Annotated in this window: 51 protein-coding genes (2 of these 51 running past the window's edge); 39 read left to right on the forward strand and 12 right to left on the reverse strand. The window is 71.5% G+C overall.

Going from position 1 to position 57671, the window contains the following annotated elements:
• Positions 1-146, forward strand: the end of a protein-coding gene (gene rpsI / locus Aut01nite_RS04445; protein WP_152629022.1) for a 30S ribosomal protein S9. 379 nt of this gene lie to the left of the window's left edge; only the last 146 of its 525 coding nucleotides appear in the window; its start codon lies beyond the left edge, outside the window; its stop codon occupies positions 144-146.
• A gap of 169 nt (positions 147-315) precedes the next feature.
• Complete coding sequence (gene glmM, locus Aut01nite_RS04450) at positions 316-1668, forward strand: phosphoglucosamine mutase (protein WP_043531023.1); 1353 nt, start codon at positions 316-318, stop codon at positions 1666-1668.
• A 45-nt stretch (positions 1669-1713) separates the two neighbouring features.
• Here glmM and Aut01nite_RS04455 read toward each other — a convergent pair whose 3' ends face one another.
• On the reverse strand, positions 1714-2304 hold the full coding sequence (locus Aut01nite_RS04455) for an MmpS family transport accessory protein (RefSeq protein WP_052164383.1): 591 nt from the start codon (positions 2302-2304) through the stop codon (positions 1714-1716).
• Positions 2305-2632: 328 nt separating this feature from the next.
• Between Aut01nite_RS04455 and glmS the strand changes: the two genes are divergently transcribed.
• On the forward strand, positions 2633-4516 hold the full coding sequence (gene glmS / locus Aut01nite_RS04460; RefSeq protein ID WP_043531022.1) for a glutamine--fructose-6-phosphate transaminase (isomerizing): 1884 nt from the start codon (positions 2633-2635) through the stop codon (positions 4514-4516).
• Between the two features lie 48 nt (positions 4517-4564).
• On the opposite strand, the gene Aut01nite_RS04465 is transcribed toward glmS, so the two are convergent.
• Positions 4565-6058 (reverse strand): alpha/beta hydrolase, encoded by a 1494-nt coding sequence (locus tag Aut01nite_RS04465; protein WP_043531020.1) that lies wholly within the window; start codon positions 6056-6058, stop codon positions 4565-4567.
• 187 nt (positions 6059-6245) lie between these two features.
• Complete coding sequence (locus Aut01nite_RS04470; RefSeq protein WP_043531017.1) at positions 6246-6533, reverse strand: hypothetical protein; 288 nt, start codon at positions 6531-6533, stop codon at positions 6246-6248.
• 214 nt (positions 6534-6747) lie between these two features.
• On the opposite strand from Aut01nite_RS04470, the gene Aut01nite_RS04475 reads away from it, so the two are divergent.
• The 12 genes from Aut01nite_RS04475 to Aut01nite_RS04530 all read left to right on the forward strand — a co-directional run bounded on the left by Aut01nite_RS04475 (position 6748) and on the right by Aut01nite_RS04530 (position 18047).
• Positions 6748-7122 (forward strand): holo-ACP synthase, encoded by a 375-nt coding sequence (locus Aut01nite_RS04475; RefSeq protein WP_043531283.1) that lies wholly within the window; start codon positions 6748-6750, stop codon positions 7120-7122.
• Positions 7123-7253: 131 nt separating this feature from the next.
• Positions 7254-8705, forward strand: coding sequence for an NAD(P)H-hydrate dehydratase (locus Aut01nite_RS04480; RefSeq protein ID WP_043531015.1), 1452 nt, complete (start codon positions 7254-7256; stop codon positions 8703-8705).
• Positions 8706-8743: 38 nt separating this feature from the next.
• Complete coding sequence (gene alr, locus Aut01nite_RS04485; protein WP_043531013.1) at positions 8744-9865, forward strand: alanine racemase; 1122 nt, start codon at positions 8744-8746, stop codon at positions 9863-9865.
• Positions 9862-10935 (forward strand): alpha/beta fold hydrolase, encoded by a 1074-nt coding sequence (locus Aut01nite_RS04490; RefSeq protein ID WP_043531011.1) that lies wholly within the window; start codon positions 9862-9864, stop codon positions 10933-10935. Before alr ends, Aut01nite_RS04490 begins: the two co-directional genes overlap by 4 nt.
• Entirely contained in the window at positions 10932-11381 is a 450-nt protein-coding gene (tsaE, locus tag Aut01nite_RS04495; protein WP_043531009.1) for a tRNA (adenosine(37)-N6)-threonylcarbamoyltransferase complex ATPase subunit type 1 TsaE, read from the forward strand. The genes Aut01nite_RS04490 and tsaE overlap by 4 nt, the downstream gene beginning before the upstream one ends.
• Complete coding sequence (gene ung / locus Aut01nite_RS04500; RefSeq protein WP_043531008.1) at positions 11378-12061, forward strand: uracil-DNA glycosylase; 684 nt, start codon at positions 11378-11380, stop codon at positions 12059-12061. The genes tsaE and ung overlap by 4 nt, the downstream gene beginning before the upstream one ends.
• Before the next feature lie 11 nt (positions 12062-12072).
• Positions 12073-12801, forward strand: coding sequence for a tRNA (adenosine(37)-N6)-threonylcarbamoyltransferase complex dimerization subunit type 1 TsaB (gene tsaB / locus Aut01nite_RS04505; protein WP_043531006.1), 729 nt, complete (start codon positions 12073-12075; stop codon positions 12799-12801).
• The gene (gene rimI, locus Aut01nite_RS04510) at positions 12798-13238 is read left to right on the forward strand and encodes a ribosomal protein S18-alanine N-acetyltransferase (RefSeq protein ID WP_043531004.1); all 441 of its coding nucleotides are present in this window, start codon (positions 12798-12800) and stop codon (positions 13236-13238) included. The genes tsaB and rimI overlap by 4 nt, the downstream gene beginning before the upstream one ends.
• Positions 13231-14283 (forward strand): tRNA (adenosine(37)-N6)-threonylcarbamoyltransferase complex transferase subunit TsaD, encoded by a 1053-nt coding sequence (gene tsaD / locus Aut01nite_RS04515; protein ID WP_043531002.1) that lies wholly within the window; start codon positions 13231-13233, stop codon positions 14281-14283. The genes rimI and tsaD overlap by 8 nt, the downstream gene beginning before the upstream one ends.
• 9 nt (positions 14284-14292) lie before the next feature.
• Positions 14293-14547, forward strand: coding sequence for a hypothetical protein (locus tag Aut01nite_RS04520; protein ID WP_043531000.1), 255 nt, complete (start codon positions 14293-14295; stop codon positions 14545-14547).
• A gap of 42 nt (positions 14548-14589) precedes the next feature.
• Positions 14590-16275 (forward strand): ABC transporter ATP-binding protein, encoded by a 1686-nt coding sequence (locus tag Aut01nite_RS04525; protein WP_204037437.1) that lies wholly within the window; start codon positions 14590-14592, stop codon positions 16273-16275.
• On the forward strand, positions 16272-18047 hold the full coding sequence (locus tag Aut01nite_RS04530) for an ABC transporter ATP-binding protein (RefSeq protein WP_043530998.1): 1776 nt from the start codon (positions 16272-16274) through the stop codon (positions 18045-18047). The genes Aut01nite_RS04525 and Aut01nite_RS04530 overlap by 4 nt, the downstream gene beginning before the upstream one ends.
• 13 nt (positions 18048-18060) lie before the next feature.
• On the opposite strand, the gene groL is transcribed toward Aut01nite_RS04530, so the two are convergent.
• Positions 18061-19713, reverse strand: a complete 1653-nt coding sequence (gene groL, locus Aut01nite_RS04535; protein WP_043530996.1) for a chaperonin GroEL — start codon at positions 19711-19713, stop codon at positions 18061-18063.
• 72 nt (positions 19714-19785) lie between these two features.
• Positions 19786-20094 (reverse strand): co-chaperone GroES, encoded by a 309-nt coding sequence (gene groES / locus Aut01nite_RS04540; RefSeq protein WP_014687825.1) that lies wholly within the window; start codon positions 20092-20094, stop codon positions 19786-19788.
• A 231-nt stretch (positions 20095-20325) separates the two neighbouring features.
• On the opposite strand from groES, the gene Aut01nite_RS04545 reads away from it, so the two are divergent.
• From Aut01nite_RS04545 to Aut01nite_RS04595, 11 genes are all read left to right on the forward strand, one after another.
• On the forward strand, positions 20326-21504 hold the full coding sequence (locus Aut01nite_RS04545; protein WP_043530994.1) for a class I SAM-dependent methyltransferase: 1179 nt from the start codon (positions 20326-20328) through the stop codon (positions 21502-21504).
• Positions 21505-21516: 12 nt separating this feature from the next.
• Complete coding sequence (gene ybaK, locus Aut01nite_RS04550; RefSeq protein WP_043530990.1) at positions 21517-21999, forward strand: Cys-tRNA(Pro) deacylase; 483 nt, start codon at positions 21517-21519, stop codon at positions 21997-21999.
• A 139-nt stretch (positions 22000-22138) separates the two neighbouring features.
• Positions 22139-23224, forward strand: a complete 1086-nt coding sequence (locus tag Aut01nite_RS04555) for a sugar ABC transporter substrate-binding protein (RefSeq protein ID WP_043530988.1) — start codon at positions 22139-22141, stop codon at positions 23222-23224.
• 29 nt (positions 23225-23253) lie between these two features.
• Entirely contained in the window at positions 23254-24057 is an 804-nt protein-coding gene (locus Aut01nite_RS04560) for an ATP-binding cassette domain-containing protein (RefSeq protein WP_043530986.1), read from the forward strand.
• Between the two features lie 5 nt (positions 24058-24062).
• Complete coding sequence (locus Aut01nite_RS04565; RefSeq protein WP_373871443.1) at positions 24063-25316, forward strand: sugar ABC transporter permease; 1254 nt, start codon at positions 24063-24065, stop codon at positions 25314-25316.
• 37 nt (positions 25317-25353) lie between these two features.
• Entirely contained in the window at positions 25354-26532 is a 1179-nt protein-coding gene (locus Aut01nite_RS04570; protein ID WP_043530982.1) for an ROK family transcriptional regulator, read from the forward strand.
• Positions 26533-26597: 65 nt separating this feature from the next.
• Positions 26598-27437 (forward strand): hypothetical protein, encoded by an 840-nt coding sequence (locus tag Aut01nite_RS04575; protein WP_236643072.1) that lies wholly within the window; start codon positions 26598-26600, stop codon positions 27435-27437.
• On the forward strand, positions 27434-29122 hold the full coding sequence (locus Aut01nite_RS04580) for a peptidase M16 family protein (protein ID WP_063958854.1): 1689 nt from the start codon (positions 27434-27436) through the stop codon (positions 29120-29122). Before Aut01nite_RS04575 ends, Aut01nite_RS04580 begins: the two co-directional genes overlap by 4 nt.
• 43 nt (positions 29123-29165) lie before the next feature.
• On the forward strand, positions 29166-30110 hold the full coding sequence (locus Aut01nite_RS04585; protein ID WP_043531279.1) for a hypothetical protein: 945 nt from the start codon (positions 29166-29168) through the stop codon (positions 30108-30110).
• A complete protein-coding gene (locus tag Aut01nite_RS04590) occupies positions 30107-31804 on the forward strand; it encodes a M16 family metallopeptidase (protein WP_043530978.1) in 1698 nt (565 codons plus the stop codon). The genes Aut01nite_RS04585 and Aut01nite_RS04590 overlap by 4 nt, the downstream gene beginning before the upstream one ends.
• 89 nt (positions 31805-31893) lie before the next feature.
• Positions 31894-33594 carry a molybdopterin-dependent oxidoreductase gene (locus Aut01nite_RS04595; protein WP_043531277.1) on the forward strand — a complete coding sequence of 567 codons (1701 nt, stop codon included), beginning with the start codon at positions 31894-31896 and terminating at the stop codon, positions 33592-33594.
• Positions 33595-33753: 159 nt separating this feature from the next.
• Here Aut01nite_RS04595 and Aut01nite_RS04600 read toward each other — a convergent pair whose 3' ends face one another.
• Positions 33754-34140 carry a WhiB family transcriptional regulator gene (locus Aut01nite_RS04600; protein ID WP_043531275.1) on the reverse strand — a complete coding sequence of 129 codons (387 nt, stop codon included), beginning with the start codon at positions 34138-34140 and terminating at the stop codon, positions 33754-33756.
• Between the two features lie 231 nt (positions 34141-34371).
• Here Aut01nite_RS04600 and Aut01nite_RS04605 point away from each other — a divergent pair, with 231 nt between their 5' ends.
• Positions 34372-35226, forward strand: a complete 855-nt coding sequence (locus Aut01nite_RS04605; RefSeq protein ID WP_043530976.1) for a response regulator transcription factor — start codon at positions 34372-34374, stop codon at positions 35224-35226.
• A 1083-nt stretch (positions 35227-36309) separates the two neighbouring features.
• Here the strand turns inward: Aut01nite_RS04605 and Aut01nite_RS04610 are convergent.
• On the reverse strand, positions 36310-36708 hold the full coding sequence (locus tag Aut01nite_RS04610) for a DUF5319 domain-containing protein (RefSeq protein ID WP_043531273.1): 399 nt from the start codon (positions 36706-36708) through the stop codon (positions 36310-36312).
• A gap of 120 nt (positions 36709-36828) precedes the next feature.
• Between Aut01nite_RS04610 and guaB the strand changes: the two genes are divergently transcribed.
• Complete coding sequence (gene guaB / locus Aut01nite_RS04615) at positions 36829-38316, forward strand: IMP dehydrogenase (protein ID WP_043530974.1); 1488 nt, start codon at positions 36829-36831, stop codon at positions 38314-38316.
• 55 nt (positions 38317-38371) lie between these two features.
• Complete coding sequence (locus tag Aut01nite_RS04620; protein WP_043530972.1) at positions 38372-39493, forward strand: GuaB3 family IMP dehydrogenase-related protein; 1122 nt, start codon at positions 38372-38374, stop codon at positions 39491-39493.
• Positions 39494-39575: 82 nt separating this feature from the next.
• Here the strand turns inward: Aut01nite_RS04620 and Aut01nite_RS04625 are convergent, their stop codons facing one another.
• Positions 39576-40979, reverse strand: a complete 1404-nt coding sequence (locus tag Aut01nite_RS04625) for a M1 family metallopeptidase (RefSeq protein ID WP_043530970.1) — start codon at positions 40977-40979, stop codon at positions 39576-39578.
• A gap of 16 nt (positions 40980-40995) precedes the next feature.
• Positions 40996-42099, reverse strand: coding sequence for an LCP family protein (locus tag Aut01nite_RS04630; RefSeq protein WP_043530968.1), 1104 nt, complete (start codon positions 42097-42099; stop codon positions 40996-40998).
• A 151-nt stretch (positions 42100-42250) separates the two neighbouring features.
• Here Aut01nite_RS04630 and Aut01nite_RS04635 point away from each other — a divergent pair, with 151 nt between their 5' ends.
• From Aut01nite_RS04635 to Aut01nite_RS04655, 5 genes are all read left to right on the forward strand, one after another.
• Positions 42251-44095 (forward strand): S8 family serine peptidase, encoded by a 1845-nt coding sequence (locus tag Aut01nite_RS04635; protein WP_052164381.1) that lies wholly within the window; start codon positions 42251-42253, stop codon positions 44093-44095.
• Positions 44096-44132: 37 nt separating this feature from the next.
• Entirely contained in the window at positions 44133-45680 is a 1548-nt protein-coding gene (gene guaA, locus Aut01nite_RS04640; RefSeq protein ID WP_043530966.1) for a glutamine-hydrolyzing GMP synthase, read from the forward strand.
• 130 nt (positions 45681-45810) lie between these two features.
• Positions 45811-46758, forward strand: coding sequence for an NUDIX hydrolase (locus tag Aut01nite_RS04645; RefSeq protein ID WP_043531269.1), 948 nt, complete (start codon positions 45811-45813; stop codon positions 46756-46758).
• Between the two features lie 5 nt (positions 46759-46763).
• On the forward strand, positions 46764-47657 hold the full coding sequence (locus Aut01nite_RS04650; RefSeq protein ID WP_043530964.1) for an NUDIX hydrolase: 894 nt from the start codon (positions 46764-46766) through the stop codon (positions 47655-47657).
• A gap of 265 nt (positions 47658-47922) precedes the next feature.
• Positions 47923-48810 (forward strand): CDP-alcohol phosphatidyltransferase family protein, encoded by an 888-nt coding sequence (locus Aut01nite_RS04655; RefSeq protein ID WP_043531268.1) that lies wholly within the window; start codon positions 47923-47925, stop codon positions 48808-48810.
• Between the two features lie 924 nt (positions 48811-49734).
• Here Aut01nite_RS04655 and Aut01nite_RS04660 read toward each other — a convergent pair.
• From Aut01nite_RS04660 to Aut01nite_RS04670, 3 genes are all read right to left on the reverse strand, one after another.
• Positions 49735-50982 (reverse strand): phosphatidylserine decarboxylase, encoded by a 1248-nt coding sequence (locus Aut01nite_RS04660; RefSeq protein WP_043522186.1) that lies wholly within the window; start codon positions 50980-50982, stop codon positions 49735-49737.
• Between the two features lie 190 nt (positions 50983-51172).
• Complete coding sequence (locus tag Aut01nite_RS04665) at positions 51173-51520, reverse strand: phage holin family protein (protein WP_043522185.1); 348 nt, start codon at positions 51518-51520, stop codon at positions 51173-51175.
• The gene (locus Aut01nite_RS04670) at positions 51517-52833 is read right to left on the reverse strand and encodes a PspC domain-containing protein (RefSeq protein ID WP_236642496.1); all 1317 of its coding nucleotides are present in this window, start codon (positions 52831-52833) and stop codon (positions 51517-51519) included. The genes Aut01nite_RS04665 and Aut01nite_RS04670 overlap by 4 nt, the downstream gene beginning before the upstream one ends.
• A gap of 45 nt (positions 52834-52878) precedes the next feature.
• Here Aut01nite_RS04670 and Aut01nite_RS43255 point away from each other — a divergent pair, with 45 nt between their 5' ends.
• From Aut01nite_RS43255 to Aut01nite_RS04690, 5 genes are all read left to right on the forward strand, one after another.
• On the forward strand, positions 52879-53235 hold the full coding sequence (locus tag Aut01nite_RS43255; protein WP_236642495.1) for a hypothetical protein: 357 nt from the start codon (positions 52879-52881) through the stop codon (positions 53233-53235).
• Between the two features lie 67 nt (positions 53236-53302).
• Positions 53303-54559 carry an ATP-binding protein gene (locus Aut01nite_RS04675; RefSeq protein WP_043522183.1) on the forward strand — a complete coding sequence of 419 codons (1257 nt, stop codon included), beginning with the start codon at positions 53303-53305 and terminating at the stop codon, positions 54557-54559.
• Positions 54556-55224 carry a response regulator gene (locus tag Aut01nite_RS04680; protein ID WP_043522182.1) on the forward strand — a complete coding sequence of 223 codons (669 nt, stop codon included), beginning with the start codon at positions 54556-54558 and terminating at the stop codon, positions 55222-55224. Before Aut01nite_RS04675 ends, Aut01nite_RS04680 begins: the two co-directional genes overlap by 4 nt.
• 244 nt (positions 55225-55468) lie before the next feature.
• Positions 55469-57103, forward strand: a complete 1635-nt coding sequence (locus Aut01nite_RS04685; protein ID WP_043522181.1) for a peptide ABC transporter substrate-binding protein — start codon at positions 55469-55471, stop codon at positions 57101-57103.
• An 87-nt stretch (positions 57104-57190) separates the two neighbouring features.
• Positions 57191-57671: the 5' portion of an ABC transporter permease gene (locus Aut01nite_RS04690; RefSeq protein WP_043522180.1), read on the forward strand. Its footprint extends 446 nt past the window's final position; only the first 481 of its 927 coding nucleotides appear in the window; its start codon is at positions 57191-57193; the stop codon falls past the right edge of the window.

Consider the following 57671-nt stretch of genomic DNA (forward strand, 5'->3'; position numbering starts at 1 on the left):
TCGCGCGTGCGCTCATCGCCGTCGAGCCCGACGACCGTCCGGCCCTGAAGAAGGCCGGCTTCCTGACCCGTGACGCCCGCGTCAAGGAGAGCAAGAAGTACGGTCTCAAGAAGGCCCGTAAGGCTCCGCAGTACTCGAAGCGCTGATCCTGCGCGTCGTCTGAATCGACGGCCGAGCACATCCCCCGGCTGGGGATCTGCTCGGCCGTCGATGTTTCACCCCCACTCCCTCCCCAACTAGCCGTTCCGGTACTCCTGGACCAGCCGATCGCTGAGGCAGGCTGGAGGCCACGTATACCGGCGAAAGGAAGCCGCCATGGGGCGACTCTTCGGCACGGACGGCGTTCGCGGCCTCGCGAACGGCGATCTGCTCACCCCTGAACTGGCCCTCTCGGTCGCAGTCGCGGCCGCGCGGGTGCTCGTCGAGACCGACAGCAGCCACCCGCCGCTCGCGATCGTGGGGCGCGACCCCCGGGCCAGCGGCGAGATGCTGGAAGCGGCGGTCGTCGCGGGTCTCACCAGTGCGGGGGCCAACGTGGTACGGGTCGGTGTGCTCCCCACGCCGGCGGTCGCGTACCTCGTCGGGCAGACCCGTGCCGACCTGGGTGTGATGCTGTCGGCGTCGCACAACCCCATGCCGGACAACGGCATCAAGCTGTTCGCGGCCGGCGGCACGAAGCTTCCCGACGAGCTCGAGGAGCGCATCGAGAAGGCGGTCGAGGACGGGCACGGGCTGATCGGCCGGCCCACCGGCGCCGGGATCGGCCGGGTCAACGATCTGCTCGACGGCGCGGAGCACTACATCCAGCACCTCATCGGGTCGCTCCCGCACCGCCTCGACGGCATCAAGGTCGTGGTGGACTGCGCGAACGGGGCGGCCAGCGAGGTCGGCCCGGTGGCCTACCGGGAGGCCGGCGCCGAGGTCATCGCCATCCACGCCGACCCGGACGGCCTCAACATCAACGAAGAGTGCGGCTCCACGCACCTCGACAAGGTCATCGAGGCCGTGCTGCGCGAGGGCGCCGACCTGGGCCTGGCCCACGACGGCGACGCCGACCGCTGCCTGGCCGTCACCGCCTCCGGCGAGGTCGTCGACGGTGACCAGATCATGGCGATCCTGGCGCTGGCCATGCGCGACAACGGCACCCTCACCGACGACACCCTGGTCGCCACCGTGATGAGCAACCTGGGCCTGCGGATCGCGATGAAGCAGTCCGGCATCACGCTGCTGGAGACCAAGGTCGGCGACCGGTACGTGCTGGAGGAACTGTCCAGCGGCGGCCTCGCCCTCGGTGGCGAGCAGAGCGGCCACATCGTGATGCCGGCCTTCGCCACCACCGGCGACGGTGTGCTGACCGGCCTGCACCTGATGGCGCAGATCGCGGCGAGCGGCAAGTCGCTCGCCGATCTCGCCGCCGTCGTGCACAAGCTGCCGCAGGTGCTGATCAACGTGAAGGTGGGCGACCGCGACGCGGGCGCGGCCGCGCCGACCGTGCAGGCCGCCGTCGCGCTGGCCGAGAACGAGTTGGGCGAGACCGGCCGGGTGCTGCTGCGCCCGTCCGGCACCGAGCTGCTGGTCCGGGTGATGGTCGAGGCCGCCACCGAGGAGCAGGCGCGTGCCGTCGCCGAGCGGATCGCCGACGAGGTCCGGTCGGCCAGCCCGGCCTGATGTTCCGCTGACGGAGGGGCCGGTCCTGGTGGACCGGCCCCTCCGTCATGGGAGGAAGACGTTGTAGCAGTTGGCGGTGGCGATCTCGCCCTCGGCGGTCTGCTCGGCGACCTCCTTGCCGTTGACCGAGGCGCGGCAGGTGACGCTGCCGGATGTGAAGCCGGTGCGCAGGGCGACCACCGAGACCAAGGTCGGGCTCTTCATCTTCGTGGTGATCCTCCACGGCAGGTCGGCGTTGCCGACCCGTTTCGGGGTGCCGTTGAGCTTGTCGAGGTAGAGGATCTCGACCCGGCCGGTCCCGCTCACCTCGTAGGTCACCGTGATCTCCGGGCCCTCACCCAGGCCCGGGATGTTCGTGGGCAGGTCGGTGGGGAGGCCGGGCAGGTCCGGCCAGTCCGGGGCGGCGTCCGTGGGCAGGGCCGGCGTGACCGGGTTGACCAGCGGCTCGGTGAGATCCTGCGCCGCCTCGGTGGTGCGGTCCACCAAGATCTTCCCGACCACCACCACACCGCCGCAGAGCAGCAGTGAGATGGCGAGGACCAGGGCGACCAGGGGAGTGGCGCTCTTGCGCGGCAGGCGGGGCGGCGGAGGGTATCCCGGCGGCCCCGGCTGCGGATTGCCCGGCGGAGCGCTCACGGGCGGGAACTCCGAGGTCGGCGGGTATGCCGAGGACGAATCGGGCGGCGTGTATCTCGGTGGTTGCGGCTGCCCGCTCGGATCGCTCATCTCTTCCTCCCGGTGGAGCGCCCGTGAGGGCTCCGCAACCGACGGTACGCCCGCGTCGCACCCCCGGATCACTCACCCGTACGGATGACCACCGCTGGGCGGAGTGTTCATGAACCGCTGGATGTTACGAGCGTGTGGCCTGCCGAGGCGGTCGGAGTAGCGTTCCAATCACTTTGGATGCTCATAAGGCCGCTTCTCGAGCATGACGGATGAGCGAATCTCGGTTAGGCTGCCCCGCATGTGTGGGATCGTGGGTTATGTAGGAAGTCGCCCGGCGCTGAGCATCGTCATCGACGGGCTCCGCCGCCTCGAGTACCGCGGATACGACTCCGCGGGCGTCGCCATCATCGACAACGCGCTCGTCCAGACCGAGAAGAAGGCGGGCAAGCTCGCCAACCTGGAGAAGGCGCTCGCCGAGCGGACCGGCGACGGCATCGAGACCGGGACCACCGGCATCGGGCACACCCGCTGGGCCACCCACGGCGGCCCGACCGACCGCAACGCCCACCCGCACCTGTCGGCCGACGGCCGGGTCGCCGTCATCCACAACGGCATCATCGAGAACTTCGCGAAGCTCCGCGCCGAGATCGAGGCGACCGGCGTCGAGTTCCGCAGCGACACCGACACCGAATGCGCGGCCCACCTGCTCGCCGCCGAGATGCGCGCGCTGCGCGAGTCCGGTGCCGAGGACGGCCCGGCCCTGCTCGCCGAGGGCATGCGCCGGGTGGCCAACCGCCTGGAGGGCGCCTTCACCCTGCTCGCCGTCGACGTCCAGGTGCCGAACGCGGTCGCCGCCGCCCGCCGCAACTCCCCGCTCGTGGTCGGCCGCGGCAACGGGGAGAACTTCCTCGCCAGCGACGTCTCCGCGTTCATCGAGCACACCCGGGAGGCGATCGAGCTCGGCCAGGACCAGATCGTCCTGATCACCCCGGACGCCATCGAGATCACCGGGTTCGACGGCACCCCCGCCGCCGGCAACGAGTACCACGTCGACTGGGACCTGTCCGCCGCCGAGAAGGGCGGCTACGAGTACTTCATGCTCAAGGAGATCGCCGAGCAGCCGCAGGCCATCGCGGACACCCTGCTCGGCCGGCTCAGCGAGCGCGGCGAGATCATCCTGGACGAGGTCCGGCTCACCGACCAGGACCTGCGGGACGTCGACAAGGTGTTCATCGTGGCGTGCGGCACGTCGTACCACGCCGGCATGGTCGCCAAGTACGCCATCGAGCACTGGGTGCGGATCCCCTGCGAGGTCGAGCTGGCCAGCGAGTTCCGCTATCGGGACCCGATCCTGGACCGCTCCACGCTGGTGATCGTGATCAGCCAGTCCGGCGAGACCATGGACACCCTGATGGCGCTGCGGCACGCCAAGGAGCAGAAGGCCCGGGTGCTGGCCATCTGCAACTCCAACGGTTCCACCATCCCGCGCGAGTCGGACGCCGTGCTCTACACCCACGGCGGGCCGGAGATCGCGGTCGCCTCCACCAAGGCGTTCCTCACCCAGCTGGTCGCCTGCTACCTGATCGGCCTGCACCTGGCCCAGATCCGCGGCGTGATGTACGCCGACGAGGTCGCCGCCGTGGTCGAGAAGCTCCGGGCCACCCCGGACAGCCTGCGCACCCTGCTCGGCCGGATGGAGGAGGTCCGGGAACTCGGCCGCGATCTCAAGACCGCGTCGACGGTGCTGTTCATCGGCCGGCACGTCGGGTTCCCGGTGGCCCTCGAAGGCGCGCTCAAGCTCAAGGAGCTCGCCTACATGCACGCCGAGGGCTTCGCCGCCGGCGAGCTCAAGCACGGCCCGATCTCGCTGATCGAGGACGGCACCGCGGTGGTCTGCGTGGTCCCGTCGCCGGCCGGTCGCGGCGTCATGCGCGACAAGGTGGTCTCCAACATCCAGGAGGTACGGGCCCGCGGCGCCCGCACCATCGTGATCGCCGAAGAGGGCGACGAGGACGTCCGGCAGTTCGCCGACCACCTGATCCCGGTGCCGCACACGCCCACGCTGCTCGCCCCGCTGATGACCACGGTCCCGCTGCAGATCCTCGCCTGCGAGATCGCCGCGGCCCGTGGGTACGACGTGGACCAGCCCCGCAACCTGGCCAAGTCGGTCACCGTCGAATGATCGAAGACGTGAGCCGCCGGACGTCCGTTCCGGCGGCTCACGCCGTTCTCAGGGCTGCTCGCCCAGGGTGATCCGGGCCAGCGAGTCCAGCGCGGGCCGGTCCCGGTCCCAGTAACCGAGGTGCCCCGCGCCGATCTGGCTGGCGAAGATCCGGGCGCCGAACCCGGGATGACTCGGGTTGGCGCCGAACCACAGCTCGTCGCGGCCCGCCCAGACCGCCAACGGGCCGCCCACCAGGTTCTTCGGGGCGGTGGCCGCGTACTGGATCGGATCGGTCGCCGACGTCGTCGAGAAGACCCGGTCGGCGGGCACACTCAACCGGGACACCGCGTCGACGCCGACACCCGGCGAACCCACGAAGACCAGGCTGTCCGCCTCCACCGGGCCGGTCGCCGCGGTCCGCCCGGCCACCAGCGAGCCGTAACTGTGCCCGAGCAGCGTCTGCCGGGCCGGCTCGCCGTCGTGACCGGCCCGCAGCCCCTCCTGGAACCGGCGCAGCCCGGCGGCGGCGTCCTCGGCCTGCCGCGCCGACGACGCCTCCGGCACGAAGTCCGGCGCGTCGTAATCCAGCCACAGCACCGCGCTCGCCGCCCGGGCCGGGTCCAGTTCACCGGCGCGAACAGCCACCCGCTCGGCCCGCTCCAACTCGCCACCCAGCGACTTGAGGTCCGAGGTCATGCCGGGGACGTGGGTGAGGACGTGACCGGCTCGGTCCGGGTCGCCGAGCGCGACCACCGCCCGGCCTTCCTGATCCAGACCGAGCTTCACCAGGTACGCCCGGGGGCCGTCGTCGCTCTCCAACCGCGCGCTCAGCCGGGCCAGCCCGGTGCGCAGATCACCGGCCCGCCCCGGATCCGCGCCGGGTGGCACCCGCTGCCCGGCGAGCAGCAGCCGGTTGGCGATGTCCCGGTCGGCGACCGGGATGCCGTCCGCGCCGGCGAACGCGGCCGGGTCCGTGGCCAGCAGCCAGGCACGCTCGGCCGGAGACCAGCGATCCCACCACTGCCGGACCTCGGCCGGAGTGGCCGTGCAGGACGGCGTCGACGTGACCGGCGGCGCCGGTGACATGTCGATGAGCGTGCCGAGCCGGGTGACCGCGGCGCTGTCGGCCTCGGCCGCCAACCCGAGCGCGGCGCTCAGATCGGCGGCGGCCGAGCGGATGCTGCCGTGCTGCTCCGGGCGGCCGCGGACCGCACCGGAATCGTCGATGACCAGGCCGGCGCGCCGAGCCGTGCCGCGGGCCCGGTCGAGCAGGGCGCGCGCCCGGACCAGCGCCGCGGCGAACTCGCACAGCGCCTGATCGGCCCGCCAGCAGAGCACCCGGAAGAAGGTCAGCCGGTGGAGCAGTCCGCCGATCCGGGCCGCGGCCGCCTCGGCGGCCGCGCCGGACCACGAGGCGCGCAGCCGGGACGGGAGCGGGTCGAACTCGGCGCACAGCGCGCCGGCCAGTGTGGCCCAGCGACGCCAGGCGAGTGCGGCGGCCTGCCATCGGGCCGGGTCGGTGGCACGGAGCCGTGCGTAGGTGACGGCGGCGCCGCTCACCGGGCCCCTCCGAGCGAGGTGCACCCGAGCCGGGCGTCTCCGAGCCGGGCGTCTCCGAGTGAGGTGCACCTGAGTCGGGCGTCTCCGAGTGAGGTGCACCTGAGTCGGGCGTCTCCGAGCGAGGTGCACCCGAGTCGGGCGTCTCCGAGCCGGGCCCACGCGAGGCGGACGTGTGTGAAGGCGGCGTTCATCGGGCCGCCCGGAGCCGGGCCGCAGCCCGGGAATCGGCCTGCTCGTAGGTGTCCGCCGCGGCTCTCAGCCGCCCGGCCGTACCGGCCAGATCGGCGCCGAGCACCGCCACCCACCGTACTGCCGAACCGGACGCCACGGTCGCGGCCCGGGTGACGGCCCAGGGCGGCGATGGATCGATCGGCGGCACGGCGGCGGCCAGGTCGCTCACCCGGGCGGCCAGGCCGGTCACGGCGGCGGCGGTGTCGCGCAGGTCCGTGGCGTCGACCTCGAAATCGGGATTCATTGACAAGACCTCCATGGGGGACGACGGATGCGCCGACGTTAGAGGGGGAAGGGCCCGGCTCCGGCGGGCCTGTGGACGGTGGTCCACAGGGGCTGGCGGGGCGGCCGGAGGCGCGGGAGGCTCGGGGACGCGGCGGTGGGCGTACCCGGGGAAGGGGTCGAGCTTGATGGGATTGACCCGGGTCGCGGTCCGGGACGGCACTAGGGTGGCCGTTGTGATCGTGTCTGTCGGCATCGACGTCGTCCTGGTGGACCGGTTCGGCCGTGCGCTGGAACGCACTCCGCTGCTTGCGGACCGGCTGTTCACCGAGGCCGAGCGGCTGACCGGTTCCGGGAACCCGCGGTCCGCCGAGTCGCTGGCCGCCCGGTTCGCGGCGAAGGAGGCGGTGGCCAAGGCGCTCGGCGTGCCGGTCGGCCTGCGCTGGCACGACTGCGAGATCGTCACGGATCCGGACGGCCGCCCCTGGTTGACCGTCTCCGGTACGGTCGCCGCCGCGGCGACCGAGCGGGGCATCGCCCGATGGCACCTGTCGCTGTCCCACGACGGCGGGATCGCGTCCGCGATGGTGGTCGCCGAGGCGGGCGGCTGACAGAAGCCGCGGCTGGCAGCGGACAGAAGCCGGGGCGGGCGGCTAGCAGAAGCCGCGGCGGGCGGCTAGCAGAAGCCGGGGCGGGCAGTGGGCGGAAGCCGGGGCGGGCGTCCCACACGACAGGAGGACTCATGCGGCGGGCGTGGCGGGTCAGCGATGTGCGGTCGGCCGAGAAGAGCGTGATGGCGGGTCTGCCCGAGGGCACCCTGATGCAACGGGCGGCAGCCGGCCTGGCCCGGCGCTGCGCGCTCCTGCTGGACGGGACCGGCGGTGTGTACGGCGCCCGGGTCCTGCTGCTGGTCGGCAGCGGTGACAACGGCGGCGACGCGCTCTACGCCGGCGCCGCGCTGGCCCGCCGTGGCGCGCAGGTCCGCGCGTTGCTGCTCACCCCGGAACGGGTGCACCTGGCCGGTCTGGCCGCGCTGCGGGCGGCCGGCGGCTTCACCACCCGCGACCTGCCGCCCCGTTCCGAGCTGGTGGTGGACGGCATCGTCGGGATCGGCGCGAGCGGCGGGCTGCGGCCGGCGGCGGCGGCGATCGTGCGGCAGGCCGGCGAGTTGCGCGGGCGCGGGGGCGCACGCGCCCTGGTGGTGGCCGTCGACGTGCCGAGCGGGGTGGCCGTGGACACCGGCGACGTGCCGGGTGAGGCGGTGACGGCCGATGTCACGGTCACGTTCGGGTGCCTCAAACCGGCCCACGTGCTCGGCCCGGCCGCGATCCGCTGCGGCGCCGTCGACCTGGTCGACATCGGCCTCGGCCCGGCGCTGGTCACCGGCCCGGCGGTCCGGGTGCCGGACGCCGCGGACATCGCGGCGTGGTGGCCCCGTCCCGGCGCGACCTCGGACAAGTACAGCCGTGGCGTGGTCGGCCTGGCCACCGGCTCGGCCGCCTACCCGGGCGCGGCGCTGCTCTCCACCTCGGGCGCGCTGGCCGGCCCCACCGGCATGGTGCGGTACGCGGGAAGCGCCCACGCCGAGGTGGTCCGTGCCCACCCGTCGGTGGTGGTCGCCGACAAGGTCGCCGACGCCGGCCGGGTGCAGGCATGGGTGTGCGGCTCCGGGCTCGGATCCGGCCCGCAGGCGCGGACCGAGCTGCGCAGTGTGCTGGCCACCTCGCTGCCGGTCCTGCTCGACGCCGACGCGATCAACCTGCTGGTCGGCGGCGAGCACGCCGAGGACCTGCGGCGGGACGCCCCGCTGGTGCTCACCCCGCACGACGGCGAGTTCACGCGGCTGGCCGGGGAGTCACCGGGCGCCGACCGGGCCGGGGCGGCCGCCCGGCTGGCCGCCTGGACCAACGCGGTGGTGCTGCTCAAGGGCGACCGGACGGTGGTGGCCACCCCGGCGGGCGAGATCTGGGCCAATCCGACGGGCAGTCCGGCGCTGGCCACGGCCGGGAGCGGGGACGTGCTGGCGGGGCTGCTCGGGTCGCTGCTGGCGGCGGGGGTGCCGCCGGTGCGGGCGGCCGTCGCCGCCGCCTATGTGCACGGACTGGCCGGCCGGTGGGCAGCGCGGCACGGGCCGGTCACCGCGCCGGACGTGGCGGCCGCTCTCCGCCCGGTTCTGGTCGATCTGCTGGGCTGACCGCCGGGAAATGTCATACGCCTCAGTAGGGTGGAGGCATGTGGCAGGCCGAAGTCCGCGTCGATCTGGACGCCATCCGGGACAACGTCGCGATGCTGCGCGCTCGCGCCTCCGCCGAGGTGCTGGTGGCGGTGAAAGCGGACGGCTACGGGCACGGCATGGTCCCGGCCGCCCGGGCCGCGCTGGCCGGGGGCGCCACCTGGCTCGGCGTCGCCACCCTCGACGAGGCGCTGTCGTTGCGCCGTTCGGGGATCGGGGCGCCGGTCCTGGCCTGGCTGCTGAGCCCCGGCCTGCCGCTGCACGAGGGCGTGGCGGCCGGGATCGATCTGAGCGCCGGCACCCCCGGGCTGATCGACGAGCTGGTCACCGCGGCCCGGCAGGCCGGCGGTCCGGCCCGGGTGCATCTCAAGCTGGACACCGGTCTGGCGCGTGGCGGCGCGCCCGCCGCCGGCTGGCCGGCCCTGTTCGAGGCGGCGGCGAAAGCGGAGGCCGGCGGCGACCTCGAGGTGGTCGGGGTGTGGAGCCATTTCGCCTGCGCCGACGAGCCGGGTCACGAGTCGGTCGACCGTCAGCTGGCCGCCTTCCAGGAGGGCCTGACCATGGCCGCGGGTCACGGCATCGTCCCGCGCCTGCGGCACATCGCCAACTCGGCCGCCCTGCTGACCCGGCCCGACGCGCATTTCGACCTGGTCCGGGCGGGCATCGCGGCGTATGGGTTGTCGCCCATCGCCGGACAGACCTATGGGCTGCGCCCGGCCATGACGGCGCGTGCCCGGGTGATGATGACGAAGCGGGTCCCGGCCGGTCAGGGCGTGTCCTACGGGCTCACCTACACCACGGCTGACGAGACGACGCTTGCCGTGGTGCCGCTGGGTTACGGCGACGGCGTGCCCCGGCACGCGTCCAGCGTCGGGCCGGTGCGGATCGGCGGGGTCACGGCCCGGATCGCCGGTCGGGTCTGCATGGATCAGGTGGTGGTCGACGTGGGGGACGAGCCGGTGGTCGCGGGCGATGTCGCGGTCCTGTTCGGGCCCGGCGACGACGGCGAGCCGACCGCCGACGCCTGGGCGGCCGCGACCGGCACGATCAACTACGAGATCGTCACGAGGTTCGGCAGCGGGCGGGTGCCCCGGCACTACGACGGGGAGGTCGCTCGATGAGGCGGCGGTCGAGGGTCGCCAAGGGCGCCGGCATATTCGGGGCCGCGGTGGGTGTCGCCGCGGCCGGTCTGGCCACCGCGTTCGCTGTGGAGCGTGCGCTGGTGCGCCGTTCGGTCAACGCGCCCGGCGACCCCTATGTCGAGGAGCCGTTCGGCGACCAGCCGTTCGACCGGGAGCTGACGGTCACCGCCGCCGACGGCACCGACCTGCATGTGGAGATCATCGAGCCGGAGAGCGCGAGCGACGATCCGACCATCGTGTTCGTCCACGGGTTCGCCCTCGACATGGGCACTTTCTATTTCCAGCGCAAGGCGCTGGCCGAGCGGGGCACGCACCGGATGGTCTTCTACGACCAGCCGGGACATGGCAAGTCCGGCAAGCTGCAATCCGGCTCCTACGATCTCGCCGCCCTCGGCCGATCGCTGGCCGCGGTGCTGGAGGAGACCACCGTGCCCGGCGAACGGATCATCCTGGTCGGCCACTCGATGGGCGGCATGACGATCATGGCGTTCGCCGAGCAGTTCCCGGCCTGGTTCGGCAACCGGGTCACCGGTGTGGTGCTGATGTCCACCTCGGCCGGCCTCTTCGACAAGGCCAAGCTCGGCCTCACCAACGTGGTGGCCCGGGCGAGCGCCCCGTTCATCCCGCTCTGGAGCAAGGCGGCCCAGCTCGGCGGCGGCACCATCGACCGGGCCCGGGTGGCCTCCTCCGACCTGGCCTGGCTGCTCACCCGGAGGTACGGGTTCGGCGAGCCCAAGCCGAGCCCGTCGCTCGTCACCTTCGTGGAGAGCATGAACTCGAAGACCTCCGCCGAGACGCTCACCAGATATCTGCAGACCCTCTACACGCACAACCGCATCCCGGCGCTGTCCGCGCTGCGTGGCGTGCCGGTGTTGGTCGTCGTCGGGGAGCGGGACTACCTGACCCCGGTCACCCACTCCGAGCAGATCATCGAGAACCTGCCCGAGGCCGAGCTGCTCAAGGTCGAGAACAGCGGCCACGTGGTGATGTTGGAGAAAGCCGACCAGGTCAACGCCGCACTGATCCCCTTCCTGGAGAAACTGACGTGAAACTGGACACCGTCGAGGAGACGCGGGCCTTCGGGCGGCGGCTGGCCGCGGTGCTGCGCGCCGGCGACCTGGTGCTGCTCACCGGGCCCCTCGGCGCCGGCAAGACCGCGCTGGTGCAGGGCATCGGCGCCGGCCTCGGCGTGCAGGGGCCGATCACCTCGCCGACGTTCGTGATCGCCCGGCTGCACCGCGGTCCGGTGCCCCTGGTGCATGCGGACGCGTACCGGCTGGGCGACCGTCCCGACCCGCGCGCCGAGATCGACGACCTGGACCTGGACGCCTCCGCCGACGACGCGGTCACCGTGATCGAGTGGGGCGCCGGGATGGTCGAGCAGTTGAACGACGAATACCTGCAGATCCGAATCGACCGGCTGGACGACGACACCCGCGTCGTCGAACTCGTCCCGCACGGCGGCGACTGGGCACACCGACTGGAGACCATGTGAATCTGACCGAGCTGCTTCCCCCCGAGTGGCGTGGCGAGCTGACCCCCTTCCTCGACGAGGCCGCCACCACCGCGCTGGGCGCCTGGGTGGCCGAGGAGTACGCGACTCAGACCATCTACCCGCCGGTCGAGGACCTGTTCGCGGCGTACCGGCTGTGCTCGCCGGCGCAGACCCGGGTGCTGCTGCTCGGCCAGGATCCGTACCACGGTCCCGGCCAGGCGCACGGGCTCAGTTTCAGCGTCCGGGACGGGGTGCGCCGCCCGCCGTCGCTGAGCAACATCTTCAAGGAGCTCAACGAGGACCTGAACGTGCCGAAACCGGCCGGCGGTGACCTCACCGGGTGGGCCAGGCAGGGTGTGCTGCTGCTCAACGCGGTGCTGACGGTGCGGGCGGGCAAGGCCGGGTCGCACGGCGGCAAGGGCTGGGAGGCGTTCACCGACGCCACCATCAAGGCGCTCAACGAGCGGGACGAGCGCATCGTCTTCATGCTCTGGGGCAGCTATGCGAAGAAGAAGGCGGCGCTGGTCACCAATCCGGTCCACGCGGTGCTGGAGGCCGGTCACCCGAGCCCGCTGAACCGGGTCGGGTTCCTCGGCAGCCGCCCGTTCAGCGCCGCCAACAAGGCCCTCGCGGACGGTGGCCGTCAGGTCATCGACTGGGACCCCCGGGCCACCGTCTAGGGTTTTCCCTTGTGCTGGTACTAGCTCTGGACACCGCAACCCCCGCGTCGACGGCGGCGCTCGTCGAGGTGACGGCGGACGGCCTGGCCGGCGTGGTGGAGCGGCGGACCGTCGACCCCCGCGCCCACGGGGAGAAACTCGCCCCGGAGATCGCCGCGGCCCTGGCCGAGGCCGGGTTCCGCCCGCGGGATCTCGCCGCGATCGTGGCCGGGGTGGGCCCGGGGCCGTTCACCGGCCTGCGGGTCGGCCTCGCCACGGCGGCGAGCATGGGGCAGGCGCTCGGCATCCCGACGTACGGGGTGTGTTCGCTGGACGCTCTGGGGCGGGCCGCGGGTCCGGGGCGGGTGCTGATCGCGACCGACGCGCGCCGTCGTGAGGTGTACTTCGCGACCTACGCCGACGGGGAGCGGCTCACCGGGCCGGAGGTGGCCAAGCCGGCCGATGTGGCAGGCCTGCTGCAGGGTGCGGTCGGCGCGTCGCTTCCGGCGGGTGTCCTCGTTCCCGGCGGCGCCTCCGTGGCCGGTCTCGTGGACCGCGCGGCGGGTGAGGGCGCCTTGAAGTACGGGGACGTGTTCGGCGTGCCGGTGGAGGAGCATCTGCTGCACCCGCCGGGTGCGGCGCTCGTCGCGATCGCGGCCGACCGGGTGCGCGAGGGCGTGCCGAGCGAGGTGCTGACCCCCCTCTACCTGCGGCGGCCGGACGCGGTCGAGCCGGCCGCCCGCAAACCGGTGCTGACATGACGACGATCGAGCGGTTCCGGTGGTGGCACATCGACGAGGTGCTGCCGATCGAGGAGGACCTCTTCGGCCCGGAGAAATGGTCCGCCGCGATGTTCTGGAACGAGCTCGCCTCCCGCCAGTTCTACCTGGTGGCGCTGGACGGCGACGCCGTTGTGGGGTACGCGGGCCTGTCCGTTGTGGACGAGTACGAGTCCTGGGTGCAGAACATCGCGGTCCGGCGGGACGCCCAACGCCGCGGTCTGGGCCGGGAGTTGCTGGAGGCGCTGCTGGCCGAGGCGGCCCGGCGCGGTTCCCGCAAGACGCTGCTCGAGGTGGCCGTCGACAACGCCCCCGCGCAGAAGCTGTACGCGACCTACGGTTTCGAGCCGGTCGGGATCCGGCGCGGCTACTACCAACCCAGCAACACGGACGCCCTGGTGATGATGCGAGATGCGTGACGAGCCCCTGGTCCTCGGGATCGAGACCTCCTGCGACGAGACCGGTGTCGGCATCGTCCGCGGGCACACCCTGCTCGCCGACGCGCTGGCGTCGAGTGTGGACCAGCACGCCCGCTTCGGTGGGGTGGTGCCCGAGGTGGCCAGCCGCGCCCACCTGGAGGCGCTGGTCCCGACCATGCAGCGGGCCCTGGACGAGGCGGGTGTGACCCTCGCCGACGTCGACGCGATCGCCGTCACCAGCGGTCCCGGCCTGGCGGGCGCGCTGCTGGTCGGCGTCGCCGCCGCGAAGGGGTACGCGCTCGCCGCCGAGAAACCGATCTACGGCGTCAACCACCTGGCCGCGCACGTGGCGGTGGACACCCTGGAGCACGGCCCGCTGCCCGAACCGGCGGTGGCGATGCTGGTCTCCGGCGGCCACTCGTCGTTGCTGCTGGTCGACGACCTGACGGCGGGGGCGACCCCGCTCGGCGCGACCATCGACGACGCGGCCGGTGAGGCGTTCGACAAGGTGGCCCGGCTGCTCGGCCTGGGTTTCCCGGGCGGGCCGATCATCGACCGTTCGGCCCGGGACGGCGATCCGGCGTCGATCGCGTTCCCGCGGGGCCTGACCGCGCCGAAGGATCTGGCGGCGCACCGGTTCGACTTCTCCTTCTCCGGGTTGAAGACGGCGGTGGCCCGCTGGGTGGAGAGCCGGGAGCGGGCCGGTGAGCCGGTTCCGGTGGCCGACGTGTCGGCGAGCTTCCAGGAGGCGGTGTGTGACGTGCTCACCGCGAAGGCGATCGACGCGTGCCGGTCCCACGGGGTGGACACGCTCGTCATCGGCGGTGGGGTGGCGGCGAATTCGCGGTTGCGGGTGCTGGCCGAGGAGCGTGCGGCGAGACACGGGATCGCGGTACGCGTACCCCGCCCGCAGTTGTGCACCGACAACGGCGCGATGGTCGCCGCTCTCGGCGCGCATCTGGTCGCCGCCGGGGTCGCCCCGAGCCGTCTGGATCTGCCGGCGGATTCCGCCATGGGTTTGACCGCGGTGAGTGTGCCGGGGTAGGAAGCGTTCATGATCGCGCGGATGTGGGAGGTGCGGGCCTCGCGCAGTGGCTTCGACGAGCTGCTGGCCTGGGTCTGTGACACGGCGGTGCCTGCCTTGGAGGTACTGCCACAACATGTGTCGAGTGACGTCTATTCGTCCACCGATCTTCGCATCGTCGTCATCACCAAATGGCGCAACTCCCCGGAGAACCTGCGTACCCCGCCGGAGAACCTGGTGGCACGCGCTCCGCACGTCTGGGATTTCCACCCCGTGGATCGATGACCATTCGCAGTCCGCGCAGCCCGGCCTTACCGTCGGAGCCTGATGCGAAGACTGCCAGTGACCGACCCCGGCACGCCCGATTCCCGGTCCGCCACCCGATACCTGCTCTGGCTGATCCGGCGTTCCCGCCTGACGGTCGCCGCCGCGGCCCTGCTGGCGATCACCTGGATGTGGTGCCAGGCGCTGGTGCCGGCGGCGGTCGGCTGGGCCGTCGACGCCGCGGTGGCCCGCGACACCGGTGAGCTGATCGGCTGGGCGCTGTTCCTGTTCGGCCTCGGTGTGGTGCAGGCGTTCACCGGCATCCTGCGGCACCGGTTCGCGGTGACGAACTGGCTGGGCGCGGCGTTCCGGACCGTGCAGGTGATCGTCCGGCAGGCGAACCGGCTCGGGTCCACCCTGCCGCGGCGGCTGGACACCGGCGAGGTGGTGGCGATCGGCACCTCGGACATCACCCACATCGGCGGTGCGGTCGACATCACCTCGCGCGGGGTCGGTGCGCTGATCGCGGTGGTCACCGTGACGGCTCTGCTGCTGCACACCTCGATGCCGCTGGGGCTGGTGGTGCTGATCGGCGTACCACTGATGATGTTGATCGTGGGGGTCCTGATCCCGCCGCTGCACCGCAGGCAGCGGGTCTACCGCGAGTTGCAGGGCCGGCTCACCGGGCGTGCCGCGGACCTGGTCGGCGGCCTGCGGGTGCTGCGCGGGGTGGGTGGGGAGGCGACCATGTCGGCCCGCTACCGGGTCGAGTCGCGGGCGCTCGGCGCCGCGGGGGTGCGGACCGCGCGGGTGGAGTCGCTGCTGGAGGCGGCGCAGACGCTGCTGCCCGGGGTGTTCCTGGTGCTGGTGACGTGGCTGGGGGCGCGCTTCGCGGCGGACGGGCGGATCTCGGTGGGACAGCTGGTGGCGTTCTACGCGTACGCCGCCTTCCTGGTCGCGCCGTTGCGGCAGCTGACCGAGGCGATCGACAAGATGACCCGCGGCCACGTCTCGGCGCGCCGGGTGGTGGCGATGCTGCGCGAGCGCGGCGATCTTCCCGACCCACCGCAGCCGGCGCGCCTTCCGGTGGGCGAGCTGGCCGACACCGCATCGGGGGTACGGATCACGCCCGGCCTGCTCACCGCAATCGCCGCCACGGCGCCCGGCGACGCCGCCCGGATCGCGGACCGGCTGGGCCGTTACGCCGAAGGCGCCACCCTGGACGGTGTCCCGCTGTCCGCCGCCGCGCTGTCCGAGGTGCGCGCGCGGATCCTGGTCGCCGACAACGAGGCTCAGCTGTTCACCGGGCGCCTGCGGTCCGACCTGGACCCGGACGGCCGCGGCGCCCTCCCCCAGGCCCTGGCCGCCGCCTGCGCCACCGACATCGTCGCCGCCCTGCCGGACGGCGCGGAGACCGTGATGCCGGATCGCGGCCGGTCGTTCTCCGGCGGCCAGCAGCAGCGGCTGCGCCTGGCCCGGGCCCTGATCGCCGACCCGGACGTGCTGATCCTGGTCGAGCCGACGAATGCGGTGGACGCCTACACCGAGGCGCGGATCGCCGGCCGGCTGAAGGCGGCCCGGGCCGGCCGGACCACGGTGATCTGCACCTCCAGCCCGCTGCTGCTGAGCCACGCCGACCTGGTCTGTTTCGTCGAGCACGGCCGGGCCGTGGCCGTCGGCTCGCATACCGGCATGCTGCGTGACCAGCCCGGTTACGCGCGGCTGGTGCTCCGCGAGGAGAAGCCGTGACCCGTCTCGCGGTGGCCACCACCGCGCAGGCCCGCCGGTATGCCCGCGATCTGATCCGCGACTATCCGGGCATGTTCCGTGCCACGGTCGGCCTGCACGTGGCCGCTGCGGTGGCCGGGCTGGCCGGTCCGCGTCTGCTCGGTGACATGGTGCAGGGCATCCACGGCCACGTCCCGGTGCGGGAGCTGGACCATCTGGCGCTGGCCATCGCCGGTTTCGTGGTGGTGCAGGCGGTGCTGATCCGGTACGCGCACGTGGCGTCGGCCCGGCTCGGGGAGAGTGTGCTGGCCCGGCTGCGGGAGGAGTTCGTCACCCGGGTGCTGGCGCTGCCGCTGTCCACGGTGGAGTCGGCCGGGACCGGTGATCTGCTGACCCGGACCACCCGGGACGTTGACGCGCTGTCGAAATGCGTCCGGTTCGCGGTGCCGGAGACGCTGATCTCGCTGATCACCCTGTTCCTGGTGATCGGGGCGCTGCTGGTGGTCAGCCCGGTCTTCGCGGCGCCGCTGCTGATCGGGGCGCCGATCATCGCGGTCGGCACCCGGTGGTACCTGCGGCACGCCCCGGCCGGTTACCTGCGGCAGAACGCGGCGTACGCGGACGTGACCGAAGGGCTGACCGAGACCGTCGAGGGCGCCCGGACGGTGGAGGCGCTGGGGAGGCAGCGGCAGCGGGTCGCGCGTACCGACACGGACCTGCGGCGATCCTGGCGGGCCGAACGGTTCACCCTGCACCTGCGGACCGTCTGGTGGCCGCTCGTCGAGATCAGCTATGTGCTGCCGATGGTGCTCACCCTGCTCACCGGGGGCTGGCTGTACCTGCGCGGCTCGGTGTCGCTGGGCGCCCTGACCGCGGCGGTGATCTACGTCCAGCAGCTCGTCGACCCGCTGGACCGGCTGGTCGGCTGGCTCGACGAGCTGGAGGTGGGTGCGGCGGCCCTGGCCCGGCTGCTGGGCGTGGCGGCCGGTCCGCCGCCGGCCGCCACGCCGAGGCCGGAGCCGGCCGGGAACCGGATGCGGGTGTGCGGGGTGCGCTTCTCCTACGAGCCGGGCCGGGAGGTGCTGCACGGCATCGACCTGGTTCTGGAGCCGGGCGAGCGGCTGGCCGTGGTCGGCGTCTCCGGGGCCGGCAAGTCCACCCTCGGCCGCCTGCTCGCCGGGGTGCACCAGCCGACCGCGGGCAGCATCACGGTCGGTGGGGTGCCGCTGGCCGCGCTGCCACCCGAGCGGCTGCGCGCCGAGGTGGCTCTGGTCACCCAGGAACACCACGTCTTCATCGGTACGCTCCGCGACAACCTCGCCATGGTCCGGCCGGGCGCGCAGGAGGGCGAGATCCGGGCCGCGCTCACCGCCGTACAGGCCCTCACCTGGGCCGACGAGCTGCCGAACGGCCTCAGCACGGTGGTCGGAGCCGGTGGTCATCCGCTGTCCCCGGCGCAGGCGCAGCAGGTGGCGCTGGCCCGGGTGGTGATCGCCGACCCGCACACCCTGGTGCTCGACGAGGCGACCGCGATGCTGGATCCGCGGGCGGCCCGGGACCTGGAGCGATCCCTGGCGGCGGTGGTCAGCGGCCGGACGGTGGTGGCGATCGCGCACCGGCTCTTCTCGGCGCACGACGCGGACCGGGTGGCGGTGGTGGAGGCCGGCCGGATCGTCGAGCTGGGCCCGCACGACGAGCTGGTGGCGGCCGGTGGGGTGTACGCCGCCCTGTGGGACTCCTGGCAGGGCGGCGCGATGAAAAAGGCGCGCCCGGAGGGCGCGCCTTTCCCGTAGATCTACCGGGTGATCAGAAGCCCGGGCCGTGCTGGTGGCCATGCCCGTGACCGTGGCTGTGGCCGTGCCCGCCGGCGGCGGCCGGGGCCGCCTCGGCCGGCTTCTCCACGACCAGGCTCTCGGTGGTCAGCAGGAGCGCGGCGATCGAGACGGCGTTGGAGACCGCGTTGCGGGTCACCTTCACCGGGTCGATGATGCCGGCCGCGGCCAGGTCGACGTACTCGTCGGTGGCGGCGTTGAGGCCGTGACCCCAGCCCAGCTCGTTGACCTTGCCCACCACGACGTAACCGTCGTGGCCGGCGTTCTGCGCGATCCAGCGCAGCGGCTCGACCAGCGCCTTGCGGACGATGGCGACGCCGAGCGCCTCCTCGCCGGTCAGGCCCAGGTTGCCCTCGAGCTCCTTGGCGACCTGCGCGAGCGCGGCGCCGCCACCGGGGACGGTGCCTTCCTCGACGGCCGCCTTGGTCGCCGCGATGGCGTCCTCGATGCGGTGCTTGCGCTCCTTCATCTCGACCTCGGTGGCCGCGCCGACCTTGATCACCGCGATGCCGCCGGAGAGCTTCGCCAGCCGCTCCTGGAGCTTCTCGCGGTCCCAGTCGGAGTCGGACGCCTCGATCTCCTTGCGGATCTGCGAGACCCGGTCAGCGACCTCGGAGGAGTTGCCGCCACCGTCGACGATGGTGGTGTTCTCCTTGTCGACCACGACCCGCCGGGCGCGGCCCAGCGACTCGATGCCGACCTGGTCGAGCTTGTAACCGAGCTCGGGGGCGATCAGCTCGCCACCGGTCGCGATCGCCAGGTCCTGCAGGATCGCCTTGCGGCGGTCACCGAAGCCGGGCGCCTTCACCGCGGCGACCTTGATGGTCTTGCGCAGCGAGTTCACCACGAGGGTGGAGAGCGCCTGGCCCTCGACGTCCTCGGCGATGATCAGCAGCGGCTTGCCGGTCTGCAGCACCTTCTCCAGCAGCGGGAGCAGCTCCTCGATGCTGGAGATCTTCTGGGTGGTGATGAGGATGTGGGCGTCCTCGAGCACCGCCTCCTGCGCCTCCGCGTCGGTCACGAAGTTCGGGGAGATGAAGCCCTTGTCGAACTGCAGACCCTCGGTGACGTCGAGCTCGGTGTGCAGCGCCGAGCCCTCCTCGACGGTGATGACACCGTCACGGCCGACCCGGTCCATCGCGTCGGCGATCAGCTCGCCGATGTTCGCGTCCTGCGCCGAGATGGTGGCCACGTTGGCGATCGCCTTGTGGTCGGCGACCTCGACGGCCTTCGCCAGCAGCGCCTTGGAGACGGCCTCGGCGGCCTGGTCCATGCCCCGCTTGAGACCGATCGGGTTGGCACCGGCGGTCACGTTGCGCAGGCCCTCACGGACCAGCGCCTGCGCGAGCACGGTCGCCGTGGTGGTCCCGTCGCCGGCGACGTCGTTGGTCTTGGTCGCCACCTCCTTGACCAGCTGGGCGCCGAGGTTCTCGTACGGGTCGGTGAGCTCGATCTCCTTGGCGATGGTCACGCCGTCGTTGGTGATCGTGGGCGCGCCGAACTTCTTGTCCAGGACGACGTTGCGACCGCGCGGCCCGAGGGTGACCTTGACCGTGTCGGCGAGCGTGTTGACGCCGTGCTCCAGGAGGTGCCGGGCGTCGTCAGAGAAGCTGAGGATCTTCGCCATGTATTGGTCCCTTCACGCACCGGCGCCCTGCCCCGAGATTCGGAACAGGGCGCCTGCACAGACGGTTAGGTCTTACTTCTCGATGACCGCGAGGACGTCGCGGGCGGAGAGCACCAGGTACTCCTCGCCGGCGTACTTGACCTCGGTGCCGCCGTACTTCGAGTAGAGAACAACGTCGCCGACCTTGACATCGAGCGGGACGCGGTTGCCCTTGTCGTCGATCCGGCCGGGGCCGACGGCCAGGACGGTGCCCTCCTGGGGCTTCTCCTTGGCGGTGTCGGGGATCACGATGCCGGAGGCGGTCGTGGTCTCAGCCTCGTTCGCCTGGACCACGATGCGGTCCTCGAGCGGCTTGATCGCAACCTTGGTCGCGGTAGTCACGGGCATACCCTCCTGGGTATCAGGTTTCGCCGGCCGTGAAACAGGCCGGTCAATGCCTCATGCCACCGGGCGGGGCCGTCGTCGCGGGTGCCGGTCCGCCTGGTGCCTAACCGCACGGACGGGCCGCACGGCTGGCACCCTCATGGTGAGAGTGCTAACGCCGAGACTATGCCGGAACTAGCACTCCGTCAACCAGAGTGCCAACCCGTCACGCCAGGGAGAATGCCTGCCATGACCCCCGAGTTGTTGCGATTGTTGCGTACCCCTGAGGGGTTGAACGCCCTGGCCGCGGCGGTCGAGGTGACCGGCGGTGAGCCCCTCGCCGCAGCCTCGGCCATGCGGGCCCGGGGCTTCGGCGCGGACCTCGCCGCGGCCGCCTTGACCCAGGCTAGTTTGCGGGCGCGCGCCGCGATGAAGTTCGGCCCGGACGCTGCCCGGATGTTCTTCACCAGGGCGGGCCTGGAGCAGGCCACCCGCGGTCCGGTCGCGGACCGGCGTGCCGCGCGGCTGGCCGCCTCCGGCGTCCGGACCCTCGCCGACCTGGGCTGCGGGCTGGGATCGGACGCGCTGGCCGCGGCCCGGCACGGCATCTCGGTGTACGCCGTGGACGCCGACCCGCTGACCGCCGCGCTGGCCGCCGCGAACGCCGAGGCCGCCGGGCTGGCCGACCTGATCACCGTGGCGTGCGCCGACGCCACCACGGTGCCGGTGGAGCGGTACGACGCGATCTTCGCCGACCCGGCCCGCCGTCAGGCCGGCCGCGGCCGGGTGTTCGACCCGAAGGCCTACTCGCCGCCGTGGGACTTCATCGCCGCCCTGCCCGGACGGGTGCCGCGCACGGTGCTGAAACTGGCGCCCGGCATCGACCACACGCTGCTGCCGCCGGGCGCCGAGGGTGAATGGGTCAGCGCCGGCGGCGACCTGGTGGAGGCCGCGTTCTGGTGCGGCCCGCTGGCCGGGGTGCCCCGCCGGGCCACCCTGATCGGCGCGGGCGTCACCGAGATCACCGGCTCGGGGGTGGAGCGGGCGCCGGTGGGCCCGGTCGGCGCGTGGATCTACGACCCCGACCCGGCGGTGGTCCGGTCACACCTGGTGGCCGAGTTCGCCGCGTCGGTCGGCGGCCGGCTGGGCGACCCGGACATCGCCTACGTCTACACCGACGATCCGGTGGACACCCCGTTCGCCCGGCGGCTGGCGGTGACCGAGGTGCTCCCGTTCTCGCTGAAGAGACTGCGGGCGCTGCTGCGGGACCGCGGGGTCGGCGTGCTGGAGATCCGCAAGCGGGGCTCCGCGCTCGTGCCCGACCAGCTGCGCAAGGACCTGAGACTGGCCGGGCCGAACGCGGCGGGACTGGTGCTGACCCGGGTGGACGGCGCGCCGGTCGTCCTGCTGACGGAGATGGCGCGGTAGTACCGTGCGCGCATGGCCAAGAAAGCGGCGGGCACGCCGGCGACCGTCCTGCTGACCGCCGAGCGGGTGGCGCACACCCTGCATCCGTACGACGTGTCACCGGACGCCCCGAACTACGGTGCGCTCGTCGCGCAGGCTCTCGGTGTGGCGCCGGAGGCGGTGTTCAAGACCCTGGTGGCCGAGGTCGACGGCCACCTCGTGGTCGGGGTGGTGCCGGTGACCGGCGACCTCGACCTGAAGGCGCTCGCGGCGGCCGCCGGCGGCAAGCGGGCGGTCCTCGCCGACCGGGCGGCCGCCGAGCGCAGCAGCGGTTACGTGCGCGGCGGGATCAGCCCGCTGGGCCAGCGCAAGCGCCTGCCCACGGTGATCGACGACACCGCCGGGAGCCTCGATCTGATGTACGTCTCCGCGGGCCGCCGTGGCCTCCAGGTGTCGCTCGCCCCGGCCGATCTGATTCGGCTGACCGGAGCCACCACCGCCCCGCTGCGCACTTAGGCTTGACCTCGGGGGGACCGTGTTTGCGGGATCGTTATCGCAGGCCACGGGATAGACCATCGTTGCCGCTTGTGTTCTGCGCCACGGCGCGAATACGTTCGCGCCCCGGATGTACCTCCCCCCGAAAGGAACTGTAGGGATGCGTAAGGGAATCTGTGCCCTTGCCGCGGCCGGCCTTCTGGCCACCGGAGGTGTGGCCGCCTGCGGCCGGCAGAAAGACGGCCCCGGCAACGGCACGAAGGCGCAGGTCGGCGTGATCCTGCCGGACACCCGGAGTTCGGCCCGCTGGGAGTCCGCCGACCTCAAGTACCTCACCGAGGCGTTCGCCGCGGCCGGCGTCACGGCCGAGATCAAGAACGCCCAGGGTGACAAGGCCCTGTTCCAGACCATCGCGGACGGGATGATCCAGAGCGGCGTCGAGGTCCTGATGATCGTCAACCTGGACTCCGGCACGGGCAAGAACGTGCTGGACAACGCCAGGAAGGCCGGGATCCGTACGATCGACTACGACCGGCTCACCCTCAACGGCGGCGCCGACTACTACGTCACCTTCGACAACGTCGAGGTCGGCCGCCTCCAGGGTCAGGGTCTGGTGGACTGCCTCACCGCCGCCGGGGTCACGAAGCCGGTGGTGTCGTACCTCAACGGGTCGCCCACCGACAACAACGCCACCCAGTTCAAGACGGGTTACCACTCGGTCCTGCAGCCGAGGTTCGACTCCGGCGAGTACCTCCAGGGCCCGGACCAGGACGTTCCGGAGTGGGACAACGCCCGGGGTGGCACGATCTTCGAACAGCAGCTCACCCGCAACAACCGGATCGCCGGCGTGATCGCCGCCAACGACGGCGTCGCCAACGCCGTCATCGAGGTGCTGAAGAAGAACAAGCTGAACGGGACGGTGCCGGTGACCGGCCAGGACGCCACCGTCCAAGGACTACAGAACATCCTCGCCGGCGACCAGTGCATGACCGTCTACAAGGCGATCGACAAGGAGGCCGCCGCCGCCGCCGGCCTGGCCGCCGCCCTGGTCAAGGGGCAGACGCCGACGGCCACCGGCCTGATCACCGACCCGCAGACGAATCAGCCGGTCAAGTCGGTGCTGCTGCAACCGGTCGCCGTCACCAGGGAGAACATGAGGACTGTCGTCGACGACGGGTACGTCACCAAGGCGGAGCTCTGCACGGGCGCCTTCGAGAAGGCCTGCGCCGAAGCGGGCATCAGCTGACCCGCGCACCGAACGAAGGAGAGACATCCGTGGCCGCGAAACCGCTCCTCGAGCTGCGCGGGATCGACAAGAGCTTCGGCCCCGTACGGGTCCTGCACGACGTCTCGCTGAGCGTCTACCCGGGCGAGGTGACCGCTCTGGTCGGCGACAACGGAGCCGGCAAGTCGACGCTGGTGAAGTGCATCAGCGGCATCTACCCGATCGACGCGGGCACGGTGACCTTCGAGGGCCGGGAGGTCGCCGTGCACAGCCCGCGGGACGCCGCCGAGCTGGGCATCGAGGTCGTCTACCAGGACCTGGCGCTCTGCGACAACCTGGACATCGTCCAGAACATGTTCCTGGGCCGGGAGATCAGGCGCGGCATCGCCCTGGACGAGCCGGCCATGGAACGGCTGGCCGGGGAGACCCTGGCCAGCCTCTCGGTACGCAGCGTCAACTCGCTGCGCCAACTGGTGTCCAGCCTGTCCGGTGGCGAGCGGCAGACCGTGGCGATCGCCAAGGCGGTCCTGTGGAACAGCCGGATCGTCATCCTGGACGAGCCGACCGCCGCGCTCGGTGTGGCACAGACCACCCACGTGCTGGAACTGGTCCGCCGGCTGGCCGACAACGGGCTCAGCGTGGTGCTCATCTCGCACAACATGAACGACGTCTTCGCCGTCGCGGACCGGATCGCCGCGCTCTACCTGGGCCGGACGGCGGCCCAGGTGCGCGCGAGCGACGTCACCCACGCCCAGGTCGTCGAGTTGATCACCATTGGGCGCAGTGGGAATCTTGGCCTTCCGCCCGAGGCGCCCAACGACTTCGCCGACCTTCTGCCCGGAGCTCCCCGATGACCAGCATGACGACGTTCGAGACCCCCGGCGGGGTGACGGCCGCCAAGCCGACCGTCGCTGGGCATGTCCGGGACTATCTGGCCCGGATCCGCGGCGGGGATCTCGGCGCGCTGCCCGCGGTGCTGGGCCTCGTACTCCTCACGCTGATCTTCGGCAGTGCCGAGCCGGAGACGTTCTTCAGCGCCGGCAACTTCGCCAACCTGTTCAATCAGGCCGCCGGCGTCACCATGATCGCGATGGGCCTGGTCTTCGTTCTGCTGCTCGGCGAGATCGACCTGTCGGCCGGGTACGCCGCCGGCGTCTGCGGCGCGGTACTGGCGATCCTGCTCACCGATTTCGGTTACCCGCAGCCCGTCGCCCTGGTGGCCGCCCTGGCCGCCGGCGCCGCGATCGGGCTGGTGCTCGGCTTCCTGGTCGCCAAGATCGGCATCCCGTCGTTCGTGGTCACCCTGGCGGCTTTCCTCGCCTTCCAGGGTGTCCTGCTGAACCTGCTCGGCGAGAGCCAGATCGTCTCCATCCCGGACGGTTTCATCAAGTCGCTGAACAAGGACAGCCTTCCGGTCACCTGGAGCTGGATCCTGGCCGGCGTCGCGACGGCCGGCTACGCGGTCGCGCAGCTCCTGCGCTTCCGCGCACGGACCCGGTACGGGCTGGTCACCGAACCGATCGGGATCGTGCTGTTCCGGATCGCCGGTCTCGCCGCGCTGGTCCTGACCGCGACCGCGGTGCTCACCCAGGAGCGGGCCATCAATCCGGACGTCACCTCGCTCAAGGGCGTCCCGATCGCGGTGCCGGTGATCGGCGGCTTCCTGGTGCTGTGGACCTTCGTGCTCGGCCGCACCTCGTACGGCCGGCACGTCTACGCGGTGGGTGGCAACCCGGAGGCCTCCCGCCGGGCCGGCATCCCCGTCGACCGGATCCGCATCTCGGTCTTCGTGGTCTGCTCGTTCATGACCGCGGCCGGCGGCATCATGCTGGTGAGCCGGGCCGGTTCGGTCGACCCCGGCACCGGCGGCAGCAGCACCCTGCTCAACGCCGTCGGCGCCGCGGTGATCGGCGGCATCAGCCTCTTCGGAGGCAAGGGAAAGGTGATCCACGCCGTGATCGGTGGCGCGGTGATCGCGGTCATCGACAATGGCATGTACCTGATGGACTTCTCGTCCGGCACCCGCTACATCTTCACGGGTGTGATCCTGCTTGTCGCGGCCGGCGTCGACGCGCTGGCCCGGCGCCGGGCCGCCGCGACCGGCAACAGGTAACGATGGTCGAGTCACGGGGACGGGGAACGAAACGCTGATGCGCGCGAGCCCGAGCCAGGAAGAGGTGCGCCGGCACAACCTGGGAACCCTCCTGCGGTACGTGCACGTCCACGGCGCCACCTCCCGGGCCGAGCTCACCACCCGCCTCGGCTTGAACCGCAGCACCATCGGCGCTCTCACCTCCGACCTGATCGGCGCCGGGCTGGTCACCGAGGCGGCGCCCCGCGAGACCGGCCGCGCCGGCCGCCCGTCGCTGGTGGTCCGGCCCGAGTCCGGCCGGGTGTACGCCTACGCCCTCAGCATCGAGGTCGACCGGATCCGCGCCGCCCGCGTCGGTCTGGGCGGCCGCATCCTCGAGCAGTACGAGACCGCCCGCCCACCCGGCATGAGCACCGCCGAGGCGGTCCGCCCGCTGGCCCGGTTCGTCTCGACGATGCGTTCCGGGGTGCCCGACGACGGCCGCTGCGTGGGCAGTGGCGTCGCGGTGTCCGGCATGGCCCGCGGCGAGGACGGCATGGTCCGGCTCGCCCCGGTGGCCGGCTGGCTGGAGGAGCCGCTCGGCGAGGCGCTCCGTTCCGGCCTCGGCGAACACGGGCAGATCAGCGTCGGCAACCACGCCGACGTGTGCGCCCTCGCCGAACACTCGCGCGGGGCCGCGGCCGGCTCCGACAACGTCATCTACCTCTACGGCGATGTCGGGATCGGGGCCGGGATCGTGGCCGGCGGGCGGCGGGTGATCGGCCACGGCGGGTACGGCGGCGAGGTCGGGCACATGGTCGTCAACCCGTACGGCTCGGCCTGCAGTTGCGGCTCCCGCGGCTGCTGGGAGACCGAGGTCGGCGAGCACGCCCTGCTGCGCCTGTCCGGCCGCGCCGACCGCAGCGGCCGGGACGCGGTGCTCGCCGTGGTGGACGCCGCGATGCGCGGGGACAGCCAGGCCCAGCACGCGTTACGGCAGGTCGGTGACTGGATCGGGTTCGGCGTCGGCAACCTGGTCAACATCTTCAACCCGGAAGTGATCATTTTCGGCGGCACGTTGCGGGACGTCTATCTCGGCGCGGCGGCGCAGATCCGCAGCCGGCTCAACGCGATCGGTCTGCCGGCCTTCCGCGAGCACGTCCGGCTGCGCACCCCGGAACTCGGCACCGACGCCGCCCTGATCGGCGCCGCCGAGCTCGCCTTCGAGCATCTCCTCGACGATCCGCTGGTCATCTGAGAGGTCCGCGGCGATCTCTTCACCCGGAAACCGGCGAGTATCGCGGAAGATCTATGCTGCCCGCCATGCTCCCGCGTCAACCGGTTCTGGACCCGGCAGCCGCGTACCCCCGGATCGCCGCCCTGCGCACCGCCCTGGACTCCGGGGACTGGCCCGCCTGCCGGGAGATCCTGGACGCCGCCGAACCGGTGGAACGCACCTGCCTCACCACGGTCGCCGCCGACGCCGACGGCGTCGCCGACTTCCTCCGCGGCGTGCTGCGCGGTGATCCCGCCGACGGCGCCGCGGGTGCGCTTCTCGGCCGGAATCTCGGTGGTACGCCCGAAGCCGAGCGGATCCTCGTCGACGCCGCCGCCCGGAGCCCGTACGACCCGGCGATCTGGACGGCCCGCGTCGGCACGGCCCGCAGCCTGGGCCTCGGCGCTTCCGAAGCCCGCCGCCGCTACCGCCGGCTCGCCGCGATCGACCCGCACCACCTGCCCGGCCAGTCCGCCTTCCTGCACCACCTCTGCGCGCACGACGCCGGGGCGGCGCACGCGTTCGCCCGGACGGCCGCCGCCGAGGCCGCGCCCGGTTCGCTCAACCCGGTGCTGATCGCCGAGTACCACCTGGACCGTCACCTCACCGGTGACCGCCGCCACCTCGCCGCCGAGGAGGTCCGCGCCGAGATCGCCGGGGCCGCCGACCGGTCGGTCCGGCACCCGGAGTTCCGCCGTACCCACGGCTGGGTCCAGGCGACCAGCACGTTCGCCATGGCGTTCGCTCTGATCGACGACCAGACGGCCGCGGCCTCGTTGTTCGCCTCGCTCGGGGATTTCGATTCGGCGTGGCCCTGGGAGCGCCTCGGCGACCCGGCCACGGTGATCAGCAGGTATCGCAAACGGGCGTCGGGAGGCGAGCGGTGATCACGCGACACGAGGTCGACGGGGTGCCGGCGGTGCTCGCGCCAGCGGACGGCCCGATGCACGCCGGCCTGGTCTTCCGGGTCGGCACGGCGGACGAGACCCTGCCGCTGCGCGGCATCACCCGCCTGGTCCGGCATCTGGTCACCGCGGGCAGCGGCACGATCGGGCCCGAGCACACCTCCTTCCACTTCAGCGGTACGGCCACCGGGATCGCTGACTTCCTCACCGGTGTGTGCGCCGCCCTGCGCAACCCGCCGGCCGACCTGATCGCCGCCGCCCGGGAGCGCATGGCGACCGTCCGAGACCGCGATCCACTGCCGATGTGGCGGTACGGCGCCCGCGGCTACGGCGTCGCCAGCTACCCCGAATGGGCTCTGCCCGGACTCACCGCCGACCAGGTCCAGGAATGGATCGCCGGCTACTTCACCAGGGAGAACGCCGCCCTCTGGGTGGCCGGTGAACTCCCCGAGGACCTGCGCCTCGATCTGCCGTCCGGCAGCCGCAGGCCCGCGCCCGAGGCGGTCACCGTGCTCCCGGCCACCCCCGCCTGCTTCCCCGGCGACGGCGGCGCCGGCTGGGACACCGTGGTACGCCGGGAGGCCGCCGCCGCGGTCTTCGCCAACGTCCTGGAACGCCGGATCCTGCACGACCTGCGCGACGGCGACGGCGTCGTGGCGTCGGCCCGCACCGAGTACGAGCCCCGCGCCGACGGCACCGCCCGGATCCTGGCCGTCGTCGACGCCGCCCCGGATCAGCGTGAGGCCGCGCTCGGCGGTCTGATCGACGTGCTGGCCGCGATGCGGGCCGGCCGGATCGACACGGACGAGGTCGACGCCGTGGTCAAACTGACCTGCGACGGGCTGCGTATCGCCGAGGCCCGCGGCGCCCGTCTCCCCGGCCAGGCGTTCAACCTGCTCGGCGGCCGGGAGGTGCAGACCCTCGACGACGCGCTCACCGAGGTCGGCGCGGTCACCGCCGCCGAGGTGGCCGAGGTCGCGGCCGCCGCCTACAACGCCGGGCTGCTGATGACACCGGGCCGGGTCCGCGCCGACTGGGCCGGCTACCTGCCCGCCCCGGAGATGTCCGACACGGTGCTGCCCGGCCGGGTCCACCGCGGCCGCGGCGACCGCCGGCTGCGCCTGATCAGCGGCGACCAGGGGATCAGCGTGATCGAGGGGGACGTGGTCGGCACCGTCCGCTACGACTCCTGCGCCGCCCTGCTGGCCTGGCCGGACGGCGCCCGGCAGCTGATCGGCCAGGACGCCGTGATGGCCCGGGTCGAACCCACCCTCTACCGGGACGCGGAACGGGCGGTACGCGACGTCGACGCGTGGATCCCCGCCCGGCTGCGGATCGAGATGCCGCCCCGCGCCCGGGACCGGATCCCCCGGCCCCGGCCCGCCGCCGGCCCGGACACCCCGCGCGAGGGCCTGCGGCCGCTGCTGACCCTGCTGCTGGCCGGCACGTTCGCGGTCTTCGTGGTGGCCGGCGGCCTGTGGGTACTGGCCACGATGATCGCCGAAAGCGCCCGGCACGGCTCCGGCGCCCTCACCGACCTCGGCGAATACGCCCTGGTCGCCGCCGCCAGCATCCTCTTCGGCACGTTCGCCGGCCGGCTGGCGGTCGACGCCGCCGTCGAGCTCCGCGACCGCCGCCGCTCCCGGGGTGCGCCAGGTCACGAGTGATATCGGTGCGCAGCCTCAAGATCGACGATCTATGCTGCCCGCCATGCCACCACCGACCGACGTGGTCTTCGACGCCGTCGCCGTGTACCCCCAGAAGGCGACCCTGCGCGCCGCGCTGCACAGCCGGGACTGGTCGACCTGCCGGGCGGTCCTCGACGCCGCCGCCCCGATGGACCGCACCGCGCTGATCGGCCACGTCAGCCAGGAGCGGGGGATCGAGCCGTTCCTGCGGTCGGTGCTGACCGTCGATCCGGCCGACGGCACCGCGGCGGCCCTCCTCGGAACCCACCTGATCGACGTCGGCTGGGAGATCCGCACCGGGAAGCGCGCGAAGTACGTGAGCCGGGAACAGTTCGCCCAGTTCCGGGAGTGGCTGTGCCGGGCCGAGCAGGTGCTGATCGACGGCGCGATGCTCAACCCGGGCGACCCGGCGATCTGGAAGGCCCGGCTCACCTCCGCCCGCGGTCTGTCGCTGGGGCTCGCCGAGGTCCGCCGGCGGTACGACCGGATGCAGGCCGCCGATCCCGGCCACCTGCCCGGGCAGTTCCAGATGCTCCAGTCGTACTGCCCCAAGTGGGACGGAACGTGGGAGCAGCTGCACCAGTTCGCCCGGGAGGCGACCGAGGCCACGCCGCCCGGCAGCCCGCACGCCGTGCTGATCGTGGACGCGCACATCGAGCACGCCCTCGACGAGGGCGGACTGGCCGAGATGGTGGGCTACCTCTCCCAGCCTCACGTACGGGCTGACATCTACCAGGCCGCCCAGCGGTCCATCGGGCATCCGGACTTCACCCGCGGTTACGGCTGGGTGGGCGCGCTGAGCACCTTCGCCATGTGCTTCACGATCCTGGACGACCGGAACGCCGCCGCGACGGCGTTCCGCGAACTCGGTGTCCTGGCCACCGAAGACCCGTGGCACTACCTGAGCGCGAACCCCGCCGAAGAGATCCGGAAGGCGCGGGCCTGGGCGTTCGGAGGAACCCGATGATCACCGAACTCGCTGTCGACGGCGTCCCGGTCCTGCTCGCGCCGACCACCGGCCCGATGCACGCCGGGCTCGCCTTCCGGGTCGGCCTGGCCGACGAGCCGCTGGCCCGGCGCGGCATCACCCACCTGGTCGAGCACCTGGCCCTGCACTCCATCGGGGTCGCCGACTACCACTACAACGGCGCCACCACCACCGAGTTCACGTTCTTCCACATGCAGGGCGCCGAGGCCGACATCGTCGCCTTCCTCAACGGCGTCTGCCGGGCCCTCACCGACCTGCCGATGGACCGCCTCCCGGTGGAGAAGGAGATCCTGCGGACCGAGGAGAACGGCCGCGGCGGGAACCCGGCCGACATGCTGGCGCTCTGGCGGCACGGGGCCCGTGACTACGGCACGGTCGCCTATCCGGAGTGGGGCCTGACCGGAATTACGCCGGACGATCTGCGCGCCTGGGTGACCCGGTACTTCAATCGGGGCAACGCCGTCCTCTGGATCGCCGGTCCCGGCCTGCCCGACGGACTCGAACTCGGCCTGCCCGACGGGGAACGGCAACCGGCCCCCGCCGCCTCGTCGGCGCTGCCGGTCCGCCCGGCCTACTTCTCCGGCCCGCCCAACGTCGTCGCCTGGAACGCGATCGTGCCGCGCGGCGCCGCGGCCGGGGTCTTCACCGCAGTCCTGGAACGGGTCCTGTTCCGCTCGCTGCGCCAGGAGAGCGGCCTCTCCTACACCGTGCGCAGCGGTTACGAAGGCCGCGCCGACGGCACCGCCGAGATCACCGCGCTCGCCGACGCGCTGCCGGAGAAGCAGGGCGCCGTCCTCGGCGGTTTCGTCGACGTGCTCGCGGCCATGCGGCTCGGCCTGATCGACGAGGCCGACATGACCGCCGTCGTCAACCAGCGCGCCGAGGAGCTGACCCGGGCCGACGAGACCGGCGGCCTGCTGCCCGGGCGGGTGTTCGGCCTGCTCACCGGACGCCCGGTGCAGACCCTCGAGCAGGACCTCGCCGACCTGCGAGCGGTCACCGGCAAGGACGTGGCCGAGATCGCGGCGGTCGCCTGCGCGGACGGGCTGCTGATGACTCCCGGCCGGACCAGGGCCGATTGGGCGGGGTACGCCGAGGCTCCGGCTGAATCCACATCGGCGGTCGAGGGCGTCGCGTACCCCATGATCAATCACCCCGAGGTCCGGCTGATCGCCGGAGACGCCGGCGTGAGCCGGACCGGAGACGACGAGATCGTCACCGTGCGGTACGCGGAATGCGCGGCCGTGCTCGCCTGGCCGGACGGGGCCCGGCGGCTGATCGGCCACGACGGGATCCAGGTGCAGGTCGAACCCACGCTGTTCGCCGGAGCCGGGACGGTGGTGCGGGAGATCGACGCGCGGCTGCCGGCGGAACTCCGGATCCCGATGCCGGCCCGGGACCCGGACACGATCCCGGCGCCGCCGCCGGCCGCGCCCAAGCCGACCTGGCGCGACCGGGCCCGCGTGCTCGGCGGCTACGCCAGCCGGTACGCCTGGCTCGCCGGCCTGACCCTGATGACCCTGGTGTGCGGTCTGGGGGCACTCTTCGCGCTCATCCTGTTGATCACCGGCGACGAGGACGCCCCCGGGCTCGGGCCGCTGGCCGTCATGATCGCGCTGGCCGTGGTGATGGGGCGTGCGGCGGTGGCGCAGGTCCGCGAGATGCGGGAATGACCGGGAAACTCCTTACGAACCGAGGAACGAAGCGCTCCTGAGGCGTGCGGGCGTACGCGGGCGGGGTTCCGGCGGGGCAGGATGGTGCGGTGAAGCCATCGATACGGGCCGGGCTCGCCGGTGTGGGAGCGGCCGCGGCCGCGCTGGGCGTCGCCGAGCTGGTCGCCGTGGTGACCGGGGATCGGTCGTCGCCCCTCGTCGCGGTCGGTGGCGTCGTCGTGGATCACGTGCCGGCGCCGGTGAAGGATTTCGGCATCGCCGTGTTCGGGGTGCACGACAAGACGGCGCTGCTGGTGGGGACGGTCGTGCTGCTGGCGGCGTACGCCTACGGGGTCGGGCTGCTCGCCCGGCGTCGGTGGTCGTGGGCGGTCGGGGGGATCGCGTTGTTCGGGCTGGCCGGGGCCGTCGCGGCGGTGACCCGGCCGGGAGCGGGCCCGGCGGCGGTGGTGCCGTCACTGGGCGGGGCGGCCGTGGCGGTGCTGGTCCTGCGGCACCTGTCACGCCTGTCGCAATCGGCCGCGCCGGACCCGGCACCGGCAGCGGTCACGACCGGGCCGGCTTCCGGAGCGGCGGCGGGGCCGTCCTCCGGCGCGGTGCCGGGACCGCCTTCCGGCGCGGTGCCGGGATCGCCTTTCGGGACGACCGGGCCGGAGGAGCGTGGTGCGACCGCCGGAGCGGGCGAACCGGCCTCTTTCGTCGAGCCGGGCGGGAGTGGCCCGTACCGGATCCAGGAAAGCCGTCGCCGCTTCCTCCGTGATCTCGGCATCGTCGCCGGTGTGGCCGCCCTCGCCGGGGTCGGCGGCAGACTGCTCACCTCGCGCCGCGCGGTGACGGTGGCCCGGGAGAGCGTCGCGTTGCCGGTCGCGGTGGAAGCCGCGCCGGTGCTGCCCGCCGGAGTGCAGGCGCCGGGGGCTGTGCCGTTCGTCACGGCGAACCGGGACTTCTACCGGATCGACACCGCCCTGGTCACCCCGCAGGTGGACCCGGCGACGTGGGAGCTGCGGATCCACGGGATGGTCCGGAACCCGATCACGATCACCTGGGAAGACCTGCTGAAGCGGCCGATGGTCGAGCGGCACGTGACGATCGCCTGCGTGTCCAACGAGGTCGGCGGCGACCTGATCGGTACGGCGCGCTGGCTGGGCACGCCGATCAAGGCACTGCTCGACGAAGCGGATCCGCTGCCCGGCGCGGACCAGGCGGTGCAGCGATCCGTCGACGGCTGGACCTGCGGGACACCGACGGCGGTGCTCCGGGACGGGCGGGACGCGCTGCTCGCGATCGGGATGAACGGCGAACCCCTGCCGGTCGCGCACGGATTCCCGGCCCGGATGATCGTTCCCGGACTCTACGGGTACGTCTCCGCCTGCAAATGGATCACCGAGATCGAGCTGACCCGGTTCGTGGACTTCGACGCCTACTGGGTGCCGCGAGGCTGGTCGGCGCAGGCCCCGGTGAAGACGCAGTCACGAATCGACAGCCCGCGCCACGGCGCCGTCAAGCCCGCCGGGCCGGTCGTGGTGGCCGGAGTCGCATGGGCGACACATCGGGGGATCGCCAAGGTCGAGGTGCAGGTCGACGACGGTCCGTGGCAAGACGCACAACTGGCCCCGGCGGCGTCCGCGGACACCTGGCGGCAGTGGAGCCTGACCTGGCCGGCTTCCACCGGTCAGCACACGTTGAGGGTACGGGCGACCGATCTCGATGGGGTGACCCAGACCCCGGAGGAGGCGCCACCCGCCCCGGACGGCGCGACCGGATGGCATCAGGTGAACATCGAGATCGGGTAGCGGAAAGCCGCACTTTCGGTCCGACTCGAAAAAGCAAGTCGCTCATACGGTGGCTTGCATGTCCACCAATGCGGTTGAAGAACCGCTGAACCACGCGACACGGTCCTCCATGGAGGACCGCGTCGGAAGCCGTGTGGTGATGCCGCGTGCCGGGCGGCGTCAGGCCGCCGGTGCCTGCCGTTGCGCGGGTACCGCCGTCTTGTGGGGCCGGCCGAGGCGCGCCTCGAGCCGGAGCAGGTCGACGCGTCCGTGACGATCGGCAAGGTCCTCCCAGCCGACCGCGAGCAGCCGCAGCCGCTCCGATTCGCTGAAACCTCCCCAGACCCCGTACGGCTCGCGAACCGCGAGGGCGTGCGCGGCGCACTCGGCCCGAACCGGGCACGCGCCACACATCGTCTTGGCCTTCGCCTCGCGGCGACTGCGGGACGACCCGCGCTCGCCATCCGGGTGGAAGAACTGTGCACTGTCCCGGCCCCGGCAGAGACCCAGTCGCTGCCAATCCCAGAGATCGGCGATGGGACCGGGCAGTCTGCGAACGTTCGACATCAACACCCTCCTCCCGCGCGGCACCGCGGAGCGTTCGTCGTGAGGGGCCTGGGTCAGGCCTTTCGCCGGTGTACCCCGGCAACACCCGGCTCACACGCACCATGTCGATGTCTTCCCCAGCGGCATGGCAAAGCAGTGGCAAGTCATACCTTTCTTTCCCGTTTTTTCCATCTAAAGCGCGTAATGCTGCGGCCCTCGCGTGATCTCCTCTGAGAGAGAAGGAGGATCACTGTGCGTACCGTCCTCGTGTGCGTCCGAACCCCGCTGGCGGCCCAGACCGTCGCGTCCACCGCGGCCCGGCTCGGCATGACCGGCGTCGTCCGGACCGCGGTCAGCGAGACCGAGGCCATGATCCGACTGGCGGAACGGCCGGCCGAAGTGGTCCTGGCCGACACCGCCGTGACCCGACCCGACAGCGTCGGGTTCACCCGGCGCGTACTGGCCCGCGCCCCACAGGCACAGGTGGTGCTCTTCGGAGCGGAAGACCCCCGGGTCGCCGCGGCGGCAGTCGCCGCCGGAGCCCGCGGCGTCATCCGCGGCGTCGAACACGACCTCGTCAGCGTCGTGGCGAAGGCGCTGCTCCTACTGCTGCTCCCGGTACGCCCCCAAGGCATGCCGATCAACGGCGCCAACGCGCAACCGGCCACCGTGGCCGGCGGCGTACGCAACACCAACTCCCCGGCAACCCGCGGCCAATACCACAACGGGCCCGGCGGACTCGGCGTCTCCAATGCGGCCGCCGTCCCCGCCATGATCGGGCCCAACGCCCCCATGGTCCCGGCACAGCGCGGCGACGCCCCGATCGACCCCGCCACCGGCCGCCCCATGGTCGCCTGGCCCGGCAACGAAGCCGGCGTCGGCATGGGCGAGGCGGCCCCGGCCGGCCGGCGGCTCACCCTCACCGAACGTGAACTACAGGTCCTCCGCGGAATGGCCGACGGCAAGAGCAACGCGGAGATCGGCAGAGAACTCTTCGTCTCCGAAGACACGGTCAAAACCCATGCACGACGACTGTTCCGCAAACTCGGTGCACGAGACCGCGCCCATGCGGTCGCCGCAGGCTTCCGGGCCGGACTCGTCGCCTGACACAGCTACGACGGGTGGGGCGGTGCCGGAAGCCGCCCCACCCACGTGACCACGGGCCGGTCACGGCGGCCCGCCCACCCACGGGACGAGGTTGTTCGCTCGGTCGCCCGGGGGACGGGGTTGTCGGTTTGGTCGCCCGCGGGGTGAGGTTGTTGGCTTTCTCGCCCGGGGGACGAGGTCGTCGGTTTGGTCGCCCGCGGGGTGAGGTTGTTGACTCTCTCGCCCGGGGGACCAGGTATCCGGCTTTCTCGCCCCTCTGAGCTTGCTGGCTTCGCTTCGCTCCGCGGCAAAATGCCTTGTAACCGGTGTCGAGGCGTGCGATTTTCCGCCACCCAGCAAACCCCACTGGGCGTCGGAAAATCACTCGCCTCGACACCGGCGGCATTTTGCGTGACCGTTCCGTGGCCACGCGCACACTGGAAAACTACGGGGTGAGGACCGTTGCGTGGCCACGTGTACCAGAGACCACGGGGCGGGGACCGTTGCGTGGGTACGTGTGCGGGGGCACTGCCGGGCTTCACCGTTGCGTGGCCACGGGAGCGGGCAGCAGTGTTGTGGCCACGGAGGTCTGCTGAAGCGCGCACGGTTCGGTTGCAGCCGTTATCCAACCCCGTAGTTGCCGCAAGGTCGTATTCACAGAACTGCCCGCAAAATGACCGTTGGTGTCGAGACAGTCGATTTTTCGACGCCCAGTGGTTTTTGCTGGGTGGCGGAAAATCGACTGTCTCGACACCAACTTAAAGGTCATTTTGCCGCGAAGCGAAGCGAAGCCAGCAAGCTCAGAGGGGCGAGAAAGCCGGATACCTGGTCCCATGGGTGACAGAGCCAGCGCGCCTGTTCCCGTGGGTGGGAGGGTCAGCGCGCCTGTTCCCGTGGGTGGGAGGGTCAGCACGCCTGTTCCCGTGGGTGACTGAGCCGGCTACCTGGTCCCGTAGGCGGGAAGGTCGGCACGCCTGTTCCGTGGGTGACCGAGCCGGCTACCTCTTCCCCGTAGAGAAGCGACCCAACTACCTCATCCCATGGCTGGGAGGGCCCGGCGGCCCGGCCTGCGGGCGGAAACGGCACGCCTCGTCCCAGGGTGGTTCAGCTTTCGTCGTCGTTGCCTTCGGTGAGGGTGTCGTGGACGCCGTCGGCGTAGCCGCGGGCGTATTCCCACGTGACGTAGTGGTCGGGGTCGGGGTCGTAGGCGGGTTCGTGGACGCGGGGCCGGCCGCTGCTCAGCAGGTGGCGCAGGTTGCCGCGGAGCAGGTCCCAGTCGAAGTAGTGCGGTTCGTGGCAGTCCTCGCACTCGATCACCAGCCCGCGGATGCCCGTCGGACTGAGCAGTGCCTGGTAGATCTCCAGGTCGGAGAGGTCTTCCAGGACGTCCTGCCGCTCGTCCTCGGTCAGCGGTTCGGACTCGGCGTCCTCGTTGAGGTCGTCGAGACCGGCGGCCGGGTCGGTCGGGTCGCCGTTGAACGGGTCGATCGGCTCATCTTGCACCCCCATACCGTACTCACCTCGCGCGTGAGTGTGCTGGCCCGCACGTTCTGTCCGCCAGCCGGGTGGCCGCTTCGCCGATGGGTAGGATGATGAACCCCGCCTCTTCTCTAGGGATGATTTGTGGAAACTGACAGCGCCCGCACCGTTCCTCTCGGTCTCACCTTCGACGACGTGCTGCTGCAGCCCGGTGAGTCGGATGTGGTGCCCAGCCGGGTCAATACGGTCACGCGCCTGACTCGCAACGTCGAGCTCTCCATTCCGCTGCTCTCGGCGGGCATGGACACGGTCACGGAGGCGCGGATGGCGATTGCCATGGCGCGTCAGGGCGGGATCGGCGTGCTGCACCGCAATCTCTCGGTGGAGGATCAGGCGAGCCAGGTGGACCTGGTGAAGCGTTCCGAGTCCGGCATGATCACCAACCCGATCACGTGTGGGCCGGATGACACGCTGCGTCAGGTGGACGCGCTGTGCGGGCGTTACCGGATCTCCGGCGCCCCGGTGGTGGATGCCGCGGGTGTGCTGGTCGGCATCGTGACCAACCGGGACATGCGGTTCGTCAGTGACTTCGATGTCCGGGTCCGTGATGTGATGACCAAGTCGCCGCTGATCACCGCCCCGGTCGGGGTGACGAAGGATGAGGCGCTGGCTCTGCTCAGCCGGCACAAGGTGGAGAAGCTGCCGCTGGTCGACGAGGGCGGTCACCTGCGCGGGCTGATCACGGTGAAGGATTTCACGAAGTCGGAGCAGTACCCGAACGCCGCGAAGGACCCGCAGGGCCGGCTTCGGGTGGCTGCCGCGGTGGGTGTCGGCGACGACTCGTACAAGCGGGCCCGTGCTCTGGTCGACGCCGGGGTGGATGTGGTGATCGTGGATACCGCGCACGGCCACCAGCGGGCGGTGCTGGAGATGGTCGCCCGTTTGAAGAGGGACGTCACGATCGACATCGTGGGCGGCAACGTGGCGACTTTCGCCGGTGCGAAGGCGCTGGTCGAGGCGGGTGCCGACGCGGTGAAGGTGGGTGTCGGGCCGGGTGCGATCTGCACCACCCGGATCGTCGCGGGTGTGGGTGTGCCGCAGATAACCGCGATCATGGAGGCGTCCCGGGCCTGCCGCCCGGCGGGTGTGCCGGTGATCGGTGACGGCGGTATCCAGTACAGCGGTGACATCGCGAAGGCGATCGTGGCCGGCGCCAACACGGTGATGTTGGGCAGTCTGCTGGCGGGTTCGGAGGAGAGCCCCGGCGAGCTGATCTTCGCGAACGGCAAGCAGTACAAGTCGTACCGGGGGATGGGCTCGCTCGGCGCCATGCAGTCGCGCGGTCAGGCCAAGTCGTACTCGAAGGATCGTTACTTCCAGCAGGATGTGAACGAGGACAAGCTGGTCCCCGAGGGTGTCGAGGGTCAGGTGCCCTATCGTGGTCCTCTGTCCAGGGTGGCGCACCAGCTCATCGGCGGGCTGCGCGCGGCCATGGGCTACGTGGGCGCGGAGACCATCCCCGACCTGCAGGAGCGGGGACAGCTCATCCGGATCACCGCGGCCGGGCTCAAGGAGAGCCACCCGCACGACATCCAGATGACCGTCGAGGCTCCCAACTACCACTCGCGTTAAGCCGTCCGACCGCCCCGCCCGCCACCCCGAAATAGGAATGAAGGCAGCACCTGTCATGCGTGACGTAGTGGAGATCGGCCTCGGCAAGACCGCCCAGCGCGGTTACCACCTGGATGACATCGCCATCGTTCCGAGCCGTCGCACCCGGGATGTGGACGACGTGTCGACCGAGTGGAAGCTCGACGCGTACCCGTTCAAGATCCCTTGCGTCGCGCATCCGTCGGACGCCACTCAGAGCCCGGAGTCGGTGATCGCTCTGGGCCGCCTCGGTGGCCTGGGTGTGCTCAACGCCGAGGGTCTCTGGACGCGGTACGAGGACCCCAGCAAGATCCTCGAGGAGCTGGCCTCGCTGGATGAGGACGCCGACGCCACGCGGCGCCTGCAGGAGGTCTACGCCGAGCCGATCAAGCCGGACCTGATCGCCGAGCGGGTCCGGCAGATCCGCGCGTCGGGTGTCACCACGGCTGTCCGGGTGTCGCCGCAGCACACCCTGGCGCTCGCCCCGGTGGTGCTGGACGCGGGCGTCGACCTGCTGGTCATTCAGGGCACTCTGGTCTCGGCCGAGCACGTGTCGACGACCGACGAGCCGCTGAACCTCAAGGAGTTCATCGCCGACCTGGACCTGCCGGTCATCGTCGGCGGTTGCACCGACTACAAGACGGCCCTGCACCTGATGCGGACCGGTGCGGCCGGTGTCATCGTCGGGGTCGGCGCCGACGAGTGGTCGACCACCGACACGGTTCTCGGCATCCGGGTGCCGATGGCCACCGCGATCGCCGACGCCGCGGCCGCTCGCCGGGACTACCTGGACGAGACCGGTGGCCGGTACGTGCACCTGATCGCCGACGGTGGCCTGGCCACCTCCGGTGACATCGCCAAGGCGATCGCCTGCGGCGCGGACGCGGTCATGCTCGGTGAGCCGCTGTCGCTCGCCGAGGGCGCTCCCGCCGGTGGCGCGTGGTGGCATTCGGCCGCGTCGCACCCGGCTCTGCCGCGTGGTGGCTTCTGCATCGCCGGTGAGCCGGACGGCACCCTGGAGGAGGTCCTGTACGGGCCGGCCAACAGCCCGAACGGCCAGCTCAACCTCTTCGGCGGCTTGAAGCGTGCGATGGCCAAGTGCGGTTACCGCGACGTCAAGGAGTTCCAGAAGGTCGCCCTGGTCCTCGACCGGGCCTGACAGTCGGTGACGAACGCGCCCACCCCGCACCGGCGGAGGTGGGCGCTTCCGTTCCACGGGACCTTTGGTACGGCGTACCGAATCAGGGTTTCGGCGGTTTGGTCGTGCCGTTGAGCCAGGCTTCGAAGAAGGCGTCCAGGTCCTTGCCGGCGGCGGTCTCGGCGGCCTGGATGAACTGGGCGGTGGTCACGTTGCCGTCGCGGTGTTCGGCGGTCCAGGATTTGACGAGTTTGAAGAAGGCGTCGTCGCCGAGGGTCTTGCGGAGGGCGTGGACGGTCATGCCGCCGCGCTGGTAGACGGCTGCGCCGAAGAGCCGTTGCGGGGTGGGGTCGCCGGGTGTCTCGGACCAGTTGAAGCCGGCGTAGGTGTCGTCGAAGAGCTGCTGGGCGGTCTCGTCGCCGGATTTCTCGGACCAGAGCCACTCGGCGTATGTCGCGAAGCCCTCGTTGAGCCAGATGTCCTGCCAGCGGCCGAGGGCGAGGCTGTCGCCGAACCACTGGTGGGCGAGTTCGTGGGCGACGACGCCGGTGTTCTCGCCGCCGAGGAAGAACGAGTTGCCGTAGACGGGACGGGACTGCGTCTCCAGCGCGTAGCGGATCTGCTCCTCGTCGACGACGACGCCGCCGTTGGCCTTGAACGGGTACGGCCCGAACCGGGTCTCGAGGAAGTCGGTGATCTCGCCGGTGCGGGCCAGTGATCGCGCGGCCGGCCCGGTGGCGGGCATCGACTCGGGGACGGCGGTGACCATCGGCCGGCCGGCGTGGGTGGCGGTGGTGATCCGGTACTGCCCGATCACGACGGTGGCCAGGTAACTCGCCATCGGCGACTCCTCGGCCCAGCGCCACGTGGTCCGGCCGCCGGCTGTGTCGTTCTTGCCGGGGACGCCGTTGCTGAGGACCTCGACACCGTCCGGGACGGTCATCGCGAGCCGGAACGTCGCCTTGTCGGACGGGTGGTCGTTGACCGGGAACCAGGTGCTCGCCGACTCGGGCTGGCCCAGGGCGATGGCGCCGGCGCCGGATCTGAGCCAGCCGCTGGTGCCGAGGGTGTCGTTGTGGGTGGGCGCGGGCGTGCCGCCGTAGGTCACCACGGCGGTGAAGGCGCGGCCGCTCGGGATGCCGGCGGCCGGGGTGATCACCAGTTCGGCGCCCTCCCGGGCCGCGGTCGCGGCGGCGCCGTCGACGGTGACCGCGGAGACGGCGAGCCCGGCCAGGTCCAGGTTGAACCGGGACAGCGCCTGGGTGGCGGTCGCGGTGATCGTCGCGGTGCCGTCCAGCTTGCCGGAGGCGGGGTCGTAGCGCAGCGCCAGGTCGTAGCCGGCGACGTCGTAGCCGCCGTTGCCGTACTTCGGGAAATACGGATCGCCGGCGCCGTCGGCGCCGGGACCGTAGCTCACCGTGGGCGTGGGCGTCGGTTTCTCGTCGGCGCCCGTGGAGCAGCCGGACAGCACCAGCAGGAGGATCAGCCCGTAGCCCCGTCGCCTCATGCCACCGAGGTTACGTCTAAACCCTGTCGACCAGTTTGGGGTGCGACCTCAGATAGGCGACATGAGCGCCCTTCGCCAACGCCCGGACGAAGCCGAGACCCTCGGGTTTGAGCTGCTCACCGAGGTATCCGCCGCCGCTGCCGACCCCGGCGCCGGGCAGGGTGACGGTGGTGATCCGGTTCGGGGCGAGGTTGCGGAGGGCGTAGGCGTACTCGAACGGTGTACGCCCGCCGACGTAGACCAGCGAGCCACCCAGTGACTTGATCATCGGGCCGAGCCTCGCCGGATCGTCCAGGTCGACGTCGAGCGCCCGGTCCAGGATCGCGCGGACCAGCTGCCGATGGTGACGCTGGCGGTCGTAGTCGCCGTTCGGCAGGCCGTACCGCTGGCGGGCGTAGTCGATCGCCTGCCAGCCGACCAGCTTGCGTTTCCCGGGCAGGTAGGTGGCTTGCGGGCCGACGTAGTCGCCGCCGGCGAGGGTCCGCATCGAGCCGTCCGGCCGGCGGTGCTTGGACGTCACCTTCTGATCGATCACCATCTCGATGCCGCCGAGTTTGTTGACCAGTCCGTCGAGGCCGCCGAAATTGAGGATCGCGCCGGCCTGGAAGGTCTTGATGCCGGTGTAGGCGCTGAGTGTCCGGGTGAGCAGTTCGTAACCCTGCTCGACACTTTTCCGGTTCGATCCGGGGATCCGTGATCCGCGACTCATCGCTTCAGTGATCTTGTGCTTGCCGCCGGCGAAACCCGCTTTCCGGTACGCCGGGATCTGCACCCGGAGATCGCGCGGCAGCGAATACAGGTATGCCGACTTCAGATCGGCTTCCACGTGCAACAGCATGATCGTGTCGGCGTGCGGCTCCCAGCCCGGAACGCTGACCCGGGTGTCGACGCCGATCAGCACCAGGTCGAGCGGGCCCTTGATGTCCGCGCCGGGCGAAGGTGCGCTGCTCGGAACGGGTGCGGCAGCGCTCGCGGAGGCGGCGGCGGAGACGGCGGGGGACGGCGCCGCCGTGGGCGCGGGCGCTGATCTCCGGTTGACCGCGATGGCGACGCCCACTCCGGCGACCAGAGCGAGGACGGCGCCGACCACGATCGACCAGGTGATCTTGCTGCTTCGCATAGCCGAACAGTAAATGACGTGCGGAAGGTGCTCAACGTCGATGCGGACTCGATCGATGAAAGGGCCTATTGCCAAATCTAAGATCACCGGTACGCTGTCGCGGCGATTCCCCGGTCCGCGGTGGATCGCCGCACGGGGAGGCTGTCCGAGAATGAAATCCATCCACCGGCGGATCGTCGTCGGAGTGTCCGCCGCCGCGCTCGTCGCCGGCGCGAGCATCGCTTCGATCGCCAACGCCTCGGTGACCGGGCCCACAGCCGGCGACGCCGACTCCACGGTGCGCCTGCTGGTCGGCCTGCGGACCGGCGTACAGGCCGACGTCAGGCTGCCCAGCCTCGACCGGCTCGGCCTGGCCGGCGCCGACGGCAAGGGCGACCCGCTCGGCCGGCGGCTGCTCAGCCAGATCCGGGCCAAGTCCGTCGAGGTGCCCGCGGGCCGGGCGACGGCCGTGACCACGGCGCTCAAGCTCGACCCCAACGTGGCGTACGTGCAGGCCGACCCGGTGGCCAAGAAGCTCGACGTGACGCCGAACGACCCGCTGTTCACCGCCGGCCGGCAGCCCGAGCTGGCCCAGCTGAAGGTGCCGTCCGCCTGGGACACCACGACCGGCGCGGAGGTCACCGTCGCGGTCCTGGACACCGGCGTGACCGCGTACTCCACCAGCGACCTGCACGGCAAGCTGCTGCCCGGGTACGACTTCGTCAACGACGACAACAGCCCGACCGACGACGAGGGCCACGGCACCATGGTGTCGTCGCTGATCGCGGCCACGCCGGACAACGGCGTCGGCATGGCCGGCGTCTGCGCCAAGTGCCGCATCCTGCCGGTCAAGGTCCTCGACGGCCAGGGCAGCGGCAGCCACTCGGAGATCGCGCAGGGCATCCTCTACGCGACCCAGCAGGGCGCGAAGATCATCAACCTGTCGCTCGGCGGCTACGCCGGCTCGGCCGTGCTGCAGAACGCGGTCGCCTGGGCCAACGCGCGCGGCGTCCTGGTCGTGGCGGCGGCCGGCAACAACGGCAACAACCGGGTGGTCTACCCGGCGGCGTACCCGGACGTGCTCGCGGTGGGCGCCACCGACACCCGGACCGGCGGGACCACCCGTGCCGACTTCTCCTCCTACGGCCCGTGGGTGGACGTGGCGGCGCCGGGCATCACCGCGGCCATGAACCGGTACGGCCAGTACTGCTTCGACGGCGACCGGACCTGCTGGGTCACCGTCCGGGACCGGTACGGGAGGATCGTCTACGACGACTACGAGGTGCAGGGCACGTCCTTCTCGTCGCCGCTGGTCGCCGGCGTCGCCGCGCTCGTCGCGTCGAAGAACCCGGGCTACACCGGCTGGAGCCTGCAGCGGGCGGTCGTCGCGTCGGCCCGCAAGGACGCCTCCTGGACCCAGCACGGCTCGGTGAACGCCGCGACCGCGCTGACGGCCGGCACCGACACCACCGCGCCCACCGTGACCGGGATCAGCCCGGCGGAGTGGGCCCGGGTCCGCGGCAACGCCGCCATCACCCCGACCGGTCTCACCGACAACTGGTCCGGCATCCGCTCCGTCGAGATCATCGCCGACGGCAAGTGGCACAGCTGGGACATCGCCGCCCCGTTCGCGCCGGTCCTGAACACCGCCGGCCGCAACGGCACGATCAACGTGCAGCTGCGGATCACCGACAAGGCCGGCAACCAGCGGCTGACGGGCGTGCGCAAGCTGTGGGCCGACAACATCGCGCCGACCGCGTCGATCATCAGCGCGCCGGCGAACGGCGCCAAGGTGAGCGGCGTCGTCACCACGACCGTGAAGGCCGCCGACGCGTCCGGGATCAGCCAGGTCCAGCTGCTCGTGAACGGCGGCGTGGTGGCGACCGACACCACGGCGGCGTACCAGCTCGCCTTCAACACCGCCAACCGGGCCAAGACCCTCAAGGTCCAGGCGCGGGTGTACGACCGCGCCGGCAACGTGACGTACACACCGATCCGCACCTACACCCGATCCTGACCGGTCCGGGGTACTCGCCCGTCGGTAAACTCGCCGGGTGAGTACCCCGCGTCCCGTTCTCGTCGTCGACTTCGGCGCCCAGTACGCTCAGTTGATCGCCCGCCGGGTCCGCGAGGCCCGTGTCTACTCCGAGATCGTCCCGCACTCGATGCCGGTGGCCGAGATGCTGGCGAAGAACCCCGCCGCGATCATCCTGTCCGGCGGCCCCTCCAGCGTCTACGAGCCGGGTGCGCCCACGCTCGACGCGGGGCTGTTCGCTCATGATGTGCCGGTCTTCGGTATCTGCTACGGCTTCCAGGCGATGGCCCAGGCCCTCGGTGGCACGGTCGCCCACACCGGTTCCCGGGAGTACGGGCGGACCCTCCTGGAGTCCCGTGGCGGCACGCTGCTCCGCGAGCTTCCCGCCGACCTGCCGGTCTGGATGAGCCACGGCGACAGCGTCGCGGTCGCCCCGGACGGCTTCACGGTCACCGCCTCCACGCCGGGAGCCCCGGTCGCCGCCTTCGAGGACCTGACCTCCAAGCGGGCCGGTGTGCAGTTCCACCCCGAGGTGGCGCACACCGAGCAGGGCCAGGAGATGCTCAAGCGTTTCCTGTACGACATCGCCGGCATCGAGCCGACCTGGACCCCCGACAACATCATCGAGGAGCAGGTCGCCCGGATCCGTGAGCAGGTCGGCGACAAGCAGGTCATCTGCGGGCTCTCCGGCGGCGTCGACTCCGCCGTTGCCGCGGCGCTGGTCCACAAGGCGATCGGTGACCAGCTCACCTGCATCTTCGTCGACCACGGTCTGCTGCGCGCCGGCGAGGCCGAGCAGGTCGAGAAGGACTACGTCGCCGCCACCGGCATCCGCCTCAAGGTCGTGGACGCGTCGGAGCAGTTCCTCGGCCACCTGGCCGGGGTGACCGACCCGGAGCAGAAGCGCAAGATCATCGGCCGGGAGTTCATCCGGACGTTCGAGCAGGCGGCCCGCGAGCTGGACGCCGAGCGGCACATCGAGTTCCTGGTCCAGGGCACGCTCTACCCGGACGTGGTGGAGTCCGGCGGTGGCACCGGCACCGCCAACATCAAGTCGCATCACAACGTCGGCGGCCTCCCGGACGACCTGCAGTTCGCGCTGATCGAGCCGCTGCGCACGCTGTTCAAGGACGAGGTGCGGGCGCTCGGGGCCGAGCTGGGCCTGCCGGAGGAGATGGTCCAGCGCCACCCGTTCCCCGGGCCCGGCCTGGCGATCCGGATCATCGGCGCGGTCGACCGGGAGCGTCTCGACATCCTGCGCTCCGCCGACCTGATCGCGCGCGAGGAGCTGGCGGCCTCCGGGCTGGACCGGGAGGTCTGGCAGTTCCCGGTGGTGCTGCTGGCCGACGTGCGCAGCGTCGGTGTGCAGGGCGACGGGCGGACCTACGGGCACCCGGTGGTGCTGCGGCCGGTCTCCTCCGAGGACGCCATGACCGCCGACTGGTCCCGGCTGCCGTACGACCTGATCGCCAAGATCTCGAACCGGATCACCAACGAGGTGCGCGAGATCAACCGGGTGGTGCTGGACGTCACCAGCAAGCCCCCGGGCACCATCGAGTGGGAGTAACGGTCAGTAGTGGATCAATCGCCCAGGGCGGTGTAACCCGCCCTGAGCTGCGATTACTCGCCGTTATCCCACTGTCAGGAATTTGACAGATGTTCTTGAGAGGTAACATAAAGCGGGCAGAATGCCGCCCGTGACCCCCGCACTCGAACCGCTCCGCAGGATCGCCGCCTACGCCGTCGCCCGTGACGGCGAAGGCCGCGTCCTCCTGGTCCGGGCCTCGTCCAAATCCGGCACTCCCGGAGTCTGGTCGCTGCCCGGCGGCGCCGTCGATCACGGCGAAGACCCCAACCACACCGTCGTCCGCGAGACCGCGGCGGAGACCGGGCTCTCCGTCGCCGTCTCGGGGCTCCAGGACGTGCTCGCCGACATGCGCTCGATGCCGCACCGCGGCGTCACCATCCACACCGACCGGCTGATCTACACCGTGTCGGTGCGCGGCGGCACCCTGATCGACCGGGTCGGCCACGCCACCGACCTGGCCCGATGGCTCACCCTGGAAGAAGCGGAGAAGCTCAAGCTCCGACCGTTCACCGCGGCCGCGCTCGGGCTCTCCGCCGCCTCCGCCGACCTGCGGCCCGAGGAGGCGCCGGTCTTCCCCTCGTTCTACGCCTACGAGGGGCCGGACGGGCTGCACCGGGCGCAACGGTTCGCGGCGTACGCGATCGCCACCGACCCGTACCAGAACCTGCTCCTCACCCGGATCTCCGAGGGCTACCCGGGCGCCGGCTGCTGGCACCTGCCCGGCGGTGGCACCGACTACGGCGAACAGCCCGGCACCGCTCTGCTCCGCGAGCTCGTCGAGGAGACCGGGCAGGTGGGCCGCCTGATCGAGCTGCTCGGCGTGGCCAGCCACCGGGACGCCGCCTCGCTCGGCCCGGAGGGGTACCCGATCGACTGGCACGGCGTCCGGGCCTTCTACCGGGTCGTCGTCGACAAGCCGACCGAGGTCACCATCCACGACGTCGGCGGCTCCACCTCCGAAGCCCGGTGGATGCCGCTCCAGCAGGTCGCCGGACTGGGGAGCGACCAGATCACCGAAGTGACCGCCGAGGCGCTGCGGGCGGCGCGGCTAATCTAGGACCGGTGAAGATCCTCAGACGGGCGGCGGCGTACGGAGTCTGCCGCTCCGCCACCGGAGACGTGCTGCTCACCCGCGGATCGGACGCCAGCGCGTTCCCCGGCGTCTGGTCCCTGCCCGGCGGCGGCATCGACCAGGGCGAGCACCCGGACGACACCGTCGTCCGGGAGTTCACCGAGGAGACCGGCCTGGCCGTGCGGATCACCGGCGTCCGGACGGTGCTGGCCGACCTGGCCCGGCTCCCGGACGGCTCGGTCGAGCACACCGACCGGATCATCTACGACGTCGAGGTGACCGGCGGCACACTGCGGCACGAGGCCGACGGCACGAGCGACCTCGCCGAGTGGATCACCTCCACCGAGGTGGCGGCCCGCCCGCTGCTGCCCTTCACCGCCGGTGTCCTCGGCGTCACCTTCGACACCGCCGGCCTGGGCGACGTGCCGGCCGGCGAGCCGGAGCGCACCGGGCGGGTGCAGCGGTTCGGAGCGTACGCGCTGGCCACCGACCCCGCCGGGCGGATCCTGCTGACCCGCATCGCCGAGGGATTCCCGGGTGCGGGACTGTGGCACCTGGCCGGCGGCGGCACCGACTTCGGTGAGACCCCGGAGCAGGCGCTGGCCCGCGAACTCTACGAGGAGACGTCCCAGAAGGGCCGGATCATCGGCCTGGCCGGCATCTCGCACCGTTACGACCCGGCCGCCCTCGGACCCGAGGGCGTGCCGCTGGACTGGCACGTCATCCGGGTGGTGTACCAGGTCAGCGTGGACGAACCGGTCGCTGCGGCGGTCACCGAGGCGGCCGGCGGATCGACCGCGGAGGCCGCCTGGTTCACCCGTGAGCAGGCCCGCAACCTCCCGCTCACCGAACTGGCCCGGGATGCACTCGTCCGCACGGGCTAAAATCGTCGTAAGGAAGGTTGAGGACGCGTCCTTCGACAGGCGCGGGGAATGCGACAGGTGTCTCCCGTCGTTGCACCCCAGGACTGTTCGCCCTCTCGCCAAGGCCGTCCGGCTGTGCGATGGTGTAACCCGCAATTTCGCCGGGCACATGTGTGACCGACGGAACAACCGAACTCCATGGAGGAAGCACGTGCCGAGTACCCCTTGGCGCCGGCGTCGAACGACGGATAGTCCCCGTCCCGCCGGGCGTCGTTGGGCTGGCCGGCTGCGCCGCGGCGGGACTCTCGCGCGGCAAGCCCTGTTGGTTCGGGTGGGCCGCCGCTCCGCTGAGACCGGGCGGGCCGCGACCGCGACCCGAGCCGAGGTTCTTCACGTCGGATCCGAGCCGGTGCGGACGATCACCATTCCCGCGCCGGGGGTTCCTGTGGACGTGACCGTCGCCGAGTCCGACCCGGCGCCGGCTTCCATCCCCCTGCTTCCCGGTGAGCGCACCATGTCCCGCCGTGCGAGCTTCGCCCTCGTCAACGCCTGCACCCTGGCCAGCCTGGGCCTCGGCCTGATGGCGATCTTCCTGGCCATGGACGGCCAGGTCCGGATCGCCGCCGCGTTCCTGGTCGCCTGCGTCATCTTCGACGGCCTGGACGGCGCGCTCGCCCGCAAGCTCGGCGTCGCCAGCCCGTTCGGCGCGCAGATGGACTCCCTCGCCGACATGTGCTCGTTCGGCCTCGCCGCGCCCGTGGTGGTCTACGCCTCCCTCGCCGACGAGGTGCCCCCGGCCGCCGCCGCCGTCGCCACCGCCCTGGTGGCCGGATGCGCCGCGATCCGGCTGGCCCGCTTCAACGTCTCACCGAAGGACGGCCGCTTCTTCTGCGGCGTCCCCACCACGATGGCCGCCGCGGTCCTGGCCCTCACCGTGCTGATCGGCCTGCCGCTGCCCGGCATGGTCCTGCTGGCCGGCGTGACGCTGCTCGCTTTCGCGATGGTCTCCAGCTTCCCCTACGCGAAACTGGCCCGCCTGATGAAGCTGCCGCCGTGGCTGTGGCTGCTCCCGATCGTCGGCGCCCTGATCGAGCCCCGCATGACTTTCGTCCTCATCGTCGCGACGTACCTGTTCAGCGGCCCGGTCCTCTGGATGCGCGCCAAGCGCGCCTGACCCCATCACCACGGCGAAGGCCGCCTCCCTCAGGGAGGCGGCCTTCGCCGTGCACGCTTCCGGTCTGCCCGTGGGCGCGGTCTGCCCACTGCATGGACCATGCTTTCGTACGCACGTCGCCGCCCCCGAACGCATCGATCCCGTTCCGTCCGCTCCGCGCGAGGCAGGCCCGCCTTACGGCCGAAACGCGCCTTACGGGCGTTGCGCCGGGTTGGCCTCCGCTCCGCGCGAGGCAGGCCCGCCTTACGGCCGAAACGCGCCTTACGGGCGTTGCGCCTGGGTGGCCTCCGCTGCGCGGCGCCGGCCAGTGGGCCAGTGCTGGCCAGTGCCGGCTAGTGGGCCAGTGCCGGCCGGGGGCGAGGGTGAGTGGGGTGGTCCCGGTGGGGCGGTGGGCGCGGTCAGTGCCGACTGGTTCTCTGTGCTGTCCCTGCTGACCAATTGCTTGCCCGCCGGTTGTCGATCTTGTGGGGTTGTGGTGAACCGGTTCGCCCGAAACTCACCGATCTCGCGCGTGAGGGGTGTCTCCGTCGCGGGCGGGCGGGTTTTTGTCCGCTGGGTTGGATCCGGTGAGCGCGTGGTGGCGCGGGCAGCGCAATCTCCCCATCGACAGGGGCCGGCGAATTGGCCAGCAGGGTCTGTGCTGTCCCCACGTCGGGAGAGCGGAGAGATCCAGGTCGGAACAGCAAAGAACCAGCCGGAACCACCGCGACCATCCGGGACCACCGCGACCATCCCGGGCCGCCGCGGGCAGTCGGGGCCGCCGCGGGCAGTCGGGACCACCGCGAGCAGCCGGAACCACCGCTACCATCCGGGACCAGCCGGATGGTCGCCTTACGGCCCCCGGGTCGGCGGCCGCCTCGCGCCGGAGCCACGGGGAGGTGTGGCTGCGGTTGAGGCGGCCGGCGGCGTACCGGAGAAGGGTTGTCAGCTCTTCCAGCGGGCGATGACCGTCGAACCGCCGACGACGCGTTCGCCGACCGACACCAGGGCCTCGGCCTCGTCGGCGGGGAGGTAGACGTCGGTGCGGGAGCCGAAGCGGATCAGGCCGTAGCGCTCGCCCTTGGCCAGCAGGGTGCCGACCGGGGCCCGCTGCACGATCCGGCGGGCGATCAGACCGGTCCGCTGGGCGACGACGACAGTGCCGCGGGCGGTGTCCAGGACCGTGTAGGCGGCCACGTTGTGCTCGGCCGCGGCGGTCGCGGCGTTGGCGTAACCACCCTCCTCGACGAAGTAGTCGGCGACCCGGCCGGCCACCGGCGCCCGGTTGACGTGCACGTCGAAGACCGACAGGAAGACCGCGATGCGCAGGAACTCGCCGGGGCCGAACCGGTCGTCGCGCAGCCGCTCCACCGAGAGGACCTTGCCGTCCGCGGCGGAGGCGATGGCCGACGGGTCGGTGGGGACGTCCCGCTCCGGGTCGCGGAAGAAGGCGGCGACCGGGGCGGCGGCGACCGCGGGGATCAGCCACAGCTTCGACTTCGGCCGGGCGCGGCGGGCCAGCGCGGCCAGACCGAGCGCGATGCCGGCGGCGGCGACACCGTTGGAGTCGATGTGCATGGTGCGGGTCAGTGGCACGCTCGACGTCCGGTAGGCGGGGGCGACCGCGGAGGCGGTCGACACCTCGGCCGGGCTGAAGCGGAGCTTGTGGATCCGCAGCGGCGGCTGGTTACGGACCACCAGGTCGGAGCCGACCCCGAAGAGGGCGCCCTGGCGGAAGAGCTCGGCGGCGGCGCCGGCGGTGCGGCCCGGGCCGGCGGGCACGGCCACCGAGAGGACGGCGCCGTCGGCGAGGTACTTGCCGAGCCGGTCGATCAGGGTGCGGGTCTCCTCGGCGGTGCCGGTCAGCGGCTCCCCGAGGATCACCACGTCGGCGGGCTGGGCCTCGTCGAGGGACTCGAGAACTTTCACCCGGTCGGCGACCCAGCTGCCCAGGCCGGAGATGTGGCCGCGGAGCAGGTCGGTGCTGCTGTTGTCACCGGGAATCAGGGTGAGGGTGTCGCCGGGCAGCAACGCCTCGACGACGGCGGCCACCACGGCCGAGGCGTGGTCGGCGCCGACCAGCAGAGCGGACGTTGCCGCGTTCTGCCGGGCGAACTCGGCGGTCAGGGCGCGGGCGGCCCGGGCGCCCACGCCGGGGACGGGCGCGACGGAAACGGTCGGAAACGCGGTCATCCAGCGAGCATATTGCCCCGCACATGGGAGAGTCCTGCGTGGGCGGGGGCCAGAGTTCCGTCTCGCGGATCCCTCAGGGCTCCGTAAGACGGGAACCAGGCGGGAAAGCCGCCGGCTTCGGGGTCCCGACCTTGGGTGGACCTCGGCCGCTGTTCGCGCCCGAAGCCCACACGGTCGAAAGCCGGGGCCGCTAGTCCTTGGCGGGACGCTGGGCCGTCGAGTGCTCGCGGTCGAACTTGTCGGCCGGGTCGTCCAGCAGCTCGCGGACGATCGCGGCGTGCATCTCCGGGGGCAGATCGCCGGGGGTCCCGGTGGTTGCGGAGGCCGGGACCGGCGCCGGGACGGGCGTCTCGCGCCGGCCGGACCGGATGGCGCCGAACAGGCCGATCACCCCGAAGAAGATCAGTCCGCCGGCCACGATCCAGCCCACCGCCGGCAGCTCGAGGGTGATCACCTGGGAGATCGCCCACCAGAGCGCGACGGTCAGGAAGATCAGCCCGAAGCTGAGGGACACCCCGTCCATCCGGTGCGGTTTCATCGGATCACCTCCAGGTTGCCGGCCTCGACGCGGATGTCGAGGGCGAGCTTGCCGTCGTCAGTGCCCTGCGCGCCGTTGTCGGCGACCTCCCGGGGCGAGCTGTCGTTGAACTCCTCGCCGAAGAGGACCATGCGGCCGCCGTCGACCCCGGCCGAGACGGTCGCGTCGACATCCGGCGGGAGCAGGATCTTGAGCTGGCCGAGCTCCATGGTGACGCCGATGCTCTGGCTCTGCTTGTCGAAGTCGACGGCACGCAGGTCGAGGGTGACGTTGCCGATGTCGAAGTCGTACTGGTCGGCGACGGCGGCGAGCGTGGTCGGGCGGTAGACGCTGGGCGTCCAGTCCTCGCCGAAGCGCTCCAGCCCGGAGGAGACGCCCAGTGCGAAGCTGAGCACCACGGCCAGCGCGATCAGCCCGCGGGCCCGGCCGAACCAGGTGCCGACGATCAGGCCGAGAGCGGTGGTGACCAGGGCCGCCGCGAAGTAGGCGGAGATGTCCACGTCCAGGCCGCTCATGTCGAGCAGGCCGACCAGGCCGGTCACCATGACGACGGCGAAGAAGGTGAGGCGGCCCAGGATCGAGCGCTCCTTCGGCGGCTTCGGCGGTTTCTGCGGGGCGGGCGGCGGAGGCGGCGGCGGGGTGGGCCCGGCGAACGGCCCGTGCGGGGCGAACGGCGGGCGGAACCCCCCGGCCGGCGGGGCGGGCGGCGGAGGCGGGATGTAGGCGGGCGGGGTGTAGGCCGGTGGCGTGTAGGCCGGCGGCGGCGTGGGCGTGCTCACCGGTTCAGCGGCCGGTGCGGCCGGGGCCGGCGCGGTGAACGCCATCGTCGGCTCGTCGGCCGCCGGACCCGGACCCGGAGCCGGGCCCGAGGACGGTGATGCTGCCGGTGCGCCCGGAAACGAGGGCGCGCCACCCCGCTTGATCAGCAGGAACGCGCCGAGGATGACGGCCGCGGCGAGCATGCTGGCGCGGGCGCCGGAGTTGACGATGAAGGCGAAGGTGATCAGCGCGGCGGCGCCGAGCAGCACCACCGACAGCGGCGCCATCCCGGACTGGCCCTTGCCGAGCAGCGACTCGACTGGGGAGGCGGAGTCGCCGTCGGACGGGATGATCAGCCAGCCGATCAGATAGAGCAGGACACCGGTGCCGCCGAGGACGCCGAGCACGGCGAGCAGCACCCGCCAGAGCACCGGGTCGGTGTTGGTGGCCCTGCCGAGGGCGCCGCAGACGCCTGCCACGTAACGGCCGTGGCGGGGGCGGACCAGTTGCTGGCGGGCCCAGGCCGCGGAGGCGGCGGAGACCCAGGGCGGCACGCCGGATCCCGGCGGGAAACCGGGACCGGCCTGACCGGGGCCTGAATGACCCGCACCGGGCTGACCCGCACCAGGATGATCAGGGCCGGGATGACCCGCACCAGGATGGTCAGGGCCGGGATGACCCGCACCGGCCTGGCCGTGACCGGGCTGATCGGGACCGGCCTGGCCGTGACCGGGCTGATCGGGGCCGGGCTGATCGGGGCCGGGCCGGGCCGGATCCGGCTGGCCTGGGGAGGGCTGATCGGCGGTGGTGGGAGAAGCGGAAGGTGCCGGCGCGTCCTGCGGACCGGCACCCGGCGTGGAAGGCCCGCGGGGTTCGGCAGCTTCGTCGTTCATGCTTCGATCCTGCTCGCGGCCACACCCCACCCGCTTCCGGAACCGACCCTGAGGCCACCCTGAGATATCGACCCCGGGTACCGGGGAAACCCCCGTGGCACCGCCTTCCGCGACGTGTGACGATCGGAGGGTGACCACCGCTGCCGCGCCGCAACCGCGCCGTCTCTACCGGCCGCGCGACCACCGCATCGTCGCCGGGGTCGCCGCCGGGCTGGCGCGCCACCTCGGCATGCCGGTCCTGGCGATCCGCATCACGCTCGTCGTTCTGCTCGGCTTCAACGCGCTCGGCCTGCTGCTCTACGCCGCCTACTGGGCGGTGCTGCCGCAGGAGGCGCGCGGTGACGAGGAGCCGGCCCGCCGGGATTTCGGCGCCCTGCTGCCGTTCGCCGCGATCGGCATGGGCGTGGTGCTGCTGCAGGCGCTGGTCTTCGAGGATCAGGTGGCCACCACGGCCGGCTGGATGATCGCGGTGATCGCGGTCGGCGCCGGCGTGATCTGGCACCAGTCCGACCCGAGCCGCCGCGAGATGCGCTCGGAGAATCTGGCGTCCACCCCATGGTTCGCGGCCATCGTGTCGGAGACCGACAGGCGTTCCTTCCTGTTCCGGTTCATCGGTGGCGGGGTCCTGGTCGCGGTCGGCATCATCGGCGTGGTCGCCGTCTACGCCAACGGCTCGCTCACCGCCGTGGTCAACGGCGTGATCTTCGCGTTCGTCGGCCTGCTCGGCGTCGGTGTGGTGGTCGCCCCGCTGGTCTGGCGCACGTTCGGGCAGTTGCGGGCCGAGCGCGAGGGCCGGATCCGGGAGCAGGAGCGGGCCGAGCTGGCCGCGATGATCCACGACCAGGTGCTGCACACGCTGGCCCTGATCCAGCGCAACTCCGCCGACATCAAGGAGGTGCAGCGCCTGGCCCGCGGGCAGGAGCGCAGCCTCCGCAACTGGCTCTACCGGCCGACCGCCTCGCCGACCGAGCGGTTCGCCGCGGCGCTGGAGCAGGCCGCGGCCGAGGTCGAGGACACCTTCGCGATCACCGTGGAGACCGTCGTGGTGGGTGACACCTCGTGCGACGAGCGGGTCGCGGCGCTCGTCGCGGCCGCCCGGGAGGCGTTGGTCAACGCGGCCCGGCATGCGGGCGTGCAGACGGTTTCGCTCTACGCCGAGGTGGAGGAGGATGAGCTGAGCGTCTTCGTCCGGGACCGGGGGGCGGGCTTCGACCTCGGCGGCGTGGCGGACAGCCGGCACGGGGTCCGGGGCTCGATCATCGGGCGGATGCAGCGCCATGGCGGGCGTGCGGAGATCCGCAGCGCTCCCGGAGACGGTACGGAGGTGCGGCTCATGCTTTCCATGACGAGGGAGAGTGTGACCGCCGGTAAGGAGTCTGTGCGATGACCGAGTCCGCGATCGAGCCGGAGGCGCGGCGGCTGACCGTCTTCCTGGTCGACGACCATGCGATGTTCCGTGCCGGGGTGCGCGCCGAACTGGGCGCCCACGTCGATGTGGTGGGGGAGGCGAGTTCGGTGGCCGAGGCGGTCAGCCGGATCGCCTCGGTGCAGCCCGACGTGGTGCTGCTGGATGTGCACATGCCGGACGGCGGTGGCCGTGCCGTGCTGGAGTCGGTGCGCCGCACCCATCCGCAGGTCCGGTTCCTGGCCCTGTCGGTGTCGGATGCCGCGGAGGATGTGATCGGGCTGATCCGGGCCGGCGCCCGGGGCTATGTGACCAAGACGATCTCGCCGGGCGAGCTGGCCGCGGCGGTGCGCCGGGTGGCCGACGGCGACGCGGTCTTCAGTCCCCGGCTGGCCGGTTTCGTGCTGGACGCGTTCGCTTCGCGGGCCGATGTGCCGGTGGCCGATCCGGAGCTTGATCAGCTCACCAACCGGGAGCGGGAGGTGCTGCGGCTGCTCGCGCGGGGATATGCGTACAAGGAGATCGCGAAGGAGCTTTACATCTCCATCAAGACCGTGGAGACCCACGTTTCGAACGTTCTGCGCAAATTGCAGATGAGTAACCGTTACGAACTGTCACGATGGGCGGCCGATCGGCGTCTCGTCTGACCCGGCCGACGGAGGTCCGGCGGTGGCCCCTGCGCTAAGCTGCGCTCCGTGCCGGATCCGGAGCCCCTTGGAGTATCCGCAGTTCAGGAGGATTTAATCCGCCTAAACGGATGCTCAAAGGATCTTCTCGGGATGTATACGGCGAATATCGGCTTGATAACGGGGCTCCGGGTTTTCGTGTCTCTGTGTCACAGTGGCAGCGACTCACACACCCCTCGTGAGCGCCCCTGAAGGAGGCACTCCCATGTTTGGGAAACGCCCATGGAAGATGGCGGCCTGTGCGGCCGCCATCTCCTTGTTGGTCGCCGGCTGTGGTGACGGTGATGCGGACGATGCGAGCGCGAACGCCAACACCATCGTGATCGGTATCGCCGAGCCGGCCGCCCTCCTGCCGACCAACGTCGGTGACGCCACGGGTTCTCAGGTGCTGAAGTCGTTGTTCTACCCGCTGGTGGACGTCAACGCGCAGAACCAGCCGGTCGAGGTCGCCGCCGAGGCGATCCGCCCGGACAAGACCAACAGGGTGTGGACGATCAAGCTCAAGCCGGGCTTCACGTTCCACAACGGCGAGAAGGTCACGGCGCAGAGCTACGTCGACGCCTGGAACTACGGCGCCTACGGGCCGAACGCGCAGAACAGTGGTTACTTCTTCGCGCGGATCGCCGGTTACGCCGAGATGAACCCCGAAGACCCGGACGGCAAGGGTCCGCAGAAGGCGCCCAAGCCGAAGGTCAACAAGCTCTCCGGCCTCAAGGTGATCAACGAGCTGACCTTCTCGGTGACGCTCTCCGCGCCGTTCTCCGGCTGGAAGACGGTGCTCGCCTACTCGGTCTTCTACCCGCTGCCGAAGGCCGCGTTCGCCAAGGACGGCTCGATCGTCAAGGGCTTCGAGGAGAAGATCATCGGCAATGGCCCCTTCAAGATGAAGGGCCAGTGGGAGCACGACGACAAGATCGTCGTGGAGAAGGTCGCCGACTTCAAGGGTCAGGTGCCGAAGATCGACGGCATCACCTGGAAGGTCTACCAGGACCAGGTGGCTCAGTACGCCGACCTGGTCTCGAACAACATCGACGTGCAGACCGACATCCCGATCGAGTCGCTGTCCAAGGCGTCGGCCGACCTGGGCGACCGTTACCAGACGAGCAGCAACTCGACGATCGACTTCCTCGGGTTCCCGCTGTACCAGCCGGAGTACAAGAACCCCGACGTCCGCCGGGCCATCTCGATGGCGATCAACCGGGAGGAGATCACCAACCAGATCTTCCTCGGTGCGCGGCTGGTGTCGAAGTCGTTCGTGTCGCCGGTGGTGTCGGGTTACCGGGAGAACACCTGCGGCGAGTCGTGTGACTACAACCCGTCCAAGGCCAGGGAGCTGTACGCCGCGGCCGGCGGTCCCGCCGAAATCAAGATCACTTACAACGTCGACGGTGGCCACCAGGCCTGGGTCGACGCGGTCTGCAACCAGATCCGGGCCATCCTCGGCGTGACCTGCACCGGCGTGCAGGAGACGAAGTTCGCGGTCCTGACGGCGAAGGCGCGGGCCCGTGAGCCGCTCGGCCTGATGCGTATGGGCTGGGTCATGGACTACCCGCTGATGGAGAACTACCTCGGCCCGATCTACGGCATCGACGGCTCCTCCAACTTCTACGGCTACGAGAACGCGGAGTTCGACGAGCTGGTGGCCAAGGGCTCGGAGGCCACCACCCAGGCCGCCGCGGAGAAGAAGTGGCAGGAGGCCGAGGACATGCTGGCCGAGGACATGCCGGTCATCCCGCTGTTCTCCCGGATGAACGTCTTCGGGTACTCGGAGCACGTGCAGAACGTGGAGATGGACCTGTTCTCCAACGTGAACCTGTACGACATCGAGACGGTTGCCTGATCTGACCGCTTGATCAATGGTGGCGTCACGGAGGGTATGCGACCGTGGCGCCACCTCATGGTGTGTTGAAGAAGAGGCAATAACCGGATGTTCCGCTATGTCGTGCGGCGCCTACTGCAGATGATCCTGACGTTCTTCGGGGCCACCTTCGTGGTATTCGCGCTGATGTTCGCCAACCAGGACGATCCCGTTCAGGCGCTGGCGGGCGAGAAACCGGTCAGTGACAGCCTGCGCGCTCAGCTCACTGAGCGTTACCACCTGGACGAGGGGTTCCTCGGCCAGTACTGGTACTACATGCAGGGCCTGCTCACCGGCGATCTGGGCCGGTCCCTGACCGGCCGGGAGATCTCCACGGTGCTGTCGGAGGCCTGGCCGGTGACGCTCCGGCTGTCGCTGATGGCGATCGTCATCGCGGCGGTGATCGCGATCGTGGCCGGCGTCTACTCCGGCATCCGCCGCGGCAGCCTCTTCGACAACGGTGTCCTGGCGGTGACGCTGCTGCTGCTGGCCATGCCGATCGTGGTGCTGGCCCCGACCGCGCAGCTGGTCTTCGGCATGGAGCTGGGCT

The organism is Actinoplanes utahensis, from assembly GCF_016862455.1.
GTDB lineage: Bacteria > Actinomycetota > Actinomycetes > Mycobacteriales > Micromonosporaceae > Actinoplanes > Actinoplanes utahensis.

What these genes read in the sequence shown, in the direction of transcription:
- glmM (WP_043531023.1), top strand. Translation starts at nt 316, where the DNA reads ATGGGGCGACTCTTCGGCACGGACGGCGTTCGCGGCCTCGCGAACGGC.
- glmS (WP_043531022.1), top strand. Translation starts at nt 2,633, where the DNA reads ATGTGTGGGATCGTGGGTTATGTAGGAAGTCGCCCGGCGCTGAGCATC.
- Aut01nite_RS04470 (WP_043531017.1), bottom strand. Translation starts at nt 6,533, where the DNA reads ATGAATCCCGATTTCGAGGTCGACGCCACGGACCTGCGCGACACCGCC.
- Aut01nite_RS04480 (WP_043531015.1), top strand. Translation starts at nt 7,254, where the DNA reads ATGCGGCGGGCGTGGCGGGTCAGCGATGTGCGGTCGGCCGAGAAGAGC.
- alr (WP_043531013.1), top strand. Translation starts at nt 8,744, where the DNA reads ATGTGGCAGGCCGAAGTCCGCGTCGATCTGGACGCCATCCGGGACAAC.
- Aut01nite_RS04490 (WP_043531011.1), top strand. Translation starts at nt 9,862, where the DNA reads ATGAGGCGGCGGTCGAGGGTCGCCAAGGGCGCCGGCATATTCGGGGCC.
- rimI (WP_043531004.1), top strand. Translation starts at nt 12,798, where the DNA reads ATGACGACGATCGAGCGGTTCCGGTGGTGGCACATCGACGAGGTGCTG.
- tsaD (WP_043531002.1), top strand. Translation starts at nt 13,231, where the DNA reads ATGCGTGACGAGCCCCTGGTCCTCGGGATCGAGACCTCCTGCGACGAG.
- Aut01nite_RS04520 (WP_043531000.1), top strand. Translation starts at nt 14,293, where the DNA reads ATGATCGCGCGGATGTGGGAGGTGCGGGCCTCGCGCAGTGGCTTCGAC.
- Aut01nite_RS04525 (WP_204037437.1), top strand. Translation starts at nt 14,590, where the DNA reads ATGCGAAGACTGCCAGTGACCGACCCCGGCACGCCCGATTCCCGGTCC.
- groL (WP_043530996.1), bottom strand. Translation starts at nt 19,713, where the DNA reads ATGGCGAAGATCCTCAGCTTCTCTGACGACGCCCGGCACCTCCTGGAG.
- Aut01nite_RS04545 (WP_043530994.1), top strand. Translation starts at nt 20,326, where the DNA reads ATGACCCCCGAGTTGTTGCGATTGTTGCGTACCCCTGAGGGGTTGAAC.
- ybaK (WP_043530990.1), top strand. Translation starts at nt 21,517, where the DNA reads ATGGCCAAGAAAGCGGCGGGCACGCCGGCGACCGTCCTGCTGACCGCC.
- Aut01nite_RS04555 (WP_043530988.1), top strand. Translation starts at nt 22,139, where the DNA reads ATGCGTAAGGGAATCTGTGCCCTTGCCGCGGCCGGCCTTCTGGCCACC.
- Aut01nite_RS04565 (WP_373871443.1), top strand. Translation starts at nt 24,063, where the DNA reads ATGACGACGTTCGAGACCCCCGGCGGGGTGACGGCCGCCAAGCCGACC.
- Aut01nite_RS04570 (WP_043530982.1), top strand. Translation starts at nt 25,354, where the DNA reads ATGCGCGCGAGCCCGAGCCAGGAAGAGGTGCGCCGGCACAACCTGGGA.
- Aut01nite_RS04575 (WP_236643072.1), top strand. Translation starts at nt 26,598, where the DNA reads ATGCTCCCGCGTCAACCGGTTCTGGACCCGGCAGCCGCGTACCCCCGG.
- Aut01nite_RS04585 (WP_043531279.1), top strand. Translation starts at nt 29,166, where the DNA reads ATGCCACCACCGACCGACGTGGTCTTCGACGCCGTCGCCGTGTACCCC.
- Aut01nite_RS04590 (WP_043530978.1), top strand. Translation starts at nt 30,107, where the DNA reads ATGATCACCGAACTCGCTGTCGACGGCGTCCCGGTCCTGCTCGCGCCG.
- Aut01nite_RS04600 (WP_043531275.1), bottom strand. Translation starts at nt 34,140, where the DNA reads ATGTCGAACGTTCGCAGACTGCCCGGTCCCATCGCCGATCTCTGGGAT.
- Aut01nite_RS04620 (WP_043530972.1), top strand. Translation starts at nt 38,372, where the DNA reads ATGCGTGACGTAGTGGAGATCGGCCTCGGCAAGACCGCCCAGCGCGGT.
- Aut01nite_RS04625 (WP_043530970.1), bottom strand. Translation starts at nt 40,979, where the DNA reads ATGAGGCGACGGGGCTACGGGCTGATCCTCCTGCTGGTGCTGTCCGGC.
- Aut01nite_RS04630 (WP_043530968.1), bottom strand. Translation starts at nt 42,099, where the DNA reads ATGCGAAGCAGCAAGATCACCTGGTCGATCGTGGTCGGCGCCGTCCTC.
- Aut01nite_RS04635 (WP_052164381.1), top strand. Translation starts at nt 42,251, where the DNA reads ATGAAATCCATCCACCGGCGGATCGTCGTCGGAGTGTCCGCCGCCGCG.
- Aut01nite_RS04660 (WP_043522186.1), bottom strand. Translation starts at nt 50,982, where the DNA reads ATGACCGCGTTTCCGACCGTTTCCGTCGCGCCCGTCCCCGGCGTGGGC.
- Aut01nite_RS04665 (WP_043522185.1), bottom strand. Translation starts at nt 51,520, where the DNA reads ATGAAACCGCACCGGATGGACGGGGTGTCCCTCAGCTTCGGGCTGATC.
- Aut01nite_RS43255 (WP_236642495.1), top strand. Translation starts at nt 52,879, where the DNA reads ATGACCCGCACCGGGCTGACCCGCACCAGGATGATCAGGGCCGGGATG.
- Aut01nite_RS04680 (WP_043522182.1), top strand. Translation starts at nt 54,556, where the DNA reads ATGACCGAGTCCGCGATCGAGCCGGAGGCGCGGCGGCTGACCGTCTTC.
- Aut01nite_RS04685 (WP_043522181.1), top strand. Translation starts at nt 55,469, where the DNA reads ATGTTTGGGAAACGCCCATGGAAGATGGCGGCCTGTGCGGCCGCCATC.